This is a genomic window from Paenibacillus sp. VTT E-133280 (genome assembly GCF_002264385.1).
Classification (GTDB): Bacteria; Bacillota; Bacilli; order Paenibacillales; family Paenibacillaceae; genus Paenibacillus_AQ; species Paenibacillus_AQ nitricinens.
In genome coordinates, this window is record NZ_NFUX01000004.1 from 115,344 (window position 1) to 173,014 (window position 57,671).

General features: G+C 44.0%; 53 protein-coding genes (1 of these 53 only partly in view). 40 read left to right on the plus strand and 13 right to left on the minus strand.

Translation table 11 applies throughout. From position 1 onward, the window contains the following. On the minus strand, nucleotides 1-821 hold the 5' portion of the coding sequence (locus CA600_RS03125; RefSeq protein WP_094868877.1) for an amino acid permease. The gene continues 523 nt to the left of window position 1, outside the view; 821 of the gene's 1,344 nt are visible here — the first part of the coding sequence; it begins with the start codon at nucleotides 819-821; its stop codon lies beyond the left edge, outside the window. Between the two features lie 322 nt (nucleotides 822-1,143). Here CA600_RS03125 and CA600_RS03130 point away from each other — a divergent pair, with 322 nt between their 5' ends. From CA600_RS03130 to CA600_RS03150, 5 genes are all read left to right on the plus strand, one after another. After that, nucleotides 1,144-2,154, plus strand: coding sequence for a 2-oxoacid:acceptor oxidoreductase family protein (locus CA600_RS03130; RefSeq protein ID WP_094868878.1), 1,011 nt, complete (start codon nucleotides 1,144-1,146; stop codon nucleotides 2,152-2,154). Between the two features lie 25 nt (nucleotides 2,155-2,179). Then, nucleotides 2,180-4,486 (plus strand): thiamine pyrophosphate-dependent enzyme, encoded by a 2,307-nt coding sequence (locus CA600_RS03135; protein ID WP_094868879.1) that lies wholly within the window; start codon nucleotides 2,180-2,182, stop codon nucleotides 4,484-4,486. Between the two features lie 152 nt (nucleotides 4,487-4,638). Then, on the plus strand, nucleotides 4,639-5,121 hold the full coding sequence (locus tag CA600_RS03140) for a helix-turn-helix domain-containing protein (protein WP_094868880.1): 483 nt from the start codon (nucleotides 4,639-4,641) through the stop codon (nucleotides 5,119-5,121). Nucleotides 5,122-5,137: 16 nt separating this feature from the next. Continuing rightward, on the plus strand, nucleotides 5,138-6,145 hold the full coding sequence (locus CA600_RS03145; RefSeq protein ID WP_179281506.1) for a carcinine hydrolase/isopenicillin-N N-acyltransferase family protein: 1,008 nt from the start codon (nucleotides 5,138-5,140) through the stop codon (nucleotides 6,143-6,145). Between the two features lie 96 nt (nucleotides 6,146-6,241). Continuing rightward, on the plus strand, nucleotides 6,242-6,946 hold the full coding sequence (locus tag CA600_RS03150) for a hypothetical protein (protein ID WP_094868882.1): 705 nt from the start codon (nucleotides 6,242-6,244) through the stop codon (nucleotides 6,944-6,946). Nucleotides 6,947-7,522: 576 nt separating this feature from the next. Here the strand turns inward: CA600_RS03150 and CA600_RS03155 are convergent. Together CA600_RS03155 and CA600_RS03160 are read right to left on the minus strand one after the other, a co-directional pair. Next, on the minus strand, nucleotides 7,523-7,735 hold the full coding sequence (locus CA600_RS03155) for a hypothetical protein (RefSeq protein ID WP_094868883.1): 213 nt from the start codon (nucleotides 7,733-7,735) through the stop codon (nucleotides 7,523-7,525). 99 nt (nucleotides 7,736-7,834) lie between these two features. Continuing rightward, nucleotides 7,835-8,347 carry a MogA/MoaB family molybdenum cofactor biosynthesis protein gene (locus CA600_RS03160; RefSeq protein WP_094868884.1) on the minus strand — a complete coding sequence of 171 codons (513 nt, stop codon included), beginning with the start codon at nucleotides 8,345-8,347 and terminating at the stop codon, nucleotides 7,835-7,837. Between the two features lie 172 nt (nucleotides 8,348-8,519). On the opposite strand from CA600_RS03160, the gene CA600_RS03165 reads away from it, so the two are divergent. The 6 genes from CA600_RS03165 to CA600_RS03185 all read left to right on the plus strand — a co-directional run bounded on the left by CA600_RS03165 (nucleotide 8,520) and on the right by CA600_RS03185 (nucleotide 12,660). Beyond that, nucleotides 8,520-9,545 carry a CobW family GTP-binding protein gene (locus CA600_RS03165; protein ID WP_094868885.1) on the plus strand — a complete coding sequence of 342 codons (1,026 nt, stop codon included), beginning with the start codon at nucleotides 8,520-8,522 and terminating at the stop codon, nucleotides 9,543-9,545. Nucleotides 9,546-9,639: 94 nt separating this feature from the next. Beyond that, nucleotides 9,640-9,987 (plus strand): four-helix bundle copper-binding protein, encoded by a 348-nt coding sequence (locus CA600_RS03170; RefSeq protein WP_042128424.1) that lies wholly within the window; start codon nucleotides 9,640-9,642, stop codon nucleotides 9,985-9,987. 167 nt (nucleotides 9,988-10,154) lie between these two features. After that, nucleotides 10,155-10,304 (plus strand): hypothetical protein, encoded by a 150-nt coding sequence (locus CA600_RS31095; protein WP_179281507.1) that lies wholly within the window; start codon nucleotides 10,155-10,157, stop codon nucleotides 10,302-10,304. 173 nt (nucleotides 10,305-10,477) lie between these two features. Beyond that, a complete protein-coding gene (locus CA600_RS03175) occupies nucleotides 10,478-11,440 on the plus strand; it encodes an ATP-binding cassette domain-containing protein (RefSeq protein WP_179281508.1) in 963 nt (320 codons plus the stop codon). Continuing rightward, complete coding sequence (locus CA600_RS03180) at nucleotides 11,437-12,150, plus strand: hypothetical protein (protein WP_094868887.1); 714 nt, start codon at nucleotides 11,437-11,439, stop codon at nucleotides 12,148-12,150. The genes CA600_RS03175 and CA600_RS03180 overlap by 4 nt, the downstream gene beginning before the upstream one ends. Before the next feature lie 45 nt (nucleotides 12,151-12,195). Further along, on the plus strand, nucleotides 12,196-12,660 hold the full coding sequence (locus CA600_RS03185; protein WP_042188942.1) for a hypothetical protein: 465 nt from the start codon (nucleotides 12,196-12,198) through the stop codon (nucleotides 12,658-12,660). Here the strand turns inward: CA600_RS03185 and CA600_RS03190 are convergent. The 3 genes from CA600_RS03190 to CA600_RS03200 form a co-directional block, all read right to left on the minus strand. Then, nucleotides 12,637-13,890 carry a winged helix-turn-helix domain-containing protein gene (locus CA600_RS03190; RefSeq protein ID WP_094868888.1) on the minus strand — a complete coding sequence of 418 codons (1,254 nt, stop codon included), beginning with the start codon at nucleotides 13,888-13,890 and terminating at the stop codon, nucleotides 12,637-12,639. The genes CA600_RS03185 and CA600_RS03190 overlap by 24 nt on opposite strands. Nucleotides 13,891-13,996: 106 nt before the next feature. Then, the gene (locus CA600_RS03195; protein WP_094868889.1) at nucleotides 13,997-16,084 is read right to left on the minus strand and encodes an ABC transporter ATP-binding protein; all 2,088 of its coding nucleotides are present in this window, start codon (nucleotides 16,082-16,084) and stop codon (nucleotides 13,997-13,999) included. 47 nt (nucleotides 16,085-16,131) lie between these two features. Beyond that, on the minus strand, nucleotides 16,132-17,880 hold the full coding sequence (locus CA600_RS03200; RefSeq protein WP_094868890.1) for an ABC transporter ATP-binding protein: 1,749 nt from the start codon (nucleotides 17,878-17,880) through the stop codon (nucleotides 16,132-16,134). A gap of 603 nt (nucleotides 17,881-18,483) precedes the next feature. Here CA600_RS03200 and CA600_RS03205 point away from each other — a divergent pair. Next, nucleotides 18,484-18,801 carry a HesB/YadR/YfhF family protein gene (locus CA600_RS03205; RefSeq protein WP_094868891.1) on the plus strand — a complete coding sequence of 106 codons (318 nt, stop codon included), beginning with the start codon at nucleotides 18,484-18,486 and terminating at the stop codon, nucleotides 18,799-18,801. Between the two features lie 74 nt (nucleotides 18,802-18,875). On the opposite strand, the gene CA600_RS03210 is transcribed toward CA600_RS03205, so the two are convergent. Continuing rightward, the gene (locus CA600_RS03210) at nucleotides 18,876-19,391 is read right to left on the minus strand and encodes an ADP-heptose synthase (RefSeq protein ID WP_094868892.1); all 516 of its coding nucleotides are present in this window, start codon (nucleotides 19,389-19,391) and stop codon (nucleotides 18,876-18,878) included. 124 nt (nucleotides 19,392-19,515) lie between these two features. Here CA600_RS03210 and CA600_RS03215 point away from each other — a divergent pair, with 124 nt between their 5' ends. The 3 genes from CA600_RS03215 (at nucleotide 19,516) to CA600_RS03225 (ending at nucleotide 22,847) form a co-directional block, all read left to right on the plus strand. After that, on the plus strand, nucleotides 19,516-21,264 hold the full coding sequence (locus CA600_RS03215) for an ABC transporter ATP-binding protein (protein ID WP_094868893.1): 1,749 nt from the start codon (nucleotides 19,516-19,518) through the stop codon (nucleotides 21,262-21,264). Nucleotides 21,265-21,397: 133 nt separating this feature from the next. Continuing rightward, nucleotides 21,398-21,916 carry a sigma-70 family RNA polymerase sigma factor gene (locus tag CA600_RS03220; protein WP_094868926.1) on the plus strand — a complete coding sequence of 173 codons (519 nt, stop codon included), beginning with the start codon at nucleotides 21,398-21,400 and terminating at the stop codon, nucleotides 21,914-21,916. Continuing rightward, nucleotides 21,909-22,847 carry a hypothetical protein gene (locus CA600_RS03225; protein ID WP_094868894.1) on the plus strand — a complete coding sequence of 313 codons (939 nt, stop codon included), beginning with the start codon at nucleotides 21,909-21,911 and terminating at the stop codon, nucleotides 22,845-22,847. Before CA600_RS03220 ends, CA600_RS03225 begins: the two co-directional genes overlap by 8 nt. Before the next feature lie 76 nt (nucleotides 22,848-22,923). Here CA600_RS03225 and CA600_RS03230 read toward each other — a convergent pair whose 3' ends face one another. Together CA600_RS03230 and CA600_RS03235 are read right to left on the minus strand one after the other, a co-directional pair. After that, nucleotides 22,924-23,367, minus strand: a complete 444-nt coding sequence (locus CA600_RS03230; protein ID WP_042188929.1) for a DUF441 domain-containing protein — start codon at nucleotides 23,365-23,367, stop codon at nucleotides 22,924-22,926. A 1-nt stretch (nucleotide 23,368) separates the two neighbouring features. Then, complete coding sequence (locus CA600_RS03235) at nucleotides 23,369-24,373, minus strand: YpdA family putative bacillithiol disulfide reductase (protein ID WP_094868895.1); 1,005 nt, start codon at nucleotides 24,371-24,373, stop codon at nucleotides 23,369-23,371. A gap of 180 nt (nucleotides 24,374-24,553) precedes the next feature. On the opposite strand from CA600_RS03235, the gene CA600_RS03240 reads away from it, so the two are divergent. From CA600_RS03240 to rsgA, 4 genes are all read left to right on the plus strand, one after another. Beyond that, the gene (locus tag CA600_RS03240) at nucleotides 24,554-25,150 is read left to right on the plus strand and encodes a DUF2087 domain-containing protein (RefSeq protein ID WP_094868896.1); all 597 of its coding nucleotides are present in this window, start codon (nucleotides 24,554-24,556) and stop codon (nucleotides 25,148-25,150) included. A 121-nt stretch (nucleotides 25,151-25,271) separates the two neighbouring features. After that, a complete protein-coding gene (locus CA600_RS03245; protein ID WP_094868897.1) occupies nucleotides 25,272-25,730 on the plus strand; it encodes a DUF3939 domain-containing protein in 459 nt (152 codons plus the stop codon). 156 nt (nucleotides 25,731-25,886) lie between these two features. Continuing rightward, nucleotides 25,887-26,558: an HAD family hydrolase gene (locus CA600_RS03250; RefSeq protein ID WP_094868898.1), complete on the plus strand. Its 672-nt coding sequence runs from the start codon at nucleotides 25,887-25,889 to the stop codon at nucleotides 26,556-26,558. Nucleotides 26,559-27,053: 495 nt separating this feature from the next. After that, entirely contained in the window at nucleotides 27,054-28,145 is a 1,092-nt protein-coding gene (gene rsgA / locus CA600_RS03255) for a ribosome small subunit-dependent GTPase A (RefSeq protein WP_094868899.1), read from the plus strand. 116 nt (nucleotides 28,146-28,261) lie between these two features. Here rsgA and CA600_RS03260 read toward each other — a convergent pair whose 3' ends face one another. Both CA600_RS03260 and CA600_RS03265 read right to left on the minus strand, forming a co-directional pair. After that, complete coding sequence (locus CA600_RS03260) at nucleotides 28,262-28,888, minus strand: FMN-dependent NADH-azoreductase (protein ID WP_042128394.1); 627 nt, start codon at nucleotides 28,886-28,888, stop codon at nucleotides 28,262-28,264. A gap of 495 nt (nucleotides 28,889-29,383) precedes the next feature. Beyond that, the gene (locus CA600_RS03265) at nucleotides 29,384-29,623 is read right to left on the minus strand and encodes a hypothetical protein (protein ID WP_042128392.1); all 240 of its coding nucleotides are present in this window, start codon (nucleotides 29,621-29,623) and stop codon (nucleotides 29,384-29,386) included. A gap of 142 nt (nucleotides 29,624-29,765) precedes the next feature. Here CA600_RS03265 and CA600_RS03270 point away from each other — a divergent pair, with 142 nt between their 5' ends. Further along, nucleotides 29,766-30,434: a hypothetical protein gene (locus tag CA600_RS03270; protein ID WP_094868900.1), complete on the plus strand. Its 669-nt coding sequence runs from the start codon at nucleotides 29,766-29,768 to the stop codon at nucleotides 30,432-30,434. Here CA600_RS03270 and CA600_RS03275 read toward each other — a convergent pair. Further along, nucleotides 30,421-32,121 carry an alpha-amylase family glycosyl hydrolase gene (locus CA600_RS03275; RefSeq protein ID WP_256989702.1) on the minus strand — a complete coding sequence of 567 codons (1,701 nt, stop codon included), beginning with the start codon at nucleotides 32,119-32,121 and terminating at the stop codon, nucleotides 30,421-30,423. The two genes, CA600_RS03270 and CA600_RS03275, sit on opposite strands and share 14 nt — an antisense overlap. Before the next feature lie 273 nt (nucleotides 32,122-32,394). On the opposite strand from CA600_RS03275, the gene CA600_RS03280 reads away from it, so the two are divergent. The 7 genes from CA600_RS03280 (at nucleotide 32,395) to CA600_RS03310 (ending at nucleotide 39,695) form a co-directional block, all read left to right on the plus strand. Further along, the gene (locus CA600_RS03280; protein ID WP_094868901.1) at nucleotides 32,395-33,417 is read left to right on the plus strand and encodes an ABC transporter substrate-binding protein; all 1,023 of its coding nucleotides are present in this window, start codon (nucleotides 32,395-32,397) and stop codon (nucleotides 33,415-33,417) included. A gap of 53 nt (nucleotides 33,418-33,470) precedes the next feature. After that, nucleotides 33,471-34,247: an ABC transporter ATP-binding protein gene (locus CA600_RS03285; protein WP_094868902.1), complete on the plus strand. Its 777-nt coding sequence runs from the start codon at nucleotides 33,471-33,473 to the stop codon at nucleotides 34,245-34,247. Further along, complete coding sequence (locus tag CA600_RS03290; RefSeq protein ID WP_094868903.1) at nucleotides 34,247-35,083, plus strand: ABC transporter permease; 837 nt, start codon at nucleotides 34,247-34,249, stop codon at nucleotides 35,081-35,083. Before CA600_RS03285 ends, CA600_RS03290 begins: the two co-directional genes overlap by 1 nt. A gap of 95 nt (nucleotides 35,084-35,178) precedes the next feature. Continuing rightward, a complete protein-coding gene (locus CA600_RS03295) occupies nucleotides 35,179-36,165 on the plus strand; it encodes an aromatic acid exporter family protein (protein ID WP_094868904.1) in 987 nt (328 codons plus the stop codon). 165 nt (nucleotides 36,166-36,330) lie between these two features. Then, nucleotides 36,331-37,353, plus strand: coding sequence for an HD-GYP domain-containing protein (locus CA600_RS03300; RefSeq protein ID WP_094868905.1), 1,023 nt, complete (start codon nucleotides 36,331-36,333; stop codon nucleotides 37,351-37,353). Nucleotides 37,354-37,578: 225 nt separating this feature from the next. Then, nucleotides 37,579-38,136, plus strand: coding sequence for an outer spore coat protein CotE (locus CA600_RS03305; protein ID WP_036687755.1), 558 nt, complete (start codon nucleotides 37,579-37,581; stop codon nucleotides 38,134-38,136). Nucleotides 38,137-38,702: 566 nt separating this feature from the next. Next, nucleotides 38,703-39,695, plus strand: coding sequence for a putative amidoligase domain-containing protein (locus tag CA600_RS03310; RefSeq protein WP_179281509.1), 993 nt, complete (start codon nucleotides 38,703-38,705; stop codon nucleotides 39,693-39,695). A gap of 113 nt (nucleotides 39,696-39,808) precedes the next feature. On the opposite strand, the gene CA600_RS03315 is transcribed toward CA600_RS03310, so the two are convergent. Continuing rightward, the gene (locus CA600_RS03315) at nucleotides 39,809-40,606 is read right to left on the minus strand and encodes a GNAT family N-acetyltransferase (protein WP_094868907.1); all 798 of its coding nucleotides are present in this window, start codon (nucleotides 40,604-40,606) and stop codon (nucleotides 39,809-39,811) included. A 374-nt stretch (nucleotides 40,607-40,980) separates the two neighbouring features. On the opposite strand from CA600_RS03315, the gene mutS reads away from it, so the two are divergent. The 13 genes from mutS to glnA all read left to right on the plus strand — a co-directional run bounded on the left by mutS (nucleotide 40,981) and on the right by glnA (nucleotide 57,568). Next, nucleotides 40,981-43,734: a DNA mismatch repair protein MutS gene (gene mutS / locus CA600_RS03320; protein WP_094868908.1), complete on the plus strand. Its 2,754-nt coding sequence runs from the start codon at nucleotides 40,981-40,983 to the stop codon at nucleotides 43,732-43,734. 32 nt (nucleotides 43,735-43,766) lie between these two features. Further along, nucleotides 43,767-45,752, plus strand: coding sequence for a DNA mismatch repair endonuclease MutL (gene mutL, locus CA600_RS03325; protein ID WP_094868909.1), 1,986 nt, complete (start codon nucleotides 43,767-43,769; stop codon nucleotides 45,750-45,752). 42 nt (nucleotides 45,753-45,794) lie between these two features. Continuing rightward, nucleotides 45,795-46,574 (plus strand): class I SAM-dependent methyltransferase, encoded by a 780-nt coding sequence (locus CA600_RS03330; RefSeq protein WP_094868910.1) that lies wholly within the window; start codon nucleotides 45,795-45,797, stop codon nucleotides 46,572-46,574. Next, on the plus strand, nucleotides 46,564-47,544 hold the full coding sequence (miaA, locus tag CA600_RS03335) for a tRNA (adenosine(37)-N6)-dimethylallyltransferase MiaA (protein ID WP_094868911.1): 981 nt from the start codon (nucleotides 46,564-46,566) through the stop codon (nucleotides 47,542-47,544). Before CA600_RS03330 ends, miaA begins: the two co-directional genes overlap by 11 nt. Before the next feature lie 19 nt (nucleotides 47,545-47,563). Beyond that, nucleotides 47,564-47,803 (plus strand): RNA chaperone Hfq, encoded by a 240-nt coding sequence (gene hfq, locus CA600_RS03340; RefSeq protein WP_042128368.1) that lies wholly within the window; start codon nucleotides 47,564-47,566, stop codon nucleotides 47,801-47,803. Nucleotides 47,804-47,942: 139 nt separating this feature from the next. Then, entirely contained in the window at nucleotides 47,943-50,513 is a 2,571-nt protein-coding gene (locus CA600_RS03345) for a transglycosylase domain-containing protein (RefSeq protein ID WP_094868912.1), read from the plus strand. Between the two features lie 208 nt (nucleotides 50,514-50,721). Continuing rightward, complete coding sequence (locus CA600_RS03350) at nucleotides 50,722-51,276, plus strand: DUF402 domain-containing protein (protein ID WP_042128364.1); 555 nt, start codon at nucleotides 50,722-50,724, stop codon at nucleotides 51,274-51,276. Between the two features lie 4 nt (nucleotides 51,277-51,280). Then, nucleotides 51,281-51,937 carry a YdcF family protein gene (locus CA600_RS03355; protein ID WP_094868913.1) on the plus strand — a complete coding sequence of 219 codons (657 nt, stop codon included), beginning with the start codon at nucleotides 51,281-51,283 and terminating at the stop codon, nucleotides 51,935-51,937. A gap of 93 nt (nucleotides 51,938-52,030) precedes the next feature. Beyond that, a complete protein-coding gene (locus CA600_RS03360) occupies nucleotides 52,031-52,996 on the plus strand; it encodes an AAA family ATPase (RefSeq protein ID WP_042188887.1) in 966 nt (321 codons plus the stop codon). 40 nt (nucleotides 52,997-53,036) lie between these two features. After that, nucleotides 53,037-54,326 (plus strand): GTPase HflX, encoded by a 1,290-nt coding sequence (hflX, locus tag CA600_RS03365; RefSeq protein ID WP_094868914.1) that lies wholly within the window; start codon nucleotides 53,037-53,039, stop codon nucleotides 54,324-54,326. Nucleotides 54,327-54,458: 132 nt separating this feature from the next. Beyond that, nucleotides 54,459-55,712 (plus strand): methionine gamma-lyase family protein, encoded by a 1,254-nt coding sequence (locus tag CA600_RS03370; protein WP_094868915.1) that lies wholly within the window; start codon nucleotides 54,459-54,461, stop codon nucleotides 55,710-55,712. An 83-nt stretch (nucleotides 55,713-55,795) separates the two neighbouring features. Further along, nucleotides 55,796-56,206 (plus strand): MerR family transcriptional regulator, encoded by a 411-nt coding sequence (locus tag CA600_RS03375; RefSeq protein ID WP_042128355.1) that lies wholly within the window; start codon nucleotides 55,796-55,798, stop codon nucleotides 56,204-56,206. A gap of 33 nt (nucleotides 56,207-56,239) precedes the next feature. Beyond that, complete coding sequence (gene glnA / locus CA600_RS03380; RefSeq protein WP_042128352.1) at nucleotides 56,240-57,568, plus strand: type I glutamate--ammonia ligase; 1,329 nt, start codon at nucleotides 56,240-56,242, stop codon at nucleotides 57,566-57,568. Nucleotides 57,569-57,671 lie beyond the last annotated feature (103 nt).

Sequence of the window (57,671 nt, forward strand, 5' to 3'; positions counted from 1 at the left end):
AACACCTGAACAAACGGGCTTGTATGCTCATTCAGTTGATTCCAGGGAATTAATCCGCAGATGATTAAGATCGGTAAGGTATAAAACAGAATGACGCGCAGAATGAAGCTTTTGACAACCTTAGGTAAGACCTTTTCTGCATCCTGAGTTTCTGTCAAGGTTAGCCCAATCAACTCTGACCCGCCGTATGAGAACATGACGACAAGTAGTGCAGAGAAGATGGGGGTCCATCCTCGTGGGAGAAATCCACCATAGTCCGTAAAGTTGTGTAAGTATGGAGTAGCTTCCGTCATTGGCAATAGCCCAAAAATCAATGAGCTTCCTAAGATAATAAAGATGATGATCATAGCAATTTTGATACCGGCTAACCAAAACTCCGTTTCTCCGTAACCACCTACACTCATCATGTTGATGCCGATAATTAAAGCGCCACTCGCTAGACTAAGCAGCCATAATGGAACATCCGGTAACCAGTATTGTAAGAAGCTTCCTGCTGCCAGTACTTCAATTACACAGACGGTCAACCACATAAAGCAATATAACCAACCCACGATAAAGGAGAGTCGTTCTCCAAAAGCTTCACGAATGAAGTCCTTCATGTTCCTATTCGGGTACACCGTAGCCATTTCGGCTATTGCTCCCATGACCACTAAGAGTAGCAAGCCTGCTAATACATAAGTAAGAATAACCGCAGGTCCGGCAATGCTTATGGTCTCAGAACTCCCTTTAAAAATCCCCGTACCGATTACTCCGCCCATCGCCATAAAGCTGATATGCCGAGGAAGCAATTTCTTCTGTAATGATGCTTCGTTTGACTTCACAATTAATGCCTCCTAAGCTGTCTTCGAAAAATTACACCAAGCATCAGTTTATCCTGAAATGGACTAGTTGAAAAGTAAAAATAACACACATTTTTATAAAGAAGGCTGTCTTTTCACTGGAGTGTGATATTTATCATGAAGAATGTGATGAATTTAACATCTTAATTTTTAATTTTATTGCTAAATAAAAGTAGCTAAATAAGTTTAGGTAACACATGGAAAATGCAAGATTTGTCACTTCTCGACTTGCAAAATCAAGATACAATCTTTGAAAAAGTCATAAGGATATTATACGGATGACATTCTGAAAGGGGCTATGTCGGTGGTACAGTTACCAAAAGTGAACGAACTCGGATTTTTTGAGATTCGTCTGGAATCAATTGGAGGGCTAGGCGCGAACTTAGCTGGTAAAATGCTTGCAGAAGCAGGAGTAGTCGGAGCTGGAATGAATGGAGTGAGCTTCTCATCCTATGGTTCTGAGAAAAAGGGATCAGCGGTAAAAGCGCATATCCGTTTTTGTGATTTAAACACGCATATTCGCGACACTTCACCGGTAGAACGACCACATGTCGTAGGAATATTCCATGAAGCGTTGGCTAAGACCGTCAACGTGACTAGCGGAATTTATGATCATAGTACAGTGCTTGTGAACTCAGCCAAGTCACCGGAGGAATTGAAGTCTTCTCTAAACATGATGGCTGGAACTATTGCCGTTGTTGATGCTACGACGATCGCATTAGATGAGAAGAATCGCGTAAACATGGCGATGTTAGGCGCGTTGTTCCGGATGTGCGATTTCTTGGATCCTGAAATTATGAAGGGTGTTATTGAGAAATCTCTTGGCAAAAAATATCCGCAGGCTGTTCAATCCGCATTAACTACTTTCGAACGTGGCTTTAATGAGGTTACTTTCATGCATTTTCCATTGCCTGAAGGTGCGATTATGCCTGAGTTCGTCCGGTCCGATATTTCGGCCTTAGGTTATGAAACACAGCCGATCGGGGGTACCATTACAAATCCTGGCAGCAGCTTTTTAAAGAATCTCAGCATTTCAAGATCCGGGTTATTGCCTCATTTTAAATTAGATGATTGTATTCATTGTGCGCAGTGCGATACGGTATGCCCTGATTTATGTTTTGTTTGGGAGGAGCAACCGGATAAGAAGGGACGTCCGCAAATGTTCCTGCAAGGAATCGATTATCAATACTGCAAAGGCTGTCTGAAATGCGTAGAAGCTTGCCCTACAACGGCATTGTCTGGCGAGCGCGAGGAAGATGGCTACGCAGAGAGCCATACGGTCCGGCATATTTTCGATCTCGTTACTCAGGCCTAATATACGGAGGAAAGGTGGAACATACGTGGCTATTGATTATGAAAAAGAAGTAAGTTCTACGAAGGTAGAACAGAAATTCCTATATGAATCCGGCAATGAAATGGCAGCTTATGCTGCTCATCAGATTAATTATCATGTCATGGGTTATTTTCCGATCTCCCCATCGACAGAAGTGGCTCAATTTCTTGATACGATGAAAGCGAACGGCCAACATGATATTATGCTTATTCCATCAGATGGGGAGCATAGTTCTGCTGGAATTTGTTATGGCGCTTCGACGGCTGGCGGTCGTGTATTTAATGCTACAAGTGCCCAAGGATATATGTTTATGCTTGAGCAATTGCCGGTACAAGCTGGTACACGGATGCCTATGGTTATGAATTTGATCTGCCGCTCGATTTCCGGTCCGCTTAATATTCATGGTGACCATTCTGATTTGTATTTTGCGCTGAATACGGGCTGGCCGATACTGATGTGCCGTGATCCACAATCCGTTTATGATATGAACCTGATGGCATTAAAGCTTGCAGAACACGCCAAAGTGCGTCTTCCAGTAATGGTAGCATCAGATGGTTATTTTACTTCTCACCAGAAACGTCGTGTACAGGCATTTGCACATCGTGAGGATGTTCATAAATTCGTTGGGCCACAACCTCCGGTGGGCTTTACGGATACACTGGACCGCAATAATCCGGTTACTGTAGGTCCTTATATGAATGAACCTGACTACATTAACAACCGCTATCAGCAGTCGGTAGCCATGTATAATGCGGGTGAAGTCTTCGAAGAGATTGCGAAGGAATTCGCTGAATTGACTGGACGACACTATCCTATAATCGAAGAGTATCGGATGAAAGATGCGGAAGTAGCCGTATTCCTGATGAACTCTGCCTCAGAGATCATTAAAGATGTTGTAGATCAGCTTCGTTTGCAAGGGATCAAAGCAGGTGCAATTTCGCCGAATATGATACGTCCTTTCCCGCAGAAGCAAATTGCGGAAGCGCTGAAAAATGTAAAGGCAATCACCGTAGGCGACCGTGCAGATTCGGTTGGTGGTCACGGCGGTAATATGGTAAATGAGATCAAGGCAGCACTGTTCACCTATGGTAACACTACTACAAAGGTCATTAGCCGTATTTACGGGTTGGGCGGTAAGGACTTCTACGCAGAAGATGGTCATGCGTTCTTTGAATTGGCACTAGATGCTGTTGCTGCAAACCGTGTTGAAGTACCGTTTGACTACTATGGTCACAATCCAGGTACGCCGGACAAAGCGCCACAGCGTCTATTGAAGCCGATGAACTTTGATGCGTTGAAGACAGGGTTAATTACGGTTAAACAGGATGAAGCTACAGGGAAATTAAGTGTGCGAATACCCCCACTGCGCAGCTTGACGAAGAAACCTAAACGGCTGGCACCTGGTCATGGCGCATGTCCGGGCTGTGGGATTTTCTCAGGGCTGGAGACGTTCTTCAAAGGGATCGAAGGGGATATCGTTGCTCTGTATCATACAGGGTGTGCCATGGTAACAACTACAGGATATCCATATTCTTCTCATAAATCTACGTTTATTCATAACCTATTCCAAAATGGTGCTGCTACCTTATCTGGTGTGGTAGAAATGTTCTGGGAACGCAAACGCCGCGGTGAATTGGACGGACTTGGACTTCAAGACGACTTTACATTTGTAATGGTAACGGGTGATGGTGGTATGGATATCGGAATGGGACCTGCGATTGGGGCTGCACTACGCGGTCACAAAATGATTATCGTAGAGTACGATAATGAAGGCTACATGAATACAGGGGCTCAGCAGTCCTATTCCACACCATTGGGTCACCGTACTTCTACATCCAGTATTGGTAAGAATCAGCAAGGTAAAGTTACACAGCATAAGGATACTGCGCAAATCATGGCAGCTACTAACATTCCATATGTCTTTACTGGCTCCGAAGCTTACCCGCAGGATCTTGTGAAGAAAGCGGCAAAAGCACAGTGGTACGCTCAGAACGAAGGTCTAGTGTACGGTAAGATCCTGATCGCATGCCCGCTGAACTGGATGTCTGAAGATAAAGAAGGCACCAACATCGTCTCGCTGGCAGTAGAATCTTGCTTCTTCCCTCTATATGAAGTGGAACATGGTTCTACGAATATTACGTACAATCCAGAAGACAAAGGCAAACGCGTTGAGCTCTCAGCTTGGCTGAAGACCATGGGCAAAACCCGTCACTTACTGAAGCCTGAGAATGAGCCGGCTTTACGCAGCTTCGAGGCAGAAGTGGAGCGTCGCTGGAATCGTCTGAAAGCAAAACATGAGCATCCTGATTTGTAAAAGATAATGATGAATAACCCGGCAGATTTCTCTGTCGGGTTATTTTGTATATAACTGTATAGAACAGATGTACGGTTGACATAAAATACGTCAAAATGTAAGATGGGTTTAATTGGATTAGACATATGTTATGTCAATAAGGAATGGTGATCATGGAAAGTAATACTACTGTATCTGCCCTAACAATTTTGCAATACCTTGCATTAATTCATCAAGTGACGTACACCAATGTATGCAGAGAAGTAGGGCTGACCCCGCAACAATTTAGTGATTGGGTCAAGAAACGTCGTCCTGTACCCAAAGAAAGACTGCAAGCATTGGCAGAATTTTTCAAAGTGGATGCTGATCTGTTGATTGATGAGAACAATTACTTGCTTGATCTAACACCAGAAGTAAAAATCGAGGTGCAAATTCTTTTTTTAACCCGGATGTTAAGGAATGAAGAGGAGAATCCGGAGGAGGAAGGCTATCTACAAAAATTGCAACAGCTGCAATGGGAAAAAAGAAAGCAGACATTGATTACAAGATTCTCAGCCCTCTTAGATCAAAAGAATAAGCAGATTGAAGAGTTATGTTTAGCTTTTCTGGATCATATGGAAAATGAAAATAAAGAGGTTCTAAACAAGCTGCTATAAGAAAAGGGAGATGAACATGAGTACAACCTTCCATATGCTTAAAAATGAATTCAATAGAGTCTGTAAAAATCAAGATGTAATCTACGATGGAGTGTATCTTTTTACGAACCAAAGAGGTTTACAGAAGACTGCATTAATGATGCCTCCAGCTCAGCCCGCTTCTTGGATTTCTCAGTATGGAAGCCTAACCATCTCACAAATTGGAAAAGAAAATCCTAATGGGGGGATGAATGAAGCAGGGCTGGTGGTGGAGCAAACGACACTTTGGCAGACTAAATATCCTGCGGTGGATGAGCGACCCGCTTTAGGTGAACTGCATTTTATTCAATATTTACTTGATACCTGTGCTACTGTTCAGGAAGCATTGGTAGCAGCTACGACGGTTCGTATCGATCAAAGCACTTCTAGTTTACATTATCTGTTGGCTGACCGGAGGGGCAATCAAGCGATTCTTGAGTTTTTAGATGGAAGGTTGGTTGTATATAAAGGCAAGCTTTCCATGCCTATTATCGCTAATACAGTGTATGAGGAAGCTGTACAGGAGATTCAGAGGGTGGATTTCAAGGGCTGGGAAGATCGGGATGCTTATGAACAGAATTCACTGGATCGCTATAAGATTGCCTATGAAGCATTAAGCACATTAGCGGAGCAAACGCCTGACACGGATTTTGCATTTAAAGTACTTGCCGCAGCACGGCGCGAGGATACTGTGTATAGCCTGGTATACGATCTGAATCAGCTACAGATAGAGGTGATGACTCAGCGAAACCAAGAAAGAATTAAGATTCGTTTAGAGGACTTTGATTTTTCTGTAAAGGGGCCAGCTCAAGCTGCTAACCTACAAAAGCTGCGTGCAAACCACGAAAGAGCCCAGTTCGAGAATTACTCAGCTGATTTTAATCATAAAGCAGTCCAATCCTTTTTTAGAGATCCGGTTTTGACTTCCGTTTTTAGATGGGAGATCTCTGATGACATGATTCAATTTGTAGCCAATTATCCGGATTCTTTTATAAGGACTGAGTAATAATTTTGGGTTGTAAGACATCCAAGGTAGTCCTCTTGGTACCCCCTTGGATGTGGTATTATATGGAGAATGTAGGAGAGAGGAGGACTGGTTTTATTGAGCTGGATCTTTTGGATTTGTTTTATTGTTTCATTACTAGTGTCCTATTGGGATCAGCGAAAAACATTGAGATTAAAGGATTGGGCGTTAATTATTGGAGTCTTTTTACTTTGTGAGTTCTACATCAATTTGTTCGGCTTACTGATTCCTGTGGGCTTTTTTATTGCATTAATTTATATGTATAAAAAGAAGCAGTTTCTTTTCTCGAAAGCGCTTATTTTTGGGTTAATTAGTGTCTGTGTTATTTTCTATGGCCCTAAGATTAGTTTGAATGAAATCCATGAGCTAACGAAGGCTAATAAATATACTGAGCAATTTAATCAGATTAAATCCGTTTCACAATTTTCCGTCGAATCAGATATGAATGGAGTTCTTAAGGCGGCTGCGAGTCAATTGAAAGAAAAGAATCCAAAGTCAGAAATACCTGTAGAGGATCCTCATGTTGCCTTCAGTATATGGGTTCTCCAGCATAGAAATGTAGCAATTAAGGATTTAGATTGGTTATGGTATGAGGCTCCGTTAGAATTACATTATTATTGGCAATCTAACCGCCCAGATCAGCGGGTTACATTGGAATACGTTATTTTTAATGAGGTTGGATACATGGGTGTTTTTGAAAGGAAAAATGAAAAAAAACCCTATCATCTCCGAACGATCTATGAGTTTGACCGCCTTAAAGCATGGTCTCCGATGATACCCTGACTCTGAGTTTAACAGAGATAAATCATGAGTACCGATTCACGACCCAAAATGGAATTTTATTCTCATAGTCATCCAAACCTTTCGCTAGACAAAAGAAAACTGCAATTACGGCTTGACCCCCTTAATCTGTAGTCCGCCACGTTTCATATAAAGATGTACTTTTTGCAGGTTTATTCGACATTTTGTCTTTTACAGTGAGCGATTAGTTAAACGGAAGTATCTTCGAGTTACATTGTGCTGCTGTTTTACTTCTGATCGATCCTTTCTTTGAAAAAACAAGCCATTTGATTTTCAGAGGCTTGCTTTTATAGCTGTGCTATCGTGAATCACTAGAACAAATTCCAGTGGCCCTTAACTCTAGCATATTGTTCTGTCTTAACTAATAGATAACGGGTAGAGATCACTGTCCCTACGCTTCCCGCGATTGGTGCTCCGGTTGATAGAAGACATACAGACTAGATAAACGATCCATTTTGTCAAATGTTTTCTGCAAAAGAAGCGAGAGAAGACCCAATGCATTTAGCACGGGTCTGTCTCTCACTTATAGGGGACTTTTAATAGTGGTGTGAAGTAGAGTTATCTTCCGCCTCTAGGCATCATGTTATTGTCGCAAAAAACATCTTTCACAGAATAGGTGTAGCAATGGCGAGGAACGGGTACACAGTGATGACGTCTAACGATTTCAACTGGATGAATCACATTTACTACTTGTGGATGGAAGTGATCTTGATAAACCACCTTAGGTGGGTCAGTAACCGTTTGGGCCGGGCATTTTGGACATTCAGACATTTCCTTCAGCTCCTTTTGTGTGTGGACTTACCGTATTATACGCACAGAACAAAAGCCTGCTTGGTTGTTTGTCTATTGTATTTAAAAATGGGTATTTGCTTAACGCTTGTAAATTTCACGCATAACATGGCGAAGTTCCGGGATAATTAACCGTTCCATAGCCAGTTTTACGGCTCCAGCAGAGCCAGGCATAGAAAAAATTGCGGTCTTTCCCATGGTGCCTGCGATGGCTCGACTAAGAATAGCTGCCGAACCAATGTCCTCTGTAAAGCTTAGCATCCGAAAAATCTCACCGAAGCCAGGTAATGTTTTATCTAGCAAAGAGGCAACAGCTTCATACGTCGTATCCCGTGGAGAAATCCCTGTTCCACCTGTGAGGAGTACAGCTTCTATTCCGGCCTGGTCAACACATTTATACAATAGCTCACGGATATCCTGATAATTATCTTTCGTAATGGTGCTGCCTATCACTTCATACCCGGCTTCTTCGAGCATAGATTTAATCAAAGCTCCTCCGGTATCTGTTTCAGTAGTTCTGGTATCCGAGACAGTAATGATATAGCAGGAAACGGTTTGAGGCGCTTCTTTCCGATGTTCTTCAACAGATGACAAATGGCTCAACTCCTAGATTAGAGATGTTATCATGATAGGGGATGGCAGAAGTAAAGACAAGCTTACGTGTACTTACAGAATGCAGCTGGAATTTGGGGTGCCGCTTGCGTGCTTCGCGCGCATGTAGTACACTCGCTACACATAACTGTAATTTGCTGGGGAGCGATGAAACATGGAACAGGTCGTACCTGTGTATATATTGTCAGGATTTCTGGGGAGCGGCAAAACAACATTGCTGCAGCGCCTACTAGATCATTGGAAAAATCAGGGTTTACGTCCTGCAGTAGTGATGAATGAGTTGGGTGAAGTGAATTTGGATGGATTGCTAGTTGAGCAAACTGTCCCTATGGCAGAACTACTTGGTGGATGCATATGCTGTTCTATCCGAAGTGATCTTAGTACAGAGCTGGCAACACTCATTAAGAAGGAGACTCCGGATGTCGTAGTAATCGAGGCAACAGGAGCTGCAAATCCGCTGGAAATTGTAGATGGCGTAACCGAAATTTCGTTGTATCAAAAGGTAGAACTGAAAAGCTTGATCACCGTTGTTGATGCCGTACATCTTCTTGAACTGTATCGCGCACAGCAGGGGGCAACTTATCGTTTGATGCAGGAGCAGATTCGCTGCGCTTCTGTCTTGCTATTGAATAAAATTGACCGTGTAACCGCTGAAGAGGCGGAAGAGGTTACCGCTGTACTACGGAAATGGAACGCTTATGCACCCATTCTGCCAACTGTGCGTTGTGATGTAGAACCGGAGGAATTGCTGCGTGATGCAGGTGGAGTTCTTACGGATGCACAATTGGAAGAGGTTGAGGATGCCAGTGAGAGCTTCTTGCATGATGAAGATGAACACACGACTAGAGGCACACATACTAGCCACGATCATGTTATGGCGTACACACATTATTTTAAACGTCCAGTAAACAGTGAACAATTCGAACAGTTCGTTAAGGAATTACCGCGTGATGTTTATAGAGCTAAAGGTATTGTGACCTTTAATGACACCTCCAGCCGCTTTCTTTTCCAATATGCCTATCGTGAAGCTGATTTTATGAAAATCACACCACAAGGCGAAGTGCCTGACGTTGCCGTATTCATCGGTGAACATTTCTCATCAAATGAACTGCGCACTAGGTTACTGGAGATGGAAGGGCGTACCTTCGTTCGTCCTAGTACAATTAAGAGAAGTCTATAATCAGATCTCCTTGTCAGAAGTTGTAATGGTTCATTCCTAATCTTGTAGGTTAATAGTATCGCATACCCTATAAAAATACAGGAGGTTTAAGGCTATGACCCGAATTCAATATCAGGAGTGCATTGACGCTTGTTTAGAAAGTATGAATGCCTGTAATTATAGCTATGTCTCAAGCCTAAAAGAATATGATCTTGCTTCTCTGCGTGAAAGCATGCGGCTAGATCGTGAATGTGCGGATATTTGTTCATATGCCGTACAAGCGATGACTCGCCAAAGTCCGTTTGTAGCCGGAATTCTCCGTCTATGTGCCGAAATTTGTGAAGCCTGTGCAGATGAAAGCAGCAAGCATATACATACACATTGTCAGGAATGTATTGATGCCTGCCGTAGATGTGCTGAGGCGTGCCGTCTAATTAGCGATGCGGTTGAGGTTTATGCGTAAATACATGTAACCTAACTCTCATATATGAACCGATAACCAGATTGTTGCTGTAGAAATATAGCAACAATCTGGTTTTTTATATTCAGAACAGATGAAACCATTTATATAGCCAGAGCTTGCACAGATCTTTGAATATATTTTAATGGGTGGAGCAAAATAGCAGCCCGATGGACCCGCCTGATCCGGTTGGCTCTTCAGAGGGGACAGGTTTATTACGTGAGCTATATGATTTGCTTATGTTCAGTCAGATTACACCAGAGAAAGCTGCAGAACAGTTCCGGCTTCGAGCTGAAGATATTCTGTCACATACCAAATAAACAAAAAGAGGGAAAGGATTAACGGAAAGCAAACAATTTTATAATAAAACTTCTGGATTTAAGAAAGGGCTGCTTTAGCAGTTCTTTCTTTTTTTGATTAAAATTTGGTTCGTATAAGAGGAAATTCGTAGGGAACCGGAGAATTAACAGTAGATATGAAGGGAGCGCGATTAGTGACACACAGAGAAGAACTTAACTTTACTGACATTGGCATAGATGCTACTCCCCTAATAGTACTAGAACAAATTAGTAAGCAATTTGCACGACGAACAGTGTTGGAAGAAGTTTCGATGGTCGTTGAAATGGGAACTGTCACTGCACTTATCGGAAGGAATGGTTCAGGTAAAAGCACGCTGCTGTCTATCTTAGCTGGACTCATCCATGTTTCTTCAGGGAAGTTGAATCGCATTCATCATCATATGAGGATTGGATATGCGCCTGAAATTTTTCCAGGGTCGAAGCTTTCCCCAGAGCAGTATTTGCGAAGCATGGGTCAGATTAGCGGACTTGCACCAGCTCAGATCGAGCAGGAATTAACAATGTTATTCGAACTGTTTCTGTTGGAGAATTTTCGTACACAATCTATGCTAAACTTCTCCAAAGGGATGCTGCAAAAAATAAATCTGATCCAAAGCTTAATGGGAAGTCCTTCATTGCTGCTTCTGGATGAGCCTATGTCGGGATTGGATCTCACTTCCATGAATAAGCTTGTTGACCTTCTGATAAATTTGAAGAAAAAGGGCACAGCCATAGTATTCTCGGTACATGAGCCTCAGTGGATAGAAATGCTAGCCGACCATGTCCATGTACTTCAAGGAGGAAGGATTGTTAAGTCCATTGTGGGGTCTCAGAAGTTGAGAGCAAACCCCACTACTTATATCCGATTATCCAAGCTGTCCATTCAGAATCAGCAGTATCTGAAGGGTATGACAGGGTTTATTTCTTTAGGGGAAGTTAAGGATAGTGCTTATAGTGATTGTATAGGGCTGACTGTAGAGGCTTCACATTCTGACATCTTTCTGCGGTTTGTATTAGAAGCGGGTGGCTCAATACAATCGGTAGATCCCCGAGGGGGACGTGACGGTATAGAACTGTGGATGAGCCCAGCGACCAGAGCTAAGGAGGTCGATTCATGAATTCGCTTATCGCTTATATGCTGCGAAGCTATACCCGATCTCAGCGATATTTCGGCCCATTAGCAGGGATTGTGATTGCGGTTCAGATTTTGTATTCCTATAAACCTAATCCGGTAATGAATAGCTATGCAGCTACTGCAGTAATGCTTTTTATCAGCTGTGCCTGGATGGGCCTCAGCTTTCTAAATCATGAACATCCTGTACATCGGCAGATCGCAGTGGTTCATCTGCGAAGCGCGGTTAAGCATAGTGTAGGGGGTATTCTTTCACTTGCATTTCTTACGTTGCTGCTTGATCTAATCCTTGTTATTTATCCTTGGGTAACGGGCCACTTCGCAGAATCACCAGGGGTGTATCGGTTCAGCTTAGCTCTTGCTGGACACGGGTTATTAGGGATGCTTGGTGTGTCCATTTCCTTATATCTGCAATCTTCGTGGGTTAAGAAAGGCAGCCATGCTGCCGGTATCATGCTGGGAATTGTTATAATGTCACTTGGTGGGACCCAGATCAGTGATAGTTTGCCCGGTTCGTTACATTTTCTGATCTGGTTGTTACCACCTGTCGCCCCAGTTATGGAGGTTATGATGAAAGCTGATACTATACCATTAGCGGAGTTGTTAGGTTCATTTGCACATGCGCTCTTATATATAACACTGCTTATCGGTTTTTATTTGTACAGATCAAGACAGAGAGACTACAACAAAACATAAATTGTATAGATAAAAGTAAAAAGGATATTGAAGTGGAGGGGAAAGATGAAGCATACACAAGTACCAGAGAGTGAACAATCCAAGGAGTTATTTGCGTATTTTGGACTAGCAGTCTATTATGGTCAAGCCCTAGAACAGCAGTTGACCAATTTGTTATTGCTCACCAAATTATCGCAAGGCAAGACGCCCACTGAAGCAGATCTGACGGATCTGTATCAGCGAAAACTCAGCAATTCACTCGGTCAACTCATCAAAGAAATACAGCATCACTTTCCTTTCTCGGAGCAAGAAACCGCTCAGCTAGAAGAAGTATGGAAACAGCGAAACCATATCGTTCACGATTATTTCAAAGAACGGATACAAGAAACATTCACCCCTGCTGGAAGGGCAAAGATGATCGAGGAGTTAAAACGATTCAAAAATAAAGCTAGACGGCTAGAAATCAAATTACAAGGCTATTGTACAGAAATGTTCACGAAACTGGGGCTAGAAGAGGAGACCTTGCACTAATAACTCTTCTAATCCGCAGTCCTCTACAACCTCCGGTCTAAAATGAATCTTAGAAGCTCTAACGCAGCGTGATAGTGCAGATAGAGCTTCGCCTAATGCCGGAAGCATCTCTGGTATTAGGCGCTCACCCGGTTCCCACCACCAATTCATAATATTCAATGTTTGGCTCTTCTTATCCACCACCGGTTCAAATCTCGCAATAAAACGATCATTATATAATAAAGGCAGTACATAATATCCATATTCTCGTTCCAAAGCGGGTTTATAGACTTCCCAGCGGTAATGAAATCCAAATAATTGTCGGATCAGTTCTCGATCCCATATCAAGTTATCGAGTGGAGCTATTATAGCTGCAAACGAATAACCTGATTGACTCTCAGCATCTTCTGACTCTTGCTGTATTACAGCTTCTAAAGTTAGAGCGTCCATGCTACGGATGTAGAGTGGGAGCTTAATACCCTCCACTAGAACTTCCCTGAGGCTATCGCTTTGTAACAGCCTTTGAATCGCTGCCGCACGTTCCTTGCTCTTCAGACCGGAAATCCCCAGCCATCCGTCTCCGGATTTATTCCATAACAGTCCGATACTGCCTATTCTACGCAGCACATACCAATCATGAAATTGTTCATCGGTGGGGTTAGGGTCTTTCGTGTTCAAAAGATGATGTGGTAGCAGACGTTCAGCGAAATCGTAATACCGGCGGGTATGAACACGATGATGAACGACTATCTCCCCCCAAAAGTACATACTTTCCAAAGCGGCACGTGATAGTCTAGCCGGAGCCCAAGCCCAATCCACCTTGTCCTTTCCTTCTACATCCAAGGAGGAGAGAGGACCGCGCTTTATTAGCTCCTCACGAACCTGCTGTACGGCAGCCATTACAGGTTCATTAACCTGATGGTACAAGGCAGAAGCTTCTCTTCTCCGTTTGAAATAAGGCCAGTCCTCTGTACAATAAATGGACATGTTCTTGTCCCAACCATCGAATAGAAGTCGGTCTTGATACAGTAGCTCTTGGGCTTGCTCAGGCGTGAACCCGGGAACTCGTGCTTGGAGGACAAGCTCATGGTTATGGCCTGCGATGTTAAGAGGATCATATTGGATACAGCCTACGTGACGAACATAATCATAAATACTAAGTTTACCGGCAGGAAGAGCGCCCCTGGTTAACTTTTGGTGTGCCAGGAGAAAAAGTCGAGCTTGTTTCTTAGTTATAGTGTATGTACGCATCAAATGCCTCCTTCACCTATATGTATTATTTTTCATTTTACAGAACAAACGTTCTAATATCAAGTGTAGAAAAACCCTGAATCACAGATGTGACTCAGGGCATCGATTACATTTTCTCTAACGATGGTTGCAAGCTGCCTAACGAAGTTCGGGAGGATGCACTCTTATTATTGTCTATACTGTTAGAACCAGCACCTACTTGCAGCTGATACATCCGGAAGTATCTGCCGCCGAGTGCCATCAGCTCATCGTGGCTACCGCGCTCTACGATCTCTCCGTGATGCAGAACAAGAATCTGATCTGCACTTCGAATCGTGGATAAACGGTGTGCGATGATGAATGTCGTGCGTCCTTTTTTAAGGACTTCTAATGCATCTTGAATGACGCTTTCGGTCTCCGTATCGATATTGGAGGTGGCTTCATCAAGAATCAGAATAGCAGGGTCGAAGGAGAGCGCTCTGGCAAACGAAATCAATTGCCGCTGACCTGCAGATAGGGTGCTCCCTTTTTCAATAACGGGTTCATCAAAACCTTGAGGAAGGTGGGCCAGCAATTTATCTGCTCCGACTTCCCGTAAAGCCCGTTCAACCCGCTCGCGTGAGATTCGTTCATCCCCCAGGCTGACATTAGAAGCAATCGTACCAGTAAAGAGGTAAGGGTCTTGAAGAACAATCCCCATGTGATTACGCAGCCATTGCTTCGGAATATCTGTGACCTTCTGGCCATCAATCGTGATTTCACCTTTTTGCGGATCATAGAACCGGAATAACAAGTTGATTATCGAGCTTTTTCCGGAACCGGTATGACCCACTAGAGCAACCGTTTCTCCCGGACGTGCTTCAAAGGAAATATCGCGAAGGACGAAGTCTTTTTTATAAGCAAAGGACACGTTCTTAAACTCCACTTTTCCTTTATAGCGCGGCATGGAACCGTCGGTAACATTTTCCCCAGGCTCATCCATAAGAGTAAACACACGACCCGCAGATACCATAGAAGTGTCGAGATTTGCAAGCTGATTCACCATACCTGTAATCGGTTGGAACAAACGTCCAAGCACATCGACGAAGGCGTATAGAACCCCTAAAGATACAAAAGTAGAACCGGTAATACTGCCATGTCCGAAATACCAAAGCACCATCACAAAAGAGAGACTGCGCAACGAGTTCACCAGGTTGTGGGAGGTAAAGGCATTCAAATTCAGCATTTTATTCTGATATTTCAAGTAGTCATCGTTCAGATGCTCAAATTCTTCACCAAGCTGCTTCTGACGGCGGAATATGCGAACAATGGACATTCCTTGAATCGATTCATTAATGATAGCGTTGATCTCACTCAGTCGTGAGCGGATAATCGTATTATATTTTGTAGCGATTTTGCGATAGAGCACGATCCAAAGAATAAGAATCGGGATGATGAACAAGCTGATCAGACCTAGCCGGACATCGAGCAAGAACAAGGCGATGTATACGCCTGTAATATTAATAATACCGGTACTGAAATTGGAGAGAACGGCAATGAATAGATCTTTTATCGCCTCAGTATCATTGGTTACACGGGAGACTACCTTACCTGCTGGCAAGTTATCAAAAAAGTAAACCGGAAGTCGCTGGATATGCGCATACACATCGGTTCGCAGTTTTCGAATCACCTGATTCGCTGAAGATTGCAGCCAATAGGTTTTACCAAATTCGGCAAAGATCGAAATCACTAGGAAGATAGCGTACAAACCGACTAGCTGATAAATGCCTGGAAGCTCAGGTTTGTAAAAAGCGAACAGCTCATCTGCTGAAAGCTTAACCGCAGGATAGATGGCTTCGTCCTCACCACGTGTGATATGCATTTCACCATTGCTGAACTTTCGCTCACCATCTGGTTGTGTTACAGCTTCATTAATAAAGTAGAAGGTTCTTCCCTCTTGAAGAATGCGAATTTCTTGACCCTTAGCTTCCCCGGGTTCAAAACGATCTCCTCGTTTATAATAAGCGTTGTTATACTGAACGGCCTCATCTGGAGAAGTAGTGCTAAAATAAGGCTTTTCAATGGCCAGCATATGATTGTCAATCATACTTTTGGCGATAAACGGACCTGCCAGTTCAGCCGCTACCCCGATGGAGAGGAGTAGAAGGGCTGCAATAAAGGTTTTTTTTGCAGTCAATGCGTATTCAAGCAGGCGTTTGCCTGTACTCTTTGTCAACGGTGACACCTCCTAAAAGTTTTGCTTAGTCATAGCTAGTATGTCTATTAATCATTCGATAAATTATTCTCTACTTGCTGCCGGTCATACTGCTCGCGGTACCAGCCATTCATATCTAATAGCTCCTGATGCGTACCACGTTCAACAATGTGGCCGTTATCCAGTACAACGATGATGTCGGCATGTTGAACAGCAGAGAGGCGATGCGTAGAGATCAATGTTGTTTTTCCTGCACGCTCTTGGCGAATATTCTCAATAATCTGGGCTTCCGTACGAGCGTCAACAGCGGATAAAGCATCGTCCAGAATCAGTACATCTGGATTGGCGATAAAAGCTCTGGATAAGGATACACGTTGTTTTTGACCACCGGATAAGGATACTCCACGCTCACCAACCAACGTATCTAAACCATCAGATAATGTGCCTAAGTCATTTTGGAAGGCGGCAGCTGTGATAGCTTTCAAGATCGTATCGTCGTCCGCGTTATCCAGACCAAATTGAATATTTTGACGAACAGATTTAGAGAAGAGGATCTGTTCCTGAGGAACATATCCCATCCAGCTGTGCAGTTGATCCAATGAAATCTGTTGAATTGGAACACCAGAGATGAGAATTTCACCATTACCTGTCGGATATTCTCGTAGCAGCTGTTTGAGCAGCGTTGATTTACCGCTACCTGTACGACCGACTACACCTAGTGTTTGACCTTGGTTCAAGGTCAGACTGACATTAGTCAAATTGTCAATCGTCGATGAAGGATAACGGAAGGTCACATCGTTAAGTTCAATTCGGGTAGGATTTGCAACATGAACCGGGTTAGCGGCACTCTGAACATCTGCTTTGGAGTTTAGCGTCTCATCAATACGTTCGAGAGAGGCACCCCCGCGTTGCATGATGTTGATCAGCTCACCAATGGCGAACATCGGCCATACAATCATCCCGAGGTACATATTGAAGGAGACTAGATCACCCAGCGTGATCTGATTACGGAATACAAGATAAATCCCATAGGTAAGACCGATAATGTAGCTAAGTCCAACGCAGAATCGAATTGTCGGTTCAAAGAAGGCATCTACACGGGCTACAGCCATATTCTTGTTGTATACATCTTCTGTAATATCCGAGAATCGTTTCTCATCGAGTCTCTCTTGCACATAAGCACGGATAACCCGCACACCGGAGACAGATTCGAGAACCTGATCATTCATATCTCCGAATGCATCTTGTGCTAAGGAATAACGATCATGTATTGCTTTGCCATAAAAAATCATAGCGATTGCAATTAACGGTAATGGTACTACCGCTGCGAGAGTCAGCTTCCAACTGACGAGAAAACCCATTGCAAACAGTACGACTGTGAGATAGATTGTTGAATCCACCAGAGTGAGCATTCCGAATCCCACGGTAGCTGAGACCGCTCTAATATCGTTGGTTGCCCGAGCCATCAGGTCACCGGTTCTATTGCGTTCGAAGAACGATGGGGTCATGGTCATCAAATGATTCATAAATCTCGAGCGCAGAAGGCGCTCTACGAGGTTGGAGCCTCCGAATAATTTGTGCATCCATATGTAGGTAATCCAATAAATGACTAGCAGTAAAATGAGGATCATGCCGATATACTTGGCTAATGATGCTGTAGTAATAGAACCGCGTACTATGTCGTCAATGGCATTGCCTAGCAGACGTGGGGGTAATAATTCAAGCACACCTACTCCAATAAGTAAGATTAGGCCAATCAGGTAACGCCTTTTTTCTCGGCGAAAGAACCAGCCGAGATTGCGGAGAACGGAGAACAAGTAAATCCCTTCCTTTCAAGTTAAAGTAATAGCTGTGATGTTGGAAAAAAGCGCAAGTGGTTATCTCTATAGCCAGAAGAATCGACGTTATCGTCCTTCAAAGAGGACAATCGTTTCTCGTAGAAATATAAGGAAAATTTATATCGTGAAATATATAAATTCTTATATTTAAACAAAAAAGGCATATCATCCGAAAACGGACGATATGCCTGTAATTTACAGCTATCATGCGCACGGTGCTATACAGCACCAGGCATGTGAGAGACCTACAAGAACTAAAGTTATACGATCATTTACACTCGTATGAACTTCAGGATGGGTTCACCACTTGGGCTGCTTCGGTATTCAGTTGATTGGAAATTCCAACAATAGTTATTTGATATGGCTGTAACTTCGTAAACACCGCGCTCACCCCTTTCATTGTTTTAATGATTAATTTTGGTAATAACTAGCAGACGTTTAGTTATGTTCAGAGTTTATCACTCCGTTTGCAAAGTTGTCAAACTAATTTTTGAGGAGTTTGGGAAAACATTAATTACATAAAGGTGTTTGAAAATCGATTCATTTTCAGTATGATTAGACTATACAAAGGAGCTGAGAGAGATGAACATGGAAATTAGTCAAGCAGCGGCAGCTTGGTTTAAAAGAGAACTGGATCTTAAGAATGGCGACTATATTCGTTTATTTCCCCGCTATAGCTCGGGAGGTGGACTTCACCCTGGTTTCTCCTTGGGTATCGGGATGGAGGCACCTGGACGTCCAGCAATACAAGTTGAACAAGACGGTATTGTGTTCTACATGGAAGAGCAGGATTTATGGTATATGGAGGGCTACGGCTTAACTATTGTGTATTCTGAGGCAGAGGATGACATTGAATATAAGTATGAAGCCAATTCGGTGCCTGGCGGAGTACAGGTTTAAATGTCTTAATTTTGTTTTTTTACGAATGTGAAAAGCCCTTGCCAAAAGGCAGGGCTTTTTCTACGTTGATATAATCAGTGCGAATTGTGGAACGTTTCTTCCTCCATTGCAAAATCGAAATCGTCAATGTCGTATACTTGAACAGGGACCCCACCTTCAATAATGCGTTGAATCAGCTCGAATTGATCGGTAAGAATGGGCACCTTCTCACGTTGTGAAGACAATAGAAGCTCCGTTTCGATGGGATCGAATGTTTCGCCGTAGACAGCGGTATCCATGCTGTTAATGATGGTAATCTTTGATTGTCCGCCTAGTAGAATACCAGAGCTTTTTGCCCAAGGAACGGCCAGACAGCGGTTGATTTTTTTAGCATTTAGCGGCTCTTCGAAATAGGCAATGAGCTCACCAATCTTGAGTTTGACATGCTTGTCATCATCTGGACGGTTCATTAACGGATCATCACTGTCCCGAAGTTCGTATAATTCCATCACGGTCGTATAAGGCACTATATATTCTACAGGGCTGCTCGATATGAGAAGCTGGCCGTAAATCGCCATCATGACGGCTTCCGTCACAAATTGTCTAGACATCTTTATCCTCCTGAAGTTCGGGTACTGCAATCGTACTTATGGACTTAAAAATATAAAAACACTGTAGAGCGCAAAAGTCAACTGTACTTAGCAACTCAGTAAAGAGAAAGGATAGAATATCTCTGTGAAACAATGGAAATCATATTTTACTTTTGTACGGCCTTACATGAAATGGATTGTGTTTACGCTCTTTATAGGTATGATCAAGTTCAGCATCCCGTTGACACTGCCTATGATCCTGAAATACGTGGTCGATGACCTGCTGATGAACCCTGCCATGAGTGCTCAGGAGCGGGTATCGCAATTGATGCTTATTCTCGGAGGCGCTTTTGTTTTATTCGTAATTGTAAGGGGACCGGTGGAGTATTACCGGCAGTATTTTGCCCAGCTGATCACAAGTAAGATATTGTTCGATATGCGCAATAAGCTATACAGTCACTTACAGCGCTTGTCGCTGCGGTATTATCAGAATACAAAAGTGGGCGAAGCAATTTCGAGATTTATAAATGATGTGGAACAGACTAAAAATTTAGTAGAAGTCGGAATGATGAATGTATGGCTGGATTTATTTACGCTAGTGTTTGCGCTTGGTTTTATGTTTTATTTGAATCCAGTGCTGGCGCTAGTATCTATCGCTGTACTTCCGTTTTACGCCTTTGCGGTGAGTAAACTATATAAACGACTTAAGGTGTTAACCAAAGACCGTTCACAGGCTCTAGCTGGCATTCAAGGCTATCTTCATGAACGGATTCAAGGCATTTCGATTATCCGCAGCTTCACGATGGAAAAAGTGGATCAGAAGCAGTTCGAAGATATCAACGGTAACTTTCTCAAAAAAGCGATGGCTCAAACCCGTTGGAATGCGATTACCTTCGCGATTATTAACACACTAACGGATATTGCACCACTGCTAGTCATCGGATACGGGGGTTATCAAGTGATTCATGGCCATTTGACTGTGGGAACCTTTGTTGCTTTCTTCGGCTATCTGGACCGGATGTATGCGCCGCTGCGTCGATTGATTAATTCCTCGACAGTGCTAACTCAAGCCTCGGCTTCCCTTGAACGGGTGCTTGAGCTGCTAGAAGAGCCTTATGATATCGTGGATAAACCGGGAGCAAGACCTCTGACGAATGCACGTGGTGAAATTGATTTTCATAAGGTTTGGTTCAAATACAACGAAGAGAATGATTGGGTACTGAAGGATATCAATTTAAGTATCAAACCTGGGCAGACGGTCGCTTTTGTCGGAATGAGTGGTGGTGGGAAGTCCTCTCTCATAAGCTTGATTCCGCGTTTCTATGACATCAGCAAAGGTAGCCTCCAGATGGATGGTCAGGATATACAAGGTTTGACGCAGGAGAGTTTACGAAGAGCCGTTGGAATGGTGCTTCAAGATAATTTCTTATTTAGTGGGTCTGTAAGAGATAATATCTTGTTCGGTAATCCTAATGCTACAGAGGAGGAAGTCCTCTCGGCGGCGAAAGCTGCCAATGCGCATGATTTTATTGAGCAGCTGCCGCTAGGCTATGACACAGAAGTGGGAGAGCGTGGAGTGAAGCTGTCCGGTGGACAAAAGCAACGGGTTGCGATCGCAAGAGTGTTTCTTAAAGATCCGAAGGTTCTTATATTAGACGAAGCTACATCAGCGCTGGATCTGGAGTCAGAGCATTTAATTCAACAAGCGCTGCAATCCCTCTCATCGGAACGTACTACACTAATTGTTGCACATAGACTGTCTACAATTACACATGCAGATCAGATCGTAGTGCTCGAGAATGGTGAGATCACAGAGCGTGGTACACATGAAGAACTGATGGGGCTAGATGGAAGTTATGCGAGATTGTTTAACGTACAGCATTTGGATACATGATAAGAACTAACCTTACAATAAATTACTTAGGTGGTCTTCTCGAGAGAGAGGGCCATTTTTTTAAACCCATTTGAGTCTTTTTGAATATCACGTGCGTCTAAAAAGTATAAGCAACATGAAAGGTAGTGAGAACTTGAATACAACAGAGCTGGAGGAAAAGGCGATAGCGGGTGATGAAGACAGCTTTACTGCATTAATAGATGGGATGCAGGAGCGTCTTTACCGTATGGCATACTCCTATGTGAGGAATAAGGATGATGCGCTGGAGATTGTACAGGAGACCGTCTACAAAGCGTATATCTCTATTCATAAACTGAAGCAACCTCAATATTTTAAATCTTGGCTTACAAAAATAGCCGTCAATTGTGCTTTGGACTTTATCCGGAAATCTAAAAAAATCGTGTATATGGATAAAAATCCTGAAGTCAGCTATGTTTCAAAACCGATAGAAGATGTCATTGATCTACAGGAGGCGTTAAGTGTCCTTGATAAAAAATCAAGAATGATTATTGTCATGAGATATTTCGAAGACTTACCTATTAAAGAAATTGCGGGGGTATTGGAAATGCCAGAGAGCTCTGTAAAAACCGTCATCTATCGGGGTTTAGGGAAATTAAAAATAAATATGAAGGGAAGTGAGTACTTTGGATAATCAACTTGAACGGTTACAGAAAGCATACAACGATATTGAAATCCCCGAAGAACTCTCACAAGCTTCTCGTAAAGGAATTGAAAGAGGAAAACTTCATAAACAACAGAAAAGAGGAACGAAAATGAATGGATTAAAGTGGACAGGATCAGTTGCAGCAGCAGTTATTATTTCTTTTACAGTAGGGGTAAATACGGTGCCAGCCTTCGCGGATAGTATGAATGATGTCCCAGTGCTCGGTAAGCTTGTAAGTGTATTGAAATTTACGGATGGAAGTGCAGGCGGAGGTACGATTCAGGATGGAGTAGATGTCAATTTCATTTCTTTGAAACATCAGAAGAACAGTGATCAAATGATTTTAAACTTTGCAAATTCGGACAATACGCAAGACCTAGCAAGCTCTTATAACGTAAAATTCACTGACAATCCTTATACAATGACCGTAACCGTGAGCGGGGCAAGGAACTTCTCAGCTGTTAAAGATCTCGAGACATTAAAAGAAAGCGAGTATGTTCAAGATGCTTATCCTTTAATTACATTGGATGACTCGATGATACGTTTCAATGTAACCTTCAAAGAGCCAGTTGCTTATGAGGTGAAGGAATATAAGGAACCGGCACAGGTTGCAATTACATTGAAGGATAAGAAGGGTAATGTGGGGGAAGAAACTTCTATATATTCCCTTAGAACACTCTCAGAGCCAGCTGGCGAGAGCCAAGGAATGGCTGAAGAGATGTTATTCGGGTTAGAGAACGTGCGCGTATTAAAGGATCAGAAGGGATTATTCCTGGTGGAAGCTGGGTATTTCAATACAGAAGCAGAAGCTTTGGCTCAACTGAAAAAAATTCAAACAGAGCATGAGGTTGGTGATCTGTTGTTTGTAGAAAAACGATCGTCACATGAAATTCCACAGTCCATTTCGCAGGCTGAGTAAATACACAATAGAGCAGCGATTCTCTCGTTAGTGGAGAATTGCTGCTCTATTTTTGTATTGAATGGTTACCCACCGGTTACATTTTGCCAATCAAGAGCGACAATATACCGGCTGCGATAAGCGGCCCTACAGGGACACCCTTGAACAATGCAACGCCAATCACTGTTCCGATCAGGAGACCCGCAACAACTGTGGGCTGGTTGGTCATAAGGATGGCTCCACGCCCGCCAAGATAAGCGACGAGAATGCCGATCGCAATTGCCAGAAGAGACTTCCAGTGGAGGAAGGACTGACCGACCATCTGCAGCGATATTTTACCGCTGGCCAAAGGCGTCATGACCCCGATCGTAAGAATGATTATCCCGATGGTTAAACCATATTTCTCAAGCCAAGGGAAGGTCTGCTGCAGGCCAAGAACTCTTAGCAGTAGTAGGACGACCATTGCTATTGTTACAGGGGAATTACTGCTTATAATACCGAGCGCAGCAAGACCAAGCAAAAGCAAAGAGGTCATGTCCATCTTAATCGTTCAACTCCTTATTGTGAGAACTGCGCTTCGCAAGAATGTGATCCGCGATAAGTTTACCATGCCCACGACCTGTCTCGATAAATACTTCATTCGCATTACGGCCTGAAGCGATTACTCCTGCAACATAAAGACCTGGAACATTACTTTCCATAGTTGAAGGATTAAAAGCTGGCTTATCCATATCGTCATCCATAACAACGCCGGCAGAAGTGAGAAGCACTCGGCTGGGCCGGAAGCCAGTCAAAGCAAGGACGAAATCATTATCTATGGATTTTTTGTCTCCATTATGACTTGTAACTATAACCGAACTAGCCGTAATTTCAGTAACACGTGATTCCAGATGTAGAGTGATCTTGCCCTTTTGTACCATCCCTTCAAAGATTGGCCGAACCCAAGGCTTAATATTCGAGGAAATGCTCTCACCACGATAGACCATATCGACTGTAGCTCCAACACGCATAAGCTCCAGTGCTGCATCTACTGCAGAATTACTGCCACCAATGACAGTAACTTTCATCCCTGTATATGGATGGGCTTCACCGAAATAGTGGGTAACTTTAGGGAGTTCTTCCCCTGGAATACCGATCATATTCGGTTGATCAAAATAACCTGTAGCGATAACGACATTTGCAGTGATACGTGTGTGATGCTCACCACGCATATTGGACGTATGTACAGCATAGGTTCCATCTTCCAGTGGCTCAATGGATAACGCTTCTTCATAAGCAGCAATATCTAGACCATACTGCTCCGCAGCCCGGCGGTAATAGACAAGAGCTTCGTGGCGGTAAGGTTTATCATTGGTCGAGGTGAAAGGAACGTCTCCGATTTCTAATAACTCAGCAGTACTAAAGAATTGCATATTTGTTGGATACAAATAAATGGAGTGAACGATAAAGCTTTTTTCAATAATGAGACTGGACAGTCCTTGGCGCTGGCATTCGATAGCTGCCGAGAGGCCGCATGGACCTGCACCGATAATAATTACATCTTTCATACAGTGGGTTACCTCCTGATTGTTACTATCTTTTCTTTAAATCCTACCCTAAATTCATTCATTTTGCCATAACCATAAGATTAAACACAATAACCATTGCAAGCATAATGTTGATTGTTATATAATTAGATATATATCTAATTATCATCTAGCTTATGAAGGTGAAGGAGTGTGATTCCAATGCAGTTAGAAAAAATAGTGAACTATCATAAAGCTTTGGCTGACCCAACGCGTCTTCGTTTATTGTTGCTTCTGTCACAAGGAGAAATGCACGGACAAGCGCTGGCTGAGAAATTGAATTTATCGCAACCAACAGTAACTCATCATGCTGCGAAGTTACGTGAAGCGGCATTAATTAAGGAACGACGTGATAAAAATACGGTTTATTTCAAGTTGAATCCAGAGTTCATTAGCAGTGGTGCTGAGTCTTCACTTCAGTTTATTTTTTCAAAAGGAGCGAGGAATATGGAGGAGAAATCACCTGGAAGTAGTCTAAAGGAGTCTGTACTGCGTAATTTTTTTTCGAAGGATGGGCGGCTTCGGCAAATTCCGGCACAATATAAGAAGAAACTGATCGCACTTCAGTACATGGTTGAGAAGCTAGAGCCGGGGGTGGTTTATTCTGAGAAGGAAATTAACGAGTTCATTAAGCAGTTTCATGAAGATTTTGCTACTATTCGGCGTGAATTTATAATGCATCAGTTTATGTATCGAGAGAATGACAAATATGAGCTTAATCCTCAAGAAGTATGGACTCGTTGGGAAGATGTCAAATAATGTTCATGAAGTTATTAACAAAGTGTGTCTATTAGGTTTATCTTGATTAAGAGGGAGGAATTCGAATATAATATAATTGTAAGCGTTAACAAAGATAGTTTTTCGAAAGGAGACTTGTCTTATGTTTTTCAAACGCACAAAAAAACAACCCCAATCGGAACATTTCACCGTTACCCTAAATCAAGTCAAGCAGGCGATCAGACAGTTTGAAGAGGATATGCCTGCGCTCATTAATAGAACAGCTTTAATCCTTGATGACAAAAGAATAGATTTGAGCAGACTAACACGATATTTAGGAGGCATTCCAGAACAGAATTTCTACATGTCACGCGAGACATATGAAGTTTTCGAGGAAGAAGATAAGCTTGTTCCGTATTACCTTGATATGGTCCAGTCGGCTGTCGATAATTATATCAGTGATACAGGTCAGCTGCCACTTGTTGAAGATGCCTGGTTACCTGAGGTCCATTATCGATTGTTAGCGACAGAAAGTTATCTCAAAGAAACCCCTCCTTTTCCACTGTATATTACAGAAGAGGAAATGATGCTGACACATCGAGCGGAGCATTTTGAGCAATGAAACAATTTAATTTAAAGCATATATAGACTGTTCGGTAGAAGGGGAGACAGCTTTTCCTTTTTACAGAATGGTCTTTTCATTGTCTTTAGAGACATAGTACAATAGATTTCTGAATATTCAATTCTGAAATCAACAGCATATAAGGGGAATCGCTTGATGAAAGAGATACAAGCTATATTATTTGATTTGGATAATACGTTAATGGATCGTGATCATACCTTTCGCAGTTTTAGTATACAGTTTGTTCAGGACTTCCTAGGACATTTGGAAGCTGAAGAAGCGCAGAGGGTAATCGAGGATATGATTCACAGAGATGCTGATGGATACCGTGATAAGGACGGATTCTTCGTAGAGCTAAGCGAGGTACTGCCTTGGGAAACGCCAGTTACGGCTGAACATATTCGTGCGTATTATGATGCAAGTTATATCAATCATGGTGTTACAATGAAGGATGCGGTGGACGTTCTGAAGTACTGCAAGGAGCGAGGTTATATACTTGGTCTGGTTACCAACGGCAAAGTAGATATCCAGAACACCAAAATTGATACCCTTGCCCTGCGAGACTACTTCAAGGCTATTGTTATTTCTGGAGAAGCAGGAATGGCTAAGCCCGATCCTAAGATTTATCAACTTGCATTAGACAGATTGGGAGTTACTGCAGATCAGACTTTGTTTATTGGAGATCACCCTGTAAATGATATTTGGGGTGCAGGCAAAGCAGGGCTACAAGGCATTTGGCTGCAAAGAAAACATGCCTGGGACGATCAGTTGGACATACAACCTTGGAAGATAATCTGCGAGTTGAACGAGCTTAAGTCCATTTTGTAATTTATCAAAATTTATAGTTGACATTATACGGCAGAGCCGTTTATGATAACAGCATCTTATTTCGGAAGGAGACGATGTTTTATGACAGTTTTAAATGTAATGAACTCAACTGTTGTGGATACGTGTCTTCCGGGAACAGCGGCTGCCGAATAAGTTATTCGTGCAGTTTAGCAGGTAAGCTCTATTACGCTTATTAGAGCCGCGGGAACCGTATTGGGTCCGGCGGATTTTTTGCGTATATAGAATCGATAGGAATTGTAGTTAATTGTCTATTTCTCTATATATCGCACGGGAAAATGAACTTATCCTTGTCTTTAGGATGAGACATTTTTCTGATTATGTGTGCACTTTTTGTCCTTTTCGTCCTAGAAGAGTTCATGAAGTGTGACCGCCGCCGGAGTCTTAAATCCTGGCGGCTTTTTATGTTCTCGGAGAATGCTGGAAGTACTTAGTAAATAAAAATAAAAACTTAAACAGATCTTTAGGAGGATTCGAATGACTAACATACAGCAATATGGTTGGAATGAAAATTGGAGTTCAAAATGGGGTGAAAAGTGGAAGGAGACGGAGGATAAACGCCTTGTTCCCGGAAGAATTGTAGGCGATTTTGGTAGTAAGTATAGGGTAATGACTGATTTGGGAGAGACATGGGGTGAGCTATCAGGCAAGCTGAGACATACGTTTGTCGCTTCAGGTGATTTTCCAGCGATCGGCGACTGGGTGGCTCTTTCCATGCAGGATGGCGGCGAGCATGCGATTTTACATGGGATATTGCCTCGGCATAGTGTCATCTCACGCAAGGTAGCTGGTAACACACAAGAGGAGCAGATTGTTGCCTCGAATGTAGAAACTTTATTTCTGGTCAGTGCTTTGAATGATGACTTTAATGTTCGGCGGATGGAGAGATACTTAATCATGGCTTGGAACAGCGGAGCCAATCCAGTCATTCTACTGACCAAAGCGGATCTTTGCCTAGATGCAGAGAGTAAAATTGCCGAAATGGAAAGCGCCGCTCCAGGTGTGCCAGTTCATGCGGTTAGTGCATTGCAAGATAATGGCCGTGAGAAACTGCTGCCTTACATTGGGAATGGACAGACAGTAGCTTTAACGGGTTCATCTGGCTGCGGCAAATCAACGATGGTCAACTGGTTATGTGGAAAGAACCTTCAGCTTACACAGGATGTAAGAGAAGGCGATAGCCGTGGACGCCATACTACTACCCACCGTGAACTGTTTATTATGCCGGACGGAGGAATCATAGTGGACACACCAGGGATGCGTGAGCTGCAGCTATGGGAAGATGAAGGTGGATTAGATCTGGCGTTTAGTGATATTAGCAGCTTAGGTGCTGGATGTCGGTTTAGTAACTGTAGACATGAACGTGAGGAGGGCTGTGCGGTACTTGAAGCGGTTCAAAACGGTGAGTTGGAAGAGAAGAGACTGCTGAACTACCGGAAGACACAGCGGGAGCTGATGTACCAAAGCACGAAAGAGGTGAAGCTCAAGAGAAAAACCGCAGCTTCTTCTAAAGTTCATTCGACAAGGACTAGAGGGTACGGCTGGCGTAAAGAACTTGATGAGTATTAGAAGAACTTTATAGACAGCGACGGGGCCAAGGGTAGTATTTAAATAGGCTAGATAATCAAAAAAAAGGGTGACCACTCAGGGTCACCCTTTTTATTAAATTCTTTTATAGGCTTGTATTAGAACGATGCAGCAGTTTCCTTAGCCAATTGTAATCCGTTCTCAATGATTTCAGCGGATTGTGCAGGAAGTTGGTTATGACCTTCGATGATGACTTGAGTAATATCTTTAATACCCCAGAGGTTAAGGTTACCAACGATGAAGTTAACAGCCATTTCAGCACTTGCTGCAGGACCTTCGGAATAAATACCACCTCTAGCGTTCAGAACGATTGCTTTTTTACCTGTCAAAAGACCAACTGGACCTTCAGCAGTGTAAGAGAAGGTTTTGCCAGCTTGGCAAAGGTAATCGACATAAGTATGCAATACAGCTGGTACAGTCATGTTCCACAGTGGGAAACCGAATACTACTTTATCAGCAGCGATAAACTGTTCCAAATATTTATTAACTACAGCAGCACCTGCTGCTTCTTCAGCTGTTAGTTCGTAGCCTTGAGCAGCTTTGTACATACCAGTGATCAGGGTATTGTCGTAGTAAGGAAGTTGCTCTGCAAACAGATCAAGTTCAGTGATTTCATCTTCTGGATTGTTGAGTTTGTAGTTCTCCAAGAATTCATTGTAAAGCTTAACGCTTACGGATTGTTCTGCTGGACGGTTGTTTGCTTTGATAAATAAAACTTTAGACATTATGATTGCTCCCTTGAATGTGTGTATTTAATATTAACTATAAATAATATAGCATGTATTCTTTTGTTTGTAAATTATTTTTTTGTAATTGTTTTTTTGGGGAAATGAGTATTTTATAAAGGAAACAGAGTTTGAAAAATACAAATCCCGGTTAATAAACTTACAAGGTAACAGGAAAATATTCCCTATATCCATAAGGATCTGAATGAATTAAAAGGAGCGATGGACATGTCCATTGATCGGTTTATCATTAAGAAATTGGATAGCTGTCACGAAGAGCATACACGCCAAAATTTAGTGAGACTCTTTAAACTTCGGATACAGAAAGCTGAAAAAGCAGAGAATAAGAACTATAAAATTAGCTGAAATTGCTCCAAACTCATGTAATCATTCATTACTAAAGCAGCAAACTTAAAAACAGCAAGTCTCTTTCTGAGACTTGCTGTTTTGTCTGCCAAAGGATAAAAGAAACTTCACAAAAAAACTACCCCTCTATTAATAGAGGGATAGCGCCAATGAATCATTCTCACTATAACTGTGCAATATAGCCTCAGAGCCTTTAATTTCGATACTAATTAATGAATTCAGGCATTTCTGGATGGCATTCTTGCCCTTTTGAATTTTGAGCTCCAACGTACTGTTAAGTAATCTAAGTACTTTTTGAGTGGGCTGTTTATTTTCTGTTGTGAAATACACAGGTACAAGTTTGTTCTGAAATGTGATGAGCATTCTCATTTTGAAGACACCTCGCTAAAAGTATTTCATGTTAATGATAATACCCTTTGTTTCTTAATTTTACCTTAAAATTAGCTTATGATAACATAAAGATTGTTAGATTAATATACATATATATGAAATACAGGAAGGATACAATGATGTGAATGACAATGGATTGGCCGATTTAACGCATTTTTTATTTCCAGATGAAGCAAAGGGGCAAGCAGTTCTGGATCAGTTACATACAGGTTTAACCGCAGAACGGATCTGTAGATTGAAATATAAAGAGAAGGAGGAAATGAAGGATCTGTGTCTGCAAATACATAAAGACAGGATACTAGTAATCTGCAATAGTAACCCGGAAACCCTTCCCTATGAATTAAAGGATGAAAGTGAAATGGAGAGCTTTTGTCTTCAGCTGTTCGAATGTGAGAACATGAAAGAGCTTTACAATCATGGGATTCCGGCATTACTAATGTCAAAAATAAAGTTTGAGGAGCTGAAAAAAAGCTCATGTTCATCCACGCTGCAAATGCTCTCAGATTGTTTAGCAGCTGAGACAGGGGATGATGTACATTCCATCCAGCTGGCACGGGTGATGAAGTGCTTCATGTCGGAGGGAGAATTACGACTTTGCACATCCAGTGACAGTGGATGGAGGTTCCAGAAAGCACGCTTCTTGGGCGATCATTCCAGTGGCTGGTTGTTACGAATGAGCAGTGATCCATCCAAAGACTGGCTTATAGCCCTCCCGATTTCAAAAGCTCAATTATGTGGGTCAGTAACAAAGTGGGTGTTACATTCTTCCTCATTTCTCACTCCACAATAGCGGTTGAATAAGGAGGGAGGGTAAGTTGATCTGAATTCAAGATCGATTTGACAGCAATCGTCTTTAAGATCTTGGAGTAAGAGAAACCCTCGACATTGGGTTGCAGTACAACGGTTTGTTCTTCTCCAGTAAGGTTATGAACGACGAGCACCTGATCCTGTGTTGTTAGTCGTTCGTAAGCCATAACCCCGGGATTGCCAGAAGCATAGTCACGGATTCCGCCATCCCGGAGCGCAGGAATCTCATTTCTTAGTGCAATAAGCTCACGATATCTTTCTAGCATTGAACCACTGTCATTCAGCTGGCTCTCAACATCAACGTTTATCGCACCCGCATTATTACGTCCGGCCTCCCATGTAGTCTGCCCCTCTCCTTGATCGGCTGCACTCCATCTCATAGGCTCTCGAAGTCCTTCATCTGGCTTCACACCGAGCATTCCAATTTCTTCACCATAATAGATAAAAGGATTCCCAGGCAAAGTTAACAGTAGGGCTGCTGCCATTTTTGCATGATTCGGGTTATTGTCTAATTGACTCATAACTCTGTTTTGATCATGATTTGTCAAGAAAGTAGCATCGGTAAATTGGTTAACGGATATTTTGGAATACAATTTATAGGTTCGTTCCAGCGTAAAGGCCGTCCCGCTATCTTTTTCAGTTTTTACAGAGTTCACTAGTGTTTCTGCTAAGCCAAAGTTAAAGCTTGAGTCAAATGCTTGATCTAAATAAGCTCCGACAGTGACAGCAGAATTCTCCCAGACCTCGCCAACAATGTATGCCTCTGGGTTTACTTCATTCATAGCCTTGCGGAACTCCTGCCACCAGGATACATTTTTAGCAGTAGTAGCCTCAGTTTTGTCACTCAAGAGATCTTCGTAGATATGCTTCGCAGCATCTAGTCGGAAGCCATCCACTCCTTGCTCCAGCCAAAACTTTCCGATGTCCTTCATTTCAGTACGAACTTCTGCATTATCGAAATTCAGATCAGGCATGCCTTCCCAAAATCCGCCCAGATAATGACTGCCAAGGATAGAATGCCATGCATTGCCACCGCCAGCAGCGCTGGCTCCATTTGCGGGACGACCTTGATCCTCGGCCCAGACGTACCAATCACGATATTTGCTGTCACTGTTTTTAGCCGAGTCTACGAACCATGGGTGTTCTTTGGAGGTATGATTCACAACCAAGTCCATAATTATTTTAATTCCTCGTTTATGCGCCTCTGTAATAAGCTCCTGCATATCCTCAATCGTCCCATATTCAGGATTAATCGCACGATAATCAGTTACATCATATCCATGATAGCTTGGTGATGGGTTGATGGGCATGAGCCAAATCCCGCCAATCCCCAAATCAGTCGTGGTTTCAGGATTCCCATCATTTAAGTAATCCAGCTTCTGGGTGATCCCTTTGAGATCTCCAATGCCATCGCCGTCTGAATCATAGAAGGAACGAACAAATAATTCATAATAAACGGTGGAAGGTTGTTCGTCCGTCTTATTTATAACTTTTCCAGCTTGGGGTGCAGCGGTGCTCTGAATGGAGCCTGCTCTAGGGGAGGGCGTGGCAACAGGTGTTTTGTTGATTGAATTACCAGTGCAACCAGACAGCAGTAATGTGGTTAGGCTGATGCACACCAGAGAGCATATTGTAATTTTTTTGGTTTTGAACGTAGCATCTTTATACAAATGTAAAAACTCCTTCTATTGCAAATTTTCTAATACAAGAAATGGAAAGCGCTTTATTTCCTATAGTACTCGAATGCATCCCCTTAGGTAAAACGTTTGCACAGATACAAAAACAGCAAATGAATCGATATTTATCCATTATTTCAATAAAAGTCGCTAGTATCATGGTTATTCTCGGATTTCCCTATGTTATTGAAGGTTTTAACCTTTTAGTAGGCATCTGCATATGCTTTAAGCAAGGGCGAAGGACCCGGTAAGAAAGGAGAATGAAGAATGAAGATTAGGAAAAAGCTGTCATTGTCGCTCATGATCATTACTTTATGCTTTTCAGTGCTTGCCGGTTGCGGCGGAAAGTCAGAGTTGGTAAAGGTGAAGATTGGTGAGGTCACCCGTTCTGTCTTTTATGCACCCGAATATGTTGCCTTATCACAAAATTTCTTTAAAGATGAAGGGCTTGACGTAGAGCTACAGACGATCCCTGGTGGAGATAAAACCATGACTGCACTCCTCTCAGGTGCCATCGATGTTGCATTGGTAGGTTCAGAAACCTCCATTTATGTGTATCAACAGGGTTCAGATGATCCGGTCATTAATTTTGCACAGCTGACTCAGAGGGATGGAACGTTCCTGTTTGCCCGCAAGGCAGACGGAGCGTTTAACTGGGATAAAGTGAAGGGTTCTACCTTCCTGGGGCAAAGAAAAGGCGGAATGCCACAAATGGCAGGTGCGTTTACTTTATCTAAAAAAGGAATAGATCCAACAAAAGATATAACCTTGATCCAAAATATTGACTTTGCCAATATTGCCGGTGCTTATGCTTCAGGTACAGGCGATTATGTGCAGCTGTTTGAACCGCAGGCTTCAATCTTTGAACGTGAGGGCCGAGGGTCAGTAGTGGCTTCGTTTGGTGTGGAGAGCGGCTATTTACCGTACACCGTGTTTATGTCTAAGAACAGCTATATTAGTAAAAATGGAGACACGGTGCAGAAGTTCACAAATGCGATCCAGCGTGCACAGCTTTGGGTGAAGGAACATAGCCCTGAAGAAATTGCGGATGCGATAATGACTTATTTTGATAAGACAGACAAAGATATCGTGATTTCTGCAGTCAAACGTTATAAGGAACAGGATACCTATGCGGTTAATCCGATTATTGATCAAGAAGAATGGAACAATCTGCTCGATGTCATTGATAATGCTGGTGAGCTTAAAGAACGCGTTCCCGCTGACAAAATAGTGAATAATAGCTTTGCTGAGAAAGCAGAGAAGAGCATAAAGAGCAGCACTTCAAAATAAGAGAGAACCGAAGATCCTAAATAAGATGTGTAAAATTGAAGGAGGGGCTGACAATGCTTCCAGTAGTGCAATTAAAGGGAGTAACGCATGCCTATCTTGGCGACCGAGAAGCTTCACTGGCCGTTGAGGACCTAAACCTTAATGTCGAGCAAGGAGAGTTCGTTAGCTTAGTGGGACCAAGTGGTTGCGGCAAGACGACTCTTCTATCAATTATTGCAGGACTGCTGCAGCCCTCTCAAGGCGATGTATTCGTAAATGGCCAGCCCATTACGGGTCCCTCACCAGAGGTTGGGTATATGCTGCAGCAGGATTATCTTTTTCCTTGGCGGAGTATTCTGGACAATGCCGTGCTAGGTCTGGAGCTGACTGGAAGCTTGAACGAGGAGAGCAGAAAGCGGACTTTGGAGCTTCTTCAAGAGATGGGTTTAGAGGGAAAAGAGAACGCCTATCCTTCTCAGTTATCAGGTGGGATGCGCCAGAGAGTCGCTCTGGTACGTACCTTGGCTACGAATCCTGGACTGCTTCTATTAGACGAGCCGTTCTCGGCGCTTGATTACCAGATCAAATTACAGCTGGAGGATTTGGTCTCTGAGACCTTACGCAGCAGGGGAACGACTGCAATCTTAGTCACGCATGATCTATCAGAGGCTATTGCAGTAAGTAGCAGTGTTATTCTTCTACAACGAAATCCAGGGAAGATCCGTAAAGTATTTTCAGTGCCAGAGCAAATTCGGTCAGCACCTCCGCTGTTTGCGCGAGATCTGCCAGGCTTTTCGGAGCTTTTTCATGAAATATGGAAAGAGATGGAGATTGCAGGGAGGGAAAGCTAATGAGGCATACGGAGCAATCGGGATTATTAGCTTCCCGTGAACAGTGGCTGCAGCAAATGCACGGAAATTATAAAAAAAAGAAGCACCGCTGGCGTAATCAGGTGATGGTCGTAAGAAGCAGCCTGTTGCTTCTGTTTTTTGTTCTCTGGGAAGCAGGGGCAAGGATGGGATGGATTGATGAGCTATTATTCAGCTATCCCACCAAAATCTTCCGACAGATTTGGGGAGATATGGTTAGTGGAAGCCTGTGGCCGCATCTGGGGATGACGGTAGGTGAGACTGCGGTAGGCTTTGTACTGGGAACGCTGCTAGGGACACTGCTCGCTGTAATTATTTGGTGGTCTCCTTTTTTATCCGCAGTGCTTGATCCGTATATGGTCGTATTTAACAGTATGCCGAAGGTGGCGCTGGGGCCGATTTTTATCGTCATGTTCGGAGCCGGATTCACTGCTATCGTTGTTACTACTTTATCTATAACGGTAATTATTACGACGCTTGTTGTATACAACAGTTTTTGTAGCGTGGACCCGAATCTGGTCAAGGTGGTTCGCTCTTTCGGAGCTTCCAGAGTTCAGGTGTTCTTTAAAGTGATTCTCCCAGCTTCATTCCCAACGGTGGTATCCACCCTAAAGGTGAATGTAGGGATGTCATGGGTAGGGGTTATTGTAGGGGAGTTTCTGGTCGCTAAATCGGGTCTCGGATATCTGATTATTTATGGTTTTCAGGTGTTTAATTTTACGCTCGTAATGTCTAGTCTTTTGATTATTGCGGCCGTGGCTACGGCAATGTATCAATTAGTGGTATATCTTGAGAAGCGATTGTTATCCCGGCGATGAACCTTATGTAATATTGTGTCTGTACACAAAATCTTGTAACATGTCTATATCTTTACCTATTTATTGGGTTAGTGCTTGTAAGGAGAGATAAGGCTATGGGATTTCGTGTGATTAAAACAGCAGCAGCTACGTTATTATCCGTACTAGTTGCATCTGCAGTAGGTATACCTAATGCGCAGAGTGCAGGCTTGCTGGCAATTTTGGGTGTAGAAGTTACTTTGAAAAGGAGTTTCCGAACGATAACGGCTCGTTTTTTAGCCTCGCTCGTGGGACTCTTTTTTGGCTGCATCCTATTCTGGCTTCTAGGGTTCCATTACTGGGTGCTCGGGCTGTATGTACTCGTAGGCTTCCCGATGATTGTGAAATCTGGCTACAAAGAAGGGATTGTCACCAGCTCGGTTATCGTGTTTCGCGTGTTTGGACAAGCTGAACTATCGCTTCATGTCCTGCTGCAGCAAATAGAGCTTCTGGCTATTGGGCTCGGTTCAGCAGGGCTGGTAAACTTGATTTACATGCCTCAGACTAGTGGAGTCATTTATGGAATTCGTAAAGAAGTGGATCGCTATTTTTCGGTTATTTTTACCCAGATGGCCCGAACGCTTCGAGATCCTGCGTATATTTGGGACGGCAAAGAATTAATTGACGCAGATAATGCAGTACAGCGGGGACTAACGGCCGCTACCCGTGAAATGGAGAATCATGTTATTCATCCTGATGAAGCATGGAATGTTTATTTCTACATGCGGAAGGAGCAACTGGAATCAATTCAAAGTATGGTGCAGCTGCTCTCTCAAGTGTATCGCCATTTACCACATGGGGAGATGGTTGCTGAGTTATTTGACCAGCTTAGCGGGGATGTGCTTGCGGAAGAATATACTGGACGAACTGAGCATTTACTGGACGAGTTGACACGAGAATTCGAAGAAATGGATCTGCCAGAGACACGTGAGGAATTTGAAGTGCGCTCAGCTATCCTTCAATTATGCAGGGAACTGGCACTTTATTTAAAGATCGCTAAGCGACATAAAATCCCGGTCAGTTACAAGCCGGAGAAACGTCTGAAGATTCGAAATAAGGCTTAAATTTAGGCTTTAATAAACTGAAGTATTAATTATCTCTGTCAAAATCACGATAAGATATGTATGAGCTAAAAGTTGATCACAGGATATGATTAACGATTTTATGGTGAGTTCAAATAATAGCAGGAAGTTCGGTAGGCGAATTTTCCGCATTGGCAGGTGAGGCGTATGGATAAAGTTATGGAATCATTTATAGGAAAACAGCTTATAGCTAATCTTTTTAATGACAAAGGAGTATTTGTTTTACCCGCATTGACTTTATTAAGTGCTGAGCATATACGATTAATCCATCAACATAAGATCACGCTAGAGTCTCATGACGTCGTACAGCTGGATAGCGCGGAATTTTTCCAACTTGCAATCGATGATTGCACAGCTGCAATAGAGAATATTTTTGAACAGCTTCGTCAGAACAAAAACAAACGGATTCCTATGCTTGAAGTTCGAAATGAAGTCATTCCGTTTATCCAGCAGGTAAGCGAAAAGAATGACTTCTACGGCGTATTGGCTGCCTTGCAGTCCAAGGATGATTATACATACAGACATAATGTAGCGGTTGGTATTTTATCTACATTGCTAGGTAAATGGCTAAAATTAAAGCCTGAGGATTTAAGTATGCTAACGATCGCAGCGACCCTTCACGATATCGGGAAAATGAGGATTCCGGATGAATTATTAACCAGGCCGGGCCCGTTGACCGCTGAAGAGTATCAGCTAATGAAAAAGCATACGACCTATGGTTACGAAATGATCCGGGACACTATTGGAACCAATCATTTGCAAGCGCTCGTCGCGCTGCAGCATCATGAAAGAATGGACGGCAGTGGTTATCCCTTCGGCGTACTTGGGAATCGGATCACTGATTTCAGTAAAATTGTTGCAGTAGCAGATGTGTTCCATGCGATGACATCCGACCGGTTCTATCGTAAAGCTTCACCTCTTTATGAAGTGTTGTTGCAGATGGAGGAAAGCGTATTTGGCAAGCTTGACCCTTATATTTGTAGAGTCTTTATTAATAAGTTAATGCAGTCAATGATAGGGAATGAAGTGGAATTGACAGATGGACGGACAGGAAAAATCATTATGATTCTTGCTACTGATCCACTGCGTCCCCTCGTGAATATTGATGACGATTTTATTGACCTGAGCAAACATAGATCTATTGGTATTGTGCGCGTAATCCCGCAATAACGGGCTTTATAAAGGTTTTTTAACGTTCAGAACGGATATGTATTAGGCTGGACCATTTTTATAATCTACTCATATCTGTACAAATTTTGAAATAAAATGAACTATAAGTCTCCTGATAAGACGCTCTGGAGGGCTTACTCAAATTTATTTATAGACTAACAATCAACAAATGCCTAGAACCTGCATACACTTGATAGTGAATGATTGTATGGAGGAGGTTTAAAGATGTCATTAAGCCATAAACGTCAAACAAGGGAGATCATTACGAAGGCAATTTGCGGCAAAGGTCGTAAGTTCTCTACAGCAACCCATACCGTGACTCCGCCACATCACCCGACTAGTATTCTGGGGGCTTGGATTATCAACCACCAGTACGAAGCGGTTGCCGCCGGGAACGGAATCGAAGTAATTGGTACTTACGATGTAAACATCTGGTACTCGTACGACAAGAACAAGCAGACCGAGGTAGCTAAGGAAACGGTCTCCTATGTGGAGCTCATTCCGCTTTCGTACCTGGACACGAGACACCGCACTTCTACCGTTGAGGTCTCTGCGGAGGCAACGCAGGAACCCAACTGTGTAGAAGCGGGCGTATCGCCAGGCGGAGGCAGTGTGACGCTTCGCGTAGAGCGCGAATTCGAGGTGGAGTTGGTGGCTGAGACCAAAGTCCGTGTGTATGTCACTGAGCAAAGCGATGATCCGGAAGACAAGGATTATGATTTTGAAGGTGATAGCTTCGATTACGATGATCTAGACCCTGACAATCTGGATGATGAGCTGTAAGGAAGGATACGCCGCCGCTAACTGAGTACTGATGGGTTATGGTCCATTATATGTAGGGAGGGCGGCGGCGTAGAGGGCGAATGCCCTCCTTTTTTTTATTTATTTTTAGAATTAAAAATGGAATCAGAGCGGATTATGAACAACTTGATTCGTATGAATGGGCAAGAAGTGCAAATGCAGGGCTTTCAATCTTAGGCTGCGATGGATGGAGGGTCAGAAGGATGAATGAGGGCTTTAAGGTGTATTCGGGATTATCAACAGCACAGAGAGTGTCCAGATTATTACGGAGTGGGATTGAAGCGGCTCTTACTTCGTCTAGTAAGCAGGAACTATTGCAAATGAAGGGCTCAGAAGTATCTCTGCGGAGAAAACAGATCACTGGTGAAAGAAATCGCTTAGAAGTTACATATGATTCTCTGTCTTCCCATAAGGCCCATAAACAGTGTTATAACATACTCGTGTATAATTTGAGTGTTCTGCAGATCACTCCACTAGGAGCAGGTCCGGGTATGCGCGCAGCCTCCGATGTGCTAGCCGGGGCTGTACCAGGAGAGTGGCGAGGAGTAATGAAATTACTTCAGCGTATTGCGGTCCGGACTTTGTACAGCTTGGGGCTGGATAGCGGTGAGGTCGTGCTGAGGGCAATGGGGAACCGGAGGTATGTCGTGGAGGGAGTCACTCCACTACTACAAGGTTCCGGCAAATCATTGCCAGAGCCTTACCGTTCCGCAGCATTAGCTCTGGAACGTAGCCTTGCTCTGGAGCAGCCAGGCCGCAGCGGCATGCTCATGGGCATGGACCCGGAGTTTATCATCCTCCGGGAGTCCACAGGCCGCGTCGTGCCTGCGTCGCGGTACCTGCCCACGGACGGCGTCGCAGGCTGCGACGCCGGACCTCCGGGAACACGCGGCGCGTTCCCGGTCGCCGAGCTGCGCCCCCAGCCGCGCGGGGAACCGCGCGCGCTGCTGGCGCAGCTGATGTCCGCCGCGGCTACGGCGGACCGGCTTATCGCCGACCGCTCGCTGCGCTGGCGGGCGGGAGGCATGCCGCTGACGGGCTGGGCCCTCGGCGGCCATTTGCACTTCAGCGGCGTGACGCTGACGGCGCCGCTCTTGCGCGCGCTCGACAACTATCTCGCGCTGCCGATGCTTTTGCTTGAGGATGTCCGCGCGGGAGCGCGTCGTCCTCGTTACGGCGTGCTCGGCGATTTCCGGATTCAGCCGCATGGCGGCTTTGAGTACCGGACCTTGCCGAGCTTCCTGGTATCCCCGGTCATCGCTAAAGGCGCGGTCTATCTGGCTCACCTAATCGTGAGCCATTATGAAGACCTGACGCTGCGCCCGCTCGACCGGGAAGAACTGCATATCGCCTACTACGGCGGCGATAAATCCCCGCTGCGCGACGCAGTACCCCCTCTGCTGGTGCAGCTACGCTCTCTAGGCGGCTACGAGAAGGCCGCCCAATACATAGAGCCTTTATTTCAGTATATCGCCGCTGAACGAACTTGGGATGAATCTCGCGATATCCGTGAGCTGTGGTGCAGCAAAGTTAAAGCTTGAGCTTATATTTCAAAATATTAGAAAGTATAAGTTTTTCACATCTCCCTTATATCTAATATTTCTCGCATAACGTTTACCGTCCTAATAAGAACGCCGAGGGCGTTTATGCATGCCTACATGTACACGATGCTCCAAGAACCGATATCTTGGAATCCAAGTCGTTTGTATATGACCCCGGCATGAGGGTTGTCATAAAAGAGGCATAAAGTTTTCCCTTCAGAGAGTAAGTCTGTGCATAGCTGTGCAACTACGCTTGTAGCTAATCCTTGCTCTCTGAATGCTTGATGAGTGGCAACCCCTACGATCATAGCTGACATGGAATTTTCCGCTGATGTTGAGGCCGTTGTAATCACTTGATCTTCACGTTTCATGTAATATGTGCGGCCAGTGCCAGTAGACAATGTTTTACGTAGGCTTGTCCTCGATCCATCCCGACTGCTTTCAAACTCTTCGATTGTATCTGTAAGCGAACAAATCGCCTCCACATCCTGAATGGTTGCTCTATTAATGTCTTCAACGGAAGAAGAGTACCGTTTAATTTTGGAGTTCATTTCCTTTAATTCAGCAAAGTACAATTGCTTTTCTTGTTTAAAGTTAATTACTCCGTCAAAGGCTTTTACCACTTCGGTTACACCGGAAATCATATGGATATCGTTATCTTGTCGCATGATTGTTGCGAATCCTTCCACATCAAACGGCCCATCTGCATAAGGAAGATAGCTTCTATAGAAACGTAATAGAACGGCTTTTATAAGGCCATCAGATGGATCTATCTCTCCCCACAATGCCATGAAATCCTGTTCAAACCCGAAATTCTCTACATCTCCAAGGATGAACAAATTAAGAGCAGGCTCTTTTTGTAGCAACGCCATTAGAAGTTCCCGGTCATCCTCCGTAAGTCTTCGTATCATTTGATATTCTCCTTTGATTTTCTTATGATTTAACGCTCTGTGTTAAGATTCTACAATATTAAAATGCAGAAGAATACACCTCTGTCTAATGAATAATGGATGCTTGAAAGATAAACAAAAGGTACTACCCTTTGAGCTTCAGTAATAGTGTCGGATTTTGTGTTTTTTTGTCTGAGGATCGAGAAAAATGAACTTTTATGCGGTTGCAGGGTGACTTTGTACAAATTTAAGATAGTATAAGTTTCACCCTATACATAATCCTTATATTTCTCGCACAAACGCTTAACGTCCTTAAAGGGACGCCGAAGGCGTTTTTGCTTGGCCTACTTTCTGTTATAATGGAGGACAGCAATAAATAGGCTTGGAGGTTGACCATGGCACAATATACGCCGATGATTGAGCAATATTTAAAAGTGAAGGAAGGGGCAAAGGATGCCTTCCTATTTTTTAGACTGGGCGATTTCTATGAAATGTTCTTTGAAGATGCCATTTTGGCTTCCAAGGAGCTTGAAATTACGTTGACAGGTCGCGAAGGCGGGGGCGCAGAGAAGATCCCGATGTGTGGAGTACCTTATCACGCCGCCGAGGGTTATATTCAACGCCTGATTGAAAAAGGATATAAAGTCGCTATTTGTGAACAGTTAGAGGATGCTTCTGTCACAAAGGGAATGGTGAAGCGGGATATCGTACGTGTCGTGACACCTGGAACGGTTATGGATGGAAAAATCATTGCCGACAAAAGCAACAATTATCTTGTTTGTGTAACCGAAAGTGATGGGATGATGGCATTAGCTGCATGTGATTTAACTACAGGTGAATTGTATGTTACTTCAGTTTTATCTGGTGCAGAGTGGCTGCGCGATGAGATTGGCATTTATGAACCGGCTGAGATCATCGGGGACCCGACGTTATTAGAGCTTTTACGTAGTGAAACGCCTCTGTTGGCGAAACCTGTTGTGTACACACCTTGGGAGAAACGTGAGGAGGAGCTGGCACGTAGACAATTCGGTGAAGCCGCATGGGTTCGTCTGGAGAAAGAACGTGGACAATGTCTAGCGCTGCTAATCTCCTATCTAAACGAGACGCAACGGCGTTCAATGGGACAACTTAGTCAAATTTCTCCTTATGAACCAGGTAATTATATGATTCTTGATCCCTTCACACGCCGGAATCTGGAGCTGACAGAGACGGTCCGAGAACGTTCTAAAAAAGGATCTCTTCTGTGGCTGCTAGACCGTACTGAAACATCCATGGGTGCGCGATTGTTACGTCGCAGAATAGATAAACCGTTGTTGCAGCGCGCTCCGATCGAACGCCGCCTAGAAGCAGTTGATTATTTGTACAATCAGTTTATTGTTCGAGAGGACCTGCGTTTAGCGTTGAAGGAAATTTATGACTTAGAGCGGCTGGTAGGTCGTATTGCCTTTGGTAGCGCGAATGGTCGTGACATGAATGCCTTAAAGCTATCGCTGGCACAAATCCCTGCTTTGAAGGAATTATGTATGACTTCGGGATCTGCAACCTTACGCGAGATCGGTGCTAGCATGGATGAATGTGCCGAGATACGGGAGGATATAGATCGAGCAATTGTTGAAGATGCGCCGGTGTCCGTGCGAGACGGAGGGATTATCCGTTCTGGTTATCATGCCCGGTTGGACGAGCTGCGGGAAGCTAGCAGTAATGGTAAACGTTGGATCGCCGAACTGGAAGCGAAAGAACGGCAAGCCACAGGTATCAAATCACTGAAGATCGGCTATAACAAAATCTTCGGTTATTTCATAGAGATCACCAAATCCAATCTGGCTTCGTTGCCGGAAGGGCGTTATGAACGTAAACAGACGCTTGCAAATGCAGAACGATTTGTTACACCTGAGCTTAAAGAGAAAGAGGCACTGATTCTTGAAGCGCAAGATAAAATGACAGATTTGGAGTACAGCCTGTTTACTGAACTGCGTGATCGAATCAGCGGCCAAATTCCGCGACTGCAGAATCTTGCGGAAAAGGTAGCTGAGATTGATGTGTATCAATGTCTGGCAGCCGTCAGTGCCGAGCATCGCTTCGTAAAACCTGTCCTATCGGATGGGTACGGTCTCCGGCTTGAAGGTGGTCGTCATCCTGTCGTGGAGGCTGTGTTAAAGGATTCGGCATTTATAGCAAACGGAAGCACGCTAAGTAAGGAAGAAGGAAATATTCTTTTGATCACCGGTCCTAATATGGCTGGGAAAAGTACTTATATGCGGCAGGTTGCACTTATTTGTATTATGGCTCAAATTGGCTGTTTTGTTCCGGCCGCCAGTGCGGAAGTTCCGCTTATTGATCGAATCTTTACACGTATTGGGGCAGCTGATGATTTGATCGGAGGTCAGAGTACGTTTATGGTAGAAATGGCCGACATTCAGGTCATGACAGAAAAAGCAACAGCCAGGAGTTTGATTATTATTGATGAGCTTGGAAGAGGAACCTCGACCAGTGAGGGCATGGCGATCGCACAAGCGGTAATTGAGTATGTGCATGATACCATTTCTTGTAAAGCTTTAGTTTCGACGCACTTTCATGAATTGGCCCACTTGGAAGAAAGTCTTAAGGGGCTTAAGAATTACTCTATGGCCGTACAGGAGAGCGGGGATAAAGTAAACTTCCTGCGTAAGCTTGTTCCGGGAGCGGCAGACAGTAGCTATGGAATTTATTGTGCACGCCTAGCAGGGCTTCCTGAAGGGATCATTGATCGTGCTTACGGTCTGCTTCAGAGTATCGAGCAGGCGGCTCATCCAGGTGGTTCCTCTATTCATTATGGGGGTGGACTAGAAAGTCAGGCCGCTGCAAAAGAGATCGCAACTACATCTATCCAACAACCCGAAAATGTCATCGCAGAAACTTCGGGCATTCCTGCGGACTCCTATTCATCAATAGCAGATGAAGTAGTTCAACTGTCTATCTTTGGCGAGGAAGAACCGCGTAAGAATCGGAAAGGTAGTGCGAATCAGTCGGCTGTAGTAACTGAAGTACAAGAGGATCCTGCGATAAAAGAATTCATCACTTCTGTGCGTAACGCAGACCTTATGAATATGACTCCGCTTCAAGCTATGAGTCTGCTGAACGACCTGAAGATGAAAGCAAAGGATCTTTAATTATTGATTGCCTAAATAAGAGGTGAATGAAATTGGCCAAAATTCATATATTGGACGAGCATATTGCCAACCAGATTGCTGCAGGTGAAGTTGTAGAGCGACCAGCTTCTGTTGTGAAGGAGCTAGTTGAGAATGCTATTGACGCAGGAAGCACAAGGATTGAGGTTTCGGTGGAGGAGGGCGGTTTACAGAGCATCCGAGTAAAAGATAACGGCTCGGGGATCGAGCCTGAGGATTGTGAGACCGCCTTTTATCGTCATGCCACAAGTAAAATCGCTAATGGGCGTGATCTATTCCAGATCACTAGCTTAGGGTTCCGTGGTGAGGCACTCCCCAGTATTGCTGCGGTATCCAAAGTCTCTCTTCTAACGGCTACTGGCGATGACGGCAAAGGACGCCTGATTGATATTGAGGGTGGTAATTTAATTCGGAATGAGGATTCCCCTTCGGGCCGCGGGAGCGATCTAGCGGTGCGTGAATTATTTTTTAACACACCGGCACGGCTGAAATATATGAAGAGTATCCAGACAGAGCTTGGTCATATATCGGATGCCATGTATCGAATGGCGCTTGCCCATCCGGGAATCTCTTTTACCTTGCATCATAATGGCAATCAGCTGCTGCACACGCTTGGTAATGGTGATCTGCTGCAAGTGATCGCAGCGGTGTACGGAACCTCCGCAGCCAAGGCTATGCTGCCGATTACGGCAGAGGACTTGGATTATCGTATTTCTGGTTATATAAGTCGTCCGGAATGGACACGCTCAAATCGAAACGCTGTCACTACCATTGTGGGAGGACGATATATTCGCAGCAATGGTCTGAACGCAGCGATCATGCGTGCTTATCATACTTTGCTTCCGATTAACCGCTATCCACTGCTGGTGCTCGAACTGGACATGCATCCTTCACTTGTGGATGTCAATGTTCATCCAGCTAAGCTGGAGGTTCGGTTTAGTAAGGAGAACGAGCTATACACGTTTGTTGAACAAGAAATTCGTAAAGTGTTGTTAGGGCAAAGTTTGATCCCGCGTCCAGGTAAAGAAAGCATTGGGCCAAAGGGCAGCAGTTCATTTATACAGGAGCAGTTTGCTTTTTCTAAAGGGTCAGTTCCGGCACCCCCACCGTCTGAGGTAGGCAAGGATTCAGTTCCTCAGGGATCTGGTAGTTCCTTTAGTAGACAACAACCATCAAATGTTGAGCAGAGCGCCAGTGAGTTCAGAAAAGAGGGGCAGATTGATACTCCGATGACCCGTGAAACGGCTCCATCCTATGGGTCAGGATACCAGTCTTTCTCTTCGCAAGGACGTCAAAATAATGTAAGCAACAATTATGCTAATAGCTATCGCCCGCAAGAGAATTTAAGCTCGCCCAAGCAGATTCTTTCTGCGCAAGCGATATGGGCACCGCCAGGCGAGGAAGAAGCTGGGCTTCCTGCCTTCCCGGAACTAAATTATATCGGACAGCATCATGGGACTTATATTATCGCTCAGAATGACGGCGGGCTGTATCTCATTGATCAACATGCGGCTCACGAACGCATAAATTACGAGTTTTTTTACGAGAAGTTCGGTCGTCCTGAAGACGCTTCTCAGGATCTGCTTTTGCCAATTACGCTTGAGTTCACGCCTTCGGAAAGTCGTCAGCTTAGTGAACGTCTACATTGGTTTCAGCAGGCTGGAGTGTACCTAGAACATTTTGGAGGTCAGACTTTTCTGATTCGATCTTTGCCGTATTGGTTTCCTGAAGGCGAGGAGAAAGCGATCGTAGAAGAAATGGCGGAGTGGGTCTTGAGTGAACGATTGATTGACCTAGCAAAGCTACGAGAGAAATCGTCTATTCTATGCTCGTGTAAAGCTTCCATCAAAGCCAACCAGAAACTAACAGAACAGGAAGTCGAGGCGTTGTTGTCTCGTCTGGCAGTATGCAGACAGCCGTATACTTGTCCACATGGGCGTCCGATTGTGATTTCTTTTTCATCCTATGATTTAGAGAAATTGTTCAAACGGGTGATGTAATTGTACGATTAGAAATTTGTTGTAAGTATGACTGGAGGCAACATGATTATAACTACGGGTTATAGCCCGATAATGGAAATTGTAGAGCGAGCTCAGCATCTCGCAGAGAGAACGGGCTGTAAATACGCTCCACGCGAGAAATTCTCCATACCCAAGATGGTGGAACATTACGGAGATGAGGATATACTAATTATTTCTCAAGAAGCCGTTCGTTTACACCGTTTAGGGATGGAGCCAATGGAGTTTCACCCAAGCATGGGTTTCGTTCGTGCGAAACGGATTCTGAAGGGTGATATAGAACCGATGCTTGTCGCTGCTCGAATGCTTCCCGGAGATAGCGTACTAGATTGTACAGCGGGTCTAGGCGCTGATTCCTTGCTGTTTGCTGTGCATGGGGGGGAGTCCTCGGTGATAACCGCTCTGGAGAGCTCATTGCCGCTGTACGCGCTGCTCTATGAAGGGATGCGGCACTATACCTCTGGACAAGTAAGGGTAAATGAGGCCTTGCGTAGAATTAATGTCGTGCATAGTGAACATTTAGACTACTTACGTGCGCAACCGGATCGAAGTATAGATATTGTGTACTTCGATCCGATGTTCCGCGTGCCACTGACTGGTTCAGCTTCGATTTCCCCGTTGCGGCAGTTTGCTAATCGTGCAGCGTTATCACCAGAGAGTGTAGCTGAGGCAGTGAGAGTTGCTCGTAAAACTGTTCTTTTGAAAGAAAAGGCTCTGAGCGGCGAATTCGAGAGGCTGGGCTTTACAGAGCTGCTCCGGAGCAACTCCAAAACATCGTACGGGGTGATACACATTGACAACTAAAGAGAGACATAAGGTTCTAGTCTTACTAGGACCAACAGCTGTAGGTAAAACCAGGTTAAGTTTGGAGTTTGCGGCTGCATATAACGCAGAGATTATTTCTGGCGATTCGATGCATGTTTATCGTGGTATGGATATTGGTACAGCTAAGATTACTCCAGCTGAGATGATGGGAATTCCTCACCACCTAATCGACATTCATGATCCACAGGACCCATATTCTGCTGCTGAATTTCAGGAACAAGGGAGCAGACTTATCGAGGAGATAAGCAGTCGTGGGAAACTTCCATTTATTGTTGGTGGAACGGGTCTCTATATTGAGTCCTTGTGTTACGGTTTTCAATTCTCTGAAGCTGTGGCTGACGAAGCTTTCCGGAAAGAACAGGATCAATTTGCAGAAGAACATGGAGCGCTTGCACTGCATGCCAGACTTGAAGCCGTTGATCCGGTCAGTGCAGCGAAATTGCATCCGAATGACCGTCGGAGAATTATACGGGCACTGGAAATTCATCACCAGACAAATACCACACTTTCCGCTTCTCATGCAGCTCAAAAGAAGGAGTCGCCCTATGACTTATGCCTTATCGGTTTGACAATGGACCGGAAAATACTATATAAACGTATTGAGGACCGAATTGATAGCATGCTTGCGGATGGTCTTGTTGCTGAGGTGAAGGGACTGCTGGAAAACGGCTACAGCAGAAGCCTTGTGTCCATGCAGGGATTGGGCTACAAGGAAATTGCCGCTTACCTCGCAGGGGAACTGACGCTTGAGGAGGCTGTGATACTGCTTAAACGCGATACTCGCCGATTCGCCAAAAGACAGTTGTCATGGTTTCGCCACATGAAGGAAATCGAGTGGATCGATGTCGAAGGTGAGCAAAACTTTTCTGAGAATTTCTCGAAAATACGTGCTATAATAGCAGGAAAGTTTCTCTCAGGTCTTGAATATACTTCTGAACAATATAATTGAACCATTGGGGGTACGTCATATGAACAAGTCCATTAACATCCAAGATACATTCTTGAACCAACTACGCAAAGAAAATATCCCTGCTACAGTATATTTGACCAACGGCTTTCAAATCCGGGGAATTATTAAAGCATTCGACAATTTTACAATCGTTATTGACAGTGATGGACGCCAGCAAATGGTGTATAAGCACGCGATTTCCACCTTTACACCACAGCGCAGTGTGTCGCTTATGCAGGACAATAGTAACGAAGAATAACATTAACAAAATTGAAGTGAAACCTTTCTTGTTAATAAATCGTTTGAATAGAGTGTGAGAGAGCAACCTGAGAAGGTTGTTCTTTTCATTCAGAGAAGTCCATACATGATTTATTCAAGGAAGGGAGTCAGGAGGCATCATGTCTAGAGATGATACATCAAGGACGAACAACAATAGAAATAGAGGATCGTCCAGTTCCAATTCAAAACCAAAACCGAAAAGTAAGAAGAAAAAGAAGTTTTTGACTAAAAAGCGTGTGCTGTGGAGCTTGTTCTTTGCTACAGCTTTGGCCATTTTCTGTGCGCTTGGCGGTTATCTGTTCATTATGCTGAATGGGCAAAAACTACTCCTAGAGAACCAAGATAAGCTAACTGTTAATGAAACGACAAAAGTATATGACCGCAATGCTAATTTAATCGGTGAATTATCGCTTGAGAAAAGTGATCCTGTAGAGTATGAGAAGATTCCACCGTTATTGATCAATGCCTTTGTGGCTACAGAAGATAAACGCTTCTTTGAGCATTCTGGTGTGGATTTATGGTCAATCGGCCGGGCAGCGGTAAAAGATATTGCTGCACGCAGCATGGTAGAAGGTGGTAGTACCATTACTCAGCAGTTGGCCAAAAACATCTTTTTGACACGGGATAAAACATTTTTCCGTAAAGCCACTGAGGTGTCCATTGCTGTAGCATTGGAGAACCAGAAATCTAAAGAAGAGATCATTACGATGTACCTGAACCGAATAAACTTTGGGGGTACGGTCTACGGAATTAAAGCAGCATCGGAAAGATATTTTGGTAAGAGTAATCTGAATGATCTGAAGGTTTGGGAAATTGCGACATTGGCTGCGATGCCTAAGGGGCCGTCGCGTTATAACCCTCTGCGTAATCCAGAGCTTTCAAAGGAACGACGCGCAGTAGTACTTCAGCTTATGAATGAACAAGGTTATATTACGGAGCAAGAGAGAGACGAAGCACAAGCCGTGGATTATAATTATAAGCCACCTGAAAAGAAACAGCGTTATCAAGCTTTTATTGACTTCGCAGTGGAAGAAGCAGAAGAAAAGTTTGGACTATCCGAAGATGATCTGAATATTGGTGGTTACAAGATTTACACTACCATGGATAAGCACGCTCAAGAAACCGTAGAGGATGCTTTTGCAGACAGTGATAACTTCGAGAAGAGTGTAGACGATGAGCTGGTACAAGGTTCTATGACCATCGTGAATCAGGAGAATGGCGGCATTGTCGCACTTCTAGGTGGACGGAATTATGAGAAAAAAGGCTACAGCCGTGTAAATGGCAGCCGACGTTCTCCAGGTTCAGCCTTTAAACCAATCGTTGCTTATGCTCCAGCACTGGAAACTGGAAAGTACGACATGTATTCTACGTTAAGCAACGAGAAGCAGTGTTTTTCTAACTACTGTCCAACTAACCTTCACGGATATTCCAAGAGTATCAGTATGAGTGATGCTATACAGAAATCAGAGAATATTCCTTCGGTCTGGTTGCTTAATGAAATTGGAGTGAATACCGGATTTAAGTTTGCTAAGAAATTGGGGATTGGACTGGAAGATGAGGACAAGAACCTCTCATTGGCTCTCGGTGGCATGAGCAAAGGAACGAATACACTGGAAATGGCACAAGCCTACAGTGCTTTTGCAAATGGCGGTGAACTTCGAGAATCGTATTCCATTAAATCGATCACTGATAGTAGTGGAGAGACCGTCTTCAAAGCAAATATTTCACCTGAGCGTGTTATGAGTCAGGAGACGGCTTATCAAATGACCGAGATGATGCAAAAGGTTGTAGAGAGTGGTACGGGCAGAAAAGCTAGGATTGATCGTCCAGTTGCTGGTAAGACTGGTACGACTCAAAGTGGATATTCTGGAATCAGCTCAAACCGTGATGTTTGGTTTGTGGGCTACACACCTGAATGGACAGCTGCGGTGTGGATGGGTTATGACAAGCCAAGCAAGAAACATCTGCTTAAGAATAGCAGTGGGCTTGCCGCAGCATTCTGGGGTAAGGTGATGGAGGAAGCGTTAAGGGATGTTCCTAAGAAGTCCTTCCCACAGCCGGACAATGAAATCCCTCCTGCACCTACAGAAACACCTGAGCCAGCTAAGAATGTTAGTGGACTTACTGCAGCTTATGATCCATCTACGATGACAGTAAATCTAAGCTGGCAGGCAGTTCCTGTTGCAGGTGTAGAATATCGTATTTATCGTAGGGAGACATCCGAGGCTGATTTCGGTTTACTGTTAAATACGGTCACGACTAGTGCAGGAGACTTTAGTGCTATGCCTGGTCTGGTTTACGAGTATTATGTTACTTCCTACGATCCTGCAACCCAAGTAGAAAGTGAACCATCGAATGTGGTAACTGTCGCTGTGCAGGATGAGATGCCAACACCTGAGCCAACCATTGATCCTAATCTTCCGACACCAACCCCTGAGAATGGTGGAGATAATGGCTGGGATAATGGCAATGGTGGTAATAATGGTGGTGGTAACGATGGAAGCGGGAATAATGGTGGAACAGGAACCTTGCCTGAGTTCACTACGCCTCCACCGTCAGCAACACCGATACCTACCGCTCCGCCAGATGTACCTTCTGGAGGCGGAAGTTCGGGGAATGACAGTGGTAATGCAACACAAAGCCCTGATCAAGAGGCTAGTAATGTGAATGGTGATACTTCTGTTCAATAGTGACGCTTTGAATTTATGAAGTTAGCTTTTCTTTTCCTGAGGCTGTCTCAAAAGTAGTGAATGCTACTTATGGGACAGCTTCTTTTTTATAACTCCATATGTTTCTATTATGATCAGTGATAAAAATTTGCTGTATTTTGCGGGATGTTTTGAGTGTATCCTCTAAATGTGGTAAGCTGAAGAAACCATACTGGAGAGGGTAATTTCTATGAAACGTAAATTCGGAGACCGGGCCAACTGGCGCCGGATTACGCGTCGCCATTTTGCCTGCCGCTATGTGGAGAGCCGGGAATTCAGCGGATATATTACGCTTTATACCATCTACGGGCTGAAAGAACCACTGTGGAAGAGCTATGGACGGCATACATATCGTATTGCGGATAAAGGTTATTCCTGGCTGCAATATTTCCCCAAAGACAGTCACTATATTGTGACGGCTATGTTCGACGAACGGCAAAATATCATTCAATGGTACATAGACACCTGTAAGGTTCAAGGTGTCACAGACCAAGGCGTTCCATGGTTTGATGATTTGTATCTGGATGTGGTTGTGCTTTGGAACGGCGAGGTGTTCTTGCTTGATGAGGATGAATTAGAGGAAGCGCTGGAGAGGGAAGATATTTCCGAAAGTGATTATAAACTCGCCTGGGAGACAGCCAATACTATTTTACGCGGCATCGATGCTCATGCTTTCCCTTATTTCTCTCTATCTTTGAAGCATCGTGCCGAATTATTTCATCATGGAGAATTCAGGAGGAAATAAAGAAATGGAATGGTACGTCTACGGAAGAGGTTCTTCCCCGATTCGGATTGTTTCCAAAAAACGAAAATTCTGGACTAAACGAACGTTGTTTGTTGCTTTAGCGTTTATTGTAATTGCTGGATTGTTGTGGTGTGCTTATGCGTTAAACAATATAAACAAAGCTGCCACGACAGATCCTATGCAAAAGGCGGATGTTGGGATCATTCTTGGCATGTCGATGTGGGGGGATGAGCCTAGCCCTGGTCTGAAGGAACGGCTGGATTACGGGCTGAAGCTTTTTCAAGAAGGAATGTTCCCGCATCTTATTGTATCTGGTGGTTTAGATAAACCTGATTTACAATACACCGAAGCTCAAGGAATGCGTAATTATTTGGTTGCTAAAGGCGTGCCAGATAGCGCCATTTACGTAGAAAATGAAGCTACCAGCACTTACGAGAATCTTTTGTTTAGTAAAGAGATTATGGGACGTGAGGGTTTGTCTTCGGCAATAATCATTACGCATACTTATCATGGGTGGCGGGCTCATGAAATTGCTGACGAGCTTGGATTTGTGAATTCTGAGCTGGGACTTACAGAATCCACCGTTCTATCGATGACAAGACATAAAACACGTGAGGTTCTTGCCTATACGAAATGGAAGCTTCAGCAGCTATTCCTGTGATTTGTCCAAAAAATCCCGAATCTTCTAATAACACTTCATTTACTGGAATAGACTTGATTAGAGAAGTCAGCCCTGGATAATGAGGTGATACCGATGAGCGGACGCGTAGCAGCGGCCAGTGGACGGGAGGAAGAAAGACCGTCCCGACAAATCAATATTGTATTGCGGAGCCAAGAGCCTCCGGCTATAACTAACCCTTCTGGAGAGAGTCGGCCGGTACCTCCCAAAAATCACGGCCACACTAGCCTGTTCCAAGAGTTAACGCAAGAATTGGAAGGTTTAGTGGGTCTGGACAATATCAAAGAGCTAGTCTTTGAAATCTACGCCTTGTTACAGATTGCTCAAATGCGAACTGAGGCAGGCCTTGCAAGCGGCGGGCAAGCTTATCACATGGTTTTTAAAGGGAATCCCGGAACTGGCAAGACAACCGTGGCTAGAATCGTAGCTAAGCTGTTCCAGCGTATGGGTGTACTGACCAAAGGACATCTCATTGAGGTGGAAAGAGCCGACCTTGTAGGAGAATACATCGGTCATACTGCACAGAAGACTCGCGACCTGGTAAAAAAGGCTTTGGGCGGTATTTTGTTTATCGATGAGGCTTATAGCCTTGCTCGCGGTGGAGAAAAGGATTTTGGAAAAGAAGCGATTGATACGCTCGTCAAGGCCATGGAGGATCATCGCAGTCAATTTATACTTATCTTAGCAGGGTACTCTGGAGAGATGGAGTATTTTTTGATGAGCAATCCCGGATTGCCTTCACGGTTTCCGATACAGGTGGAATTTCCTGATTATACGATCGATCAACTGCTGCAAATTGCTGAACTGATGGCTAAAGATCGCGACTATATTTTGATGCCACAGGCGATACTCAAATTAAAGCAGCATTTGTTAGTAGAGAAGACGGAGAGTCTTCATGCTTTCAGTAATGCGCGGTATGTTCGCAACGCCATTGAGAAAGCTGTTCGGGGTCAGGCTGTAAGACTGTTAAACCAGTATGAAAGTACCAGCCCTGGCAAGCAGGAATTAATGACGCTTCGAACTGAGGATTTCAAATTATGAACTACAGGATACTATCACCGTCATAAGGAGCATGACATACATGGCAATAACTACGCATGATACGGAAACAGATGTACAAGATCGGGCGATATTGGTAAGTCTCGTCACAGATAAAATTAAAAGAACCGGAATTGATCCGGAGCTTTCACTACAGGAATTAGTACAATTAGCTGAAACGGCTGGAGTTGAAGTTCTGGATGTGCTGCGTCAAAACAAGGAAACGCCTGATTCTAGATGGTTTATTGGTAAAGGTAAAGTAGAAGAGCTACGGATGGCTGCAGATGCTCTCGGCGCTAATACAGCTATCTTTGATCAAGAATTGTCCGGAGCCCAAGTACGGAACCTTGAGGAGGCTCTGGATCTTAAGATTATTGACCGGACGCAGCTTATTCTGGATATTTTTGCGGGGCGTGCGAAGACGCGAGAAGGAATTATTCAGGTAGAGCTGGCACAATTGTCCTATCTGTTACCTCGGCTTTCCGGCCAGGGGAAGAACTTATCCAGACTAGGTGGAGGAATTGGTACCAGGGGGCCGGGTGAAAGTAAACTGGAAACCGATCGCCGACATATTCGTGATCGGATTACAGAGCTGAAACGCCAGCTGGATGAGGTTGTTAAGACTCGTGAGCTGCATCGGGAGCGTCGCCGCAAGGCAGGAGCGGTGCAAGTCGCACTTGTTGGGTATACGAATGCAGGGAAATCAACGCTGCTTAAGCAACTAACCGATGCGGATGTCTATATTGAAAACCAGTTGTTTGCCACACTGGACCCTACTTCTCGTGTACTTGAGCTAGCAGGTGGTAAAGAAGTTGTGCTTACGGATACTGTAGGCTTCATTCAGAATCTTCCGCATGATCTTGTCGCATCTTTCCGTGCAACGCTGGAGGAAGTGAATGAGGCCAATCTGGTGCTACATGTGGTGGATGCCTCTTCGCCAATGCGTGAGGAGCAGATGGAGATTGTCCAATCCATCTTGCAGGATCTAGGTGCATCTGGTACTCCGCAAATCGTGCTTTTTAATAAAATTGATCTATGTCAGCCTGAGCAACTGGAAATGTTGCCTACAGGTACAGGGTACTTGAAGATCAGTGCATTTAATTCTGAAGATTTAACTCGAATTACCGAAATGATCGCCGATGAACTGGCTGGCGACACACTCAATTTCCGCATTCCCGGAGACCGAGGAGATATTTCTTCCTTGCTCTACAGGGTGGGAGAGGTTTTGGAAACAACTTATGATGAGAACGATGTGCTCTATAACGTTCGTCTTAATAAAGAGGATTATGAAAAATGGGGTTACATGCTTGCTGATTTTGTAGACCAGCAGTAATCTTGTCAGTCATTCCTAAAGTGAAATGCTTCGTTTATAGGTATAAAATAATAGCTAATCTAGAAAGCGTCAGTTTACTGCCGCTTTCTGTCATTATGATGGCAAGTAAATGTAAGGAGCGAATAAGAACGAATGGTAGTTTTTGCAGAGGATATTTTGAGCGCGGCAGAGGCCGCAGAAGTTGAAATAGAAGGCGCTGTCAAAGCCCTTGATCGTATTGTAGATAAGAATCAGTGGAAGGTTATAGAAGCATTCCAGCGTCATCAAGTCAGTGATTTTCACTTTGCCGGTTCAACGGGGTATGCGTATAATGACCGTGGCCGTGAAGTGCTGGATCTTGTCTATGCTGACGTTTTTGGTGCGGAATCTGCTCTGGTGCGCCCGCATTTCGCTTCAGGAACACATACCATATCAACAGCCCTGTTTGGAGTACTGCGTCCAGGAGATGAGCTGCTATACATCACAGGACGTCCGTACGATACCTTACATAAGGTGATTGGTCACCTAGGGGATGGGACAGGTTCTCTCGCAGATTTCGGAATTACTTATCGAGAGGTCGCTCTTACAGCAGATGGTAAGATCGATTGGGATGAGGTAGCTCTCGCTATTAACGAAAATACTAAAGTGATTGGTATCCAAAGATCTCGAGGATATGATTGGCGTGCTTCTTTCACGGTAGCTGAAATTGGTGAAATGACTTCGAAGGTAAAGGTATTAAAACCGGAAGTGATTGTCTTCGTAGACAATTGTTATGGTGAGTTTACTGAGGAGCTTGAGCCACCTCAAGTTGGTGCAGATCTAGTGGCTGGCTCCTTAATTAAGAATCCAGGTGGAGGCATTGCTGAGACGGGCGGTTATATCTGTGGCCGACAGGATCTCGTGGAACTGGCAGCTTATCGATTAACTGCTCCTGGCATAGGTGGTGAAGTAGGGGCTATGTTAGGAACAATTCGAGGGCTTTATCAAGGGTTGTTTATGGCTCCGCACACTGTCGGACAAGCTTTAAAAGGGAGTGTTTTTGCTGCATCCGTATTTCAGCGTTGCGGTTTTGAGACAAAGCCAGCGTGGAATGAGCCTCGTACAGATTTGATTCAGGCGGTTTCCTTTGATGGACCAGAACACTTAATTGCCTTTGTTCAGGGCATACAACGCGCTGCGGCTGTGGACAGCCATGTGGTACCAGAGCCATGGGATATGCCAGGTTATGAACATCCTGTTATTATGGCTGCAGGTACGTTTATACAAGGTGGAAGCTTGGAGTTATCTGCAGATGCGCCTATACGAGCTCCTTATATTGGCTATATGCAAGGTGGATTAACCTATTCACATGTTAAATATGGCGTTTTGATGGCACTTCAAACTATGCGTGAAAGAAAATTGCTGTAAGAATATCTCACATACCATTGACACGCTGTATTAGGAAATGTACAATGAGATCAGAAAAAGATCATTGGAAGGTTGGATGAGTCATGGGTGATGAAATCCGCAGAAATATGGCACTATTTCCTATTGGAATTGTAATGAAGCTGACAGATTTGTCCGCGAGACAAATTCGTTATTATGAGCAGCACAGTCTGATCGTACCAGCACGTACGTCGGGGAATCAGCGTTTGTTCTCATTTAATGATGTTGAGCGCCTATTAGAAATTAAAGCTCTGATTGAGAAGGGTGTTAATATTGCTGGCATTAAGCAAGTAATGAATCCTGTCTCTAAGGAATCCGAGGAAGCTACTGTTATTACCCCTGATACAGAGGTTAGACGTAGAGAGTTATCCGATTCCCAGCTTCACCGAATGCTGAAGCAAGAACTAGTTTCCGGTAAAAGACCGGGACAAGTGTCTCTAATTCAAGGTGAGTTATCCCGGTTTTTTAATAAATAATAATATATAGAAGTTCGAAAGGGAGAGGATCACATGAGCTTTTCTAAAGAGGATATTTTACGCATTGCCAAGGAAGAGAATGTTCGTTTTATTCGTCTGCAATTTACGGATCTATTAGGTACTATCAAGAATGTTGAGATTCCAGTTAGCCAATTGGAAAAAGCACTTGATAACAAAATGATGTTTGATGGTTCTTCCATCGAAGGTTACGTACGGATTGAAGAATCTGATATGTATCTCTTCCCTGACCTAGATACATGGGTAATCTTCCCTTGGGTGACAGATAGTCGTGTAGCTCGTCTGATTTGTGACGTCTACATGCCAGATGGTACACCTTTTGCCGGAGACCCGCGTGGTATCCTCAAACGTTGTCTGAAGGAAGCGGAAGAAATGGGTTTCACAGCTATGAATGTTGGACCAGAACCTGAATTCTTCCTATTCAAGACAGACGAAAGAGGCAATCCTACAACGGAATTGAATGACCAAGGTGGTTATTTCGATTTAGCGCCAACAGATTTAGGGGAAAATTGTCGTCGTGAAATCGTCTTGACCCTTGAAGAAATGGGCTTTGAAATCGAAGCTTCCCACCATGAAGTAGCTTCCGGCCAGCATGAGATTGACTTTAAATATGCTGACGCGATTACTGCTGCTGACCAAATTCAAACCTTCAAGCTCGTCGTGAAGACGGTAGCCCGTCAACACGGCCTGCATGCAACTTTTATGCCTAAACCATTGTTCGGTATCAACGGATCGGGTATGCACGCTCACCAATCCTTGTTTAAAGGCAAAGAAAACATGTTCTACGACGAAAGCGACAAGCTGGGTCTGAGCAAAACTGCACGTTACTACATGGCTGGTATTTTGAAGCACGCTCGTGCTTTTGCAGCAATTACTAACCCAACAGTGAACTCATACAAACGCCTTGTTCCTGGTTATGAAGCACCTTGCTACGTAGCATGGTCTGCAAGTAACCGTAGCCCAATGATTCGTATCCCGGCTTCTAGAGGTCTTAGCACACGTGTTGAAGTTCGTAACCCGGACCCAGCAGCTAACCCATACCTTGCACTTGCTGTTATGTTGAAAGCAGGTCTAGACGGAATTAAACGTAAGCTTGATCTTCCAGCTCCGATTGACCGTAACATCTATGTGATGTCTGAAGAAGAGCGTATCGAAGAAGGCATTCCAAGCTTGCCATCCGATTTGAAAGAAGCACTTAGCGAAATGATCCGCAGTCATGTGATTACCGAAGCTCTCGGCGAACATGCTTTGGCTCACTTCTACGAGCTAAAAGAAATCGAATGGGATATCTATCGCACACAAGTTCACGAGTGGGAAAGAGCGCAATACATGACTCTTTACTAGGACTTTTAAACCCTTGACGCCTTTGGCGTTGAGGGTTTTTTTGTGTGGGCAATTTAGCATTTTTTCATTGCATTTATTAAGTGCCCACAAAATGCCACGAGCA

What these genes read in the sequence shown, in the direction of transcription:
- CA600_RS03260 (WP_042128394.1), bottom strand. Translation starts at nt 28,888, where the DNA reads ATGTCTAAAGTTTTATTTATCAAAGCAAACAACCGTCCAGCAGAACAA.
- CA600_RS03145 (WP_179281506.1), top strand. Translation starts at nt 5,138, where the DNA reads ATGAGTACAACCTTCCATATGCTTAAAAATGAATTCAATAGAGTCTGT.
- CA600_RS03140 (WP_094868880.1), top strand. Translation starts at nt 4,639, where the DNA reads ATGGAAAGTAATACTACTGTATCTGCCCTAACAATTTTGCAATACCTT.
- CA600_RS03295 (WP_094868904.1), top strand. Translation starts at nt 35,179, where the DNA reads ATGGGATTTCGTGTGATTAAAACAGCAGCAGCTACGTTATTATCCGTA.
- CA600_RS03240 (WP_094868896.1), top strand. Translation starts at nt 24,554, where the DNA reads ATGCAGTTAGAAAAAATAGTGAACTATCATAAAGCTTTGGCTGACCCA.
- hfq (WP_042128368.1), top strand. Translation starts at nt 47,564, where the DNA reads ATGAACAAGTCCATTAACATCCAAGATACATTCTTGAACCAACTACGC.
- CA600_RS03235 (WP_094868895.1), bottom strand. Translation starts at nt 24,373, where the DNA reads ATGAAAGATGTAATTATTATCGGTGCAGGTCCATGCGGCCTCTCGGCA.
- CA600_RS03165 (WP_094868885.1), top strand. Translation starts at nt 8,520, where the DNA reads ATGGAACAGGTCGTACCTGTGTATATATTGTCAGGATTTCTGGGGAGC.
- CA600_RS03190 (WP_094868888.1), bottom strand. Translation starts at nt 13,890, where the DNA reads ATGCGTACATACACTATAACTAAGAAACAAGCTCGACTTTTTCTCCTG.
- CA600_RS03355 (WP_094868913.1), top strand. Translation starts at nt 51,281, where the DNA reads ATGGAATGGTACGTCTACGGAAGAGGTTCTTCCCCGATTCGGATTGTT.
- CA600_RS03280 (WP_094868901.1), top strand. Translation starts at nt 32,395, where the DNA reads ATGAAGATTAGGAAAAAGCTGTCATTGTCGCTCATGATCATTACTTTA.
- CA600_RS03185 (WP_042188942.1), top strand. Translation starts at nt 12,196, where the DNA reads ATGAAGCATACACAAGTACCAGAGAGTGAACAATCCAAGGAGTTATTT.
- hflX (WP_094868914.1), top strand. Translation starts at nt 53,037, where the DNA reads ATGGCAATAACTACGCATGATACGGAAACAGATGTACAAGATCGGGCG.
- glnA (WP_042128352.1), top strand. Translation starts at nt 56,240, where the DNA reads ATGAGCTTTTCTAAAGAGGATATTTTACGCATTGCCAAGGAAGAGAAT.
- CA600_RS03230 (WP_042188929.1), bottom strand. Translation starts at nt 23,367, where the DNA reads ATGGACATGACCTCTTTGCTTTTGCTTGGTCTTGCTGCGCTCGGTATT.
- CA600_RS03250 (WP_094868898.1), top strand. Translation starts at nt 25,887, where the DNA reads ATGAAAGAGATACAAGCTATATTATTTGATTTGGATAATACGTTAATG.
- CA600_RS03180 (WP_094868887.1), top strand. Translation starts at nt 11,437, where the DNA reads ATGAATTCGCTTATCGCTTATATGCTGCGAAGCTATACCCGATCTCAG.
- CA600_RS03330 (WP_094868910.1), top strand. Translation starts at nt 45,795, where the DNA reads ATGATTATAACTACGGGTTATAGCCCGATAATGGAAATTGTAGAGCGA.
- CA600_RS03290 (WP_094868903.1), top strand. Translation starts at nt 34,247, where the DNA reads ATGAGGCATACGGAGCAATCGGGATTATTAGCTTCCCGTGAACAGTGG.
- CA600_RS03345 (WP_094868912.1), top strand. Translation starts at nt 47,943, where the DNA reads ATGTCTAGAGATGATACATCAAGGACGAACAACAATAGAAATAGAGGA.
- CA600_RS03245 (WP_094868897.1), top strand. Translation starts at nt 25,272, where the DNA reads ATGTTTTTCAAACGCACAAAAAAACAACCCCAATCGGAACATTTCACC.
- CA600_RS03375 (WP_042128355.1), top strand. Translation starts at nt 55,796, where the DNA reads ATGGGTGATGAAATCCGCAGAAATATGGCACTATTTCCTATTGGAATT.
- CA600_RS03315 (WP_094868907.1), bottom strand. Translation starts at nt 40,606, where the DNA reads ATGATACGAAGACTTACGGAGGATGACCGGGAACTTCTAATGGCGTTG.
- mutS (WP_094868908.1), top strand. Translation starts at nt 40,981, where the DNA reads ATGGCACAATATACGCCGATGATTGAGCAATATTTAAAAGTGAAGGAA.
- CA600_RS03370 (WP_094868915.1), top strand. Translation starts at nt 54,459, where the DNA reads ATGGTAGTTTTTGCAGAGGATATTTTGAGCGCGGCAGAGGCCGCAGAA.
- CA600_RS03310 (WP_179281509.1), top strand. Translation starts at nt 38,703, where the DNA reads ATGAAATTACTTCAGCGTATTGCGGTCCGGACTTTGTACAGCTTGGGG.
- CA600_RS03205 (WP_094868891.1), top strand. Translation starts at nt 18,484, where the DNA reads ATGAACATGGAAATTAGTCAAGCAGCGGCAGCTTGGTTTAAAAGAGAA.
- CA600_RS03210 (WP_094868892.1), bottom strand. Translation starts at nt 19,391, where the DNA reads ATGTCTAGACAATTTGTGACGGAAGCCGTCATGATGGCGATTTACGGC.
- CA600_RS03265 (WP_042128392.1), bottom strand. Translation starts at nt 29,623, where the DNA reads ATGAGAATGCTCATCACATTTCAGAACAAACTTGTACCTGTGTATTTC.
- CA600_RS31095 (WP_179281507.1), top strand. Translation starts at nt 10,155, where the DNA reads ATGGACCCGCCTGATCCGGTTGGCTCTTCAGAGGGGACAGGTTTATTA.
- CA600_RS03285 (WP_094868902.1), top strand. Translation starts at nt 33,471, where the DNA reads ATGCTTCCAGTAGTGCAATTAAAGGGAGTAACGCATGCCTATCTTGGC.
- CA600_RS03155 (WP_094868883.1), bottom strand. Translation starts at nt 7,735, where the DNA reads ATGTCTGAATGTCCAAAATGCCCGGCCCAAACGGTTACTGACCCACCT.
- CA600_RS03350 (WP_042128364.1), top strand. Translation starts at nt 50,722, where the DNA reads ATGAAACGTAAATTCGGAGACCGGGCCAACTGGCGCCGGATTACGCGT.
- rsgA (WP_094868899.1), top strand. Translation starts at nt 27,054, where the DNA reads ATGACTAACATACAGCAATATGGTTGGAATGAAAATTGGAGTTCAAAA.
- CA600_RS03300 (WP_094868905.1), top strand. Translation starts at nt 36,331, where the DNA reads ATGGATAAAGTTATGGAATCATTTATAGGAAAACAGCTTATAGCTAAT.
- CA600_RS03170 (WP_042128424.1), top strand. Translation starts at nt 9,640, where the DNA reads ATGACCCGAATTCAATATCAGGAGTGCATTGACGCTTGTTTAGAAAGT.
- CA600_RS03305 (WP_036687755.1), top strand. Translation starts at nt 37,579, where the DNA reads ATGTCATTAAGCCATAAACGTCAAACAAGGGAGATCATTACGAAGGCA.
- CA600_RS03360 (WP_042188887.1), top strand. Translation starts at nt 52,031, where the DNA reads ATGAGCGGACGCGTAGCAGCGGCCAGTGGACGGGAGGAAGAAAGACCG.